The 55,042-nt window shown below is 62.9% G+C and carries 58 protein-coding genes and 2 tRNA genes (1 of these 60 only partly in view); 30 read left to right on the top strand and 30 right to left on the bottom strand.

Going from position 1 to position 55,042, the window contains the following annotated elements:
* Positions 1-206: 206 nt before the first annotated feature.
* The 3 genes from rpsA to aroA all read right to left on the bottom strand — a co-directional run bounded on the left by rpsA (position 207) and on the right by aroA (position 4,274).
* The gene (gene rpsA / locus HMPREF9696_RS14615; protein ID WP_002713806.1) at positions 207-1,907 is read right to left on the bottom strand and encodes a 30S ribosomal protein S1; all 1,701 of its coding nucleotides are present in this window, start codon (positions 1,905-1,907) and stop codon (positions 207-209) included.
* A gap of 400 nt (positions 1,908-2,307) precedes the next feature.
* Entirely contained in the window at positions 2,308-2,940 is a 633-nt protein-coding gene (cmk, locus tag HMPREF9696_RS14620) for a (d)CMP kinase (protein WP_002713807.1), read from the bottom strand.
* Positions 2,937-4,274: a 3-phosphoshikimate 1-carboxyvinyltransferase gene (gene aroA, locus HMPREF9696_RS14625; RefSeq protein ID WP_002713808.1), complete on the bottom strand. Its 1,338-nt coding sequence runs from the start codon at positions 4,272-4,274 to the stop codon at positions 2,937-2,939. Before aroA ends, cmk begins: the two co-directional genes overlap by 4 nt.
* A gap of 153 nt (positions 4,275-4,427) precedes the next feature.
* Here aroA and HMPREF9696_RS14630 point away from each other — a divergent pair, with 153 nt between their 5' ends.
* From HMPREF9696_RS14630 to HMPREF9696_RS14680, 11 genes are all read left to right on the top strand, one after another.
* A complete protein-coding gene (locus HMPREF9696_RS14630; protein WP_002713809.1) occupies positions 4,428-4,841 on the top strand; it encodes a TIGR02300 family protein in 414 nt (137 codons plus the stop codon).
* Positions 4,842-4,968: 127 nt separating this feature from the next.
* A tRNA-Ala gene (locus HMPREF9696_RS14635) sits at positions 4,969-5,044 on the top strand.
* Positions 5,045-5,189: 145 nt separating this feature from the next.
* A complete protein-coding gene (locus HMPREF9696_RS14640) occupies positions 5,190-5,471 on the top strand; it encodes a GIY-YIG nuclease family protein (RefSeq protein WP_002713810.1) in 282 nt (93 codons plus the stop codon).
* Positions 5,472-5,656: 185 nt separating this feature from the next.
* Positions 5,657-6,859, top strand: coding sequence for a CaiB/BaiF CoA transferase family protein (locus HMPREF9696_RS14645; protein ID WP_002713811.1), 1,203 nt, complete (start codon positions 5,657-5,659; stop codon positions 6,857-6,859).
* A gap of 203 nt (positions 6,860-7,062) precedes the next feature.
* Complete coding sequence (gene ugpB, locus HMPREF9696_RS14650) at positions 7,063-8,388, top strand: sn-glycerol-3-phosphate ABC transporter substrate-binding protein UgpB (RefSeq protein WP_002713812.1); 1,326 nt, start codon at positions 7,063-7,065, stop codon at positions 8,386-8,388.
* Between the two features lie 21 nt (positions 8,389-8,409).
* Positions 8,410-8,808 (top strand): VOC family protein, encoded by a 399-nt coding sequence (locus HMPREF9696_RS14655; protein WP_002713813.1) that lies wholly within the window; start codon positions 8,410-8,412, stop codon positions 8,806-8,808.
* An 8-nt stretch (positions 8,809-8,816) separates the two neighbouring features.
* Positions 8,817-9,698 carry a sn-glycerol-3-phosphate ABC transporter permease UgpA gene (ugpA, locus tag HMPREF9696_RS14660; protein WP_002713814.1) on the top strand — a complete coding sequence of 294 codons (882 nt, stop codon included), beginning with the start codon at positions 8,817-8,819 and terminating at the stop codon, positions 9,696-9,698.
* Positions 9,698-10,546: a sn-glycerol-3-phosphate ABC transporter permease UgpE gene (gene ugpE, locus HMPREF9696_RS14665; protein WP_002713815.1), complete on the top strand. Its 849-nt coding sequence runs from the start codon at positions 9,698-9,700 to the stop codon at positions 10,544-10,546. Before ugpA ends, ugpE begins: the two co-directional genes overlap by 1 nt.
* A 25-nt stretch (positions 10,547-10,571) precedes the next feature.
* On the top strand, positions 10,572-11,672 hold the full coding sequence (locus HMPREF9696_RS14670; RefSeq protein ID WP_002713816.1) for a sn-glycerol-3-phosphate import ATP-binding protein UgpC: 1,101 nt from the start codon (positions 10,572-10,574) through the stop codon (positions 11,670-11,672).
* A 155-nt stretch (positions 11,673-11,827) separates the two neighbouring features.
* Positions 11,828-12,253 (top strand): Hsp20 family protein, encoded by a 426-nt coding sequence (locus HMPREF9696_RS14675; protein ID WP_002713817.1) that lies wholly within the window; start codon positions 11,828-11,830, stop codon positions 12,251-12,253.
* A 49-nt stretch (positions 12,254-12,302) separates the two neighbouring features.
* Positions 12,303-12,563: a BQ00720 family protein gene (locus HMPREF9696_RS14680; RefSeq protein ID WP_002713818.1), complete on the top strand. Its 261-nt coding sequence runs from the start codon at positions 12,303-12,305 to the stop codon at positions 12,561-12,563.
* 91 nt (positions 12,564-12,654) lie between these two features.
* On the opposite strand, the gene ptsN is transcribed toward HMPREF9696_RS14680, so the two are convergent.
* From ptsN to HMPREF9696_RS14720, 8 genes are all read right to left on the bottom strand, one after another.
* Positions 12,655-13,116 (bottom strand): PTS IIA-like nitrogen regulatory protein PtsN, encoded by a 462-nt coding sequence (gene ptsN, locus HMPREF9696_RS14685; RefSeq protein ID WP_002713819.1) that lies wholly within the window; start codon positions 13,114-13,116, stop codon positions 12,655-12,657.
* A 138-nt stretch (positions 13,117-13,254) separates the two neighbouring features.
* Complete coding sequence (gene hpf, locus HMPREF9696_RS14690; protein ID WP_002713820.1) at positions 13,255-13,866, bottom strand: ribosome hibernation-promoting factor, HPF/YfiA family; 612 nt, start codon at positions 13,864-13,866, stop codon at positions 13,255-13,257.
* Positions 13,867-13,945: 79 nt separating this feature from the next.
* Complete coding sequence (gene rpoN, locus HMPREF9696_RS14695; RefSeq protein ID WP_002713821.1) at positions 13,946-15,577, bottom strand: RNA polymerase factor sigma-54; 1,632 nt, start codon at positions 15,575-15,577, stop codon at positions 13,946-13,948.
* Positions 15,578-15,696: 119 nt separating this feature from the next.
* Positions 15,697-16,791, bottom strand: a complete 1,095-nt coding sequence (gene lptB / locus HMPREF9696_RS14700; RefSeq protein ID WP_002713822.1) for an LPS export ABC transporter ATP-binding protein — start codon at positions 16,789-16,791, stop codon at positions 15,697-15,699.
* 125 nt (positions 16,792-16,916) lie between these two features.
* Entirely contained in the window at positions 16,917-17,612 is a 696-nt protein-coding gene (locus tag HMPREF9696_RS14705) for an LptA/OstA family protein (RefSeq protein ID WP_157170034.1), read from the bottom strand.
* 8 nt (positions 17,613-17,620) lie between these two features.
* Positions 17,621-18,346, bottom strand: coding sequence for an LPS export ABC transporter periplasmic protein LptC (gene lptC, locus HMPREF9696_RS14710; protein ID WP_002713824.1), 726 nt, complete (start codon positions 18,344-18,346; stop codon positions 17,621-17,623).
* A 137-nt stretch (positions 18,347-18,483) separates the two neighbouring features.
* Entirely contained in the window at positions 18,484-19,098 is a 615-nt protein-coding gene (locus HMPREF9696_RS14715; protein ID WP_002713825.1) for a ribonuclease D, read from the bottom strand.
* Positions 19,099-19,191: 93 nt separating this feature from the next.
* Complete coding sequence (locus HMPREF9696_RS14720; RefSeq protein WP_002713826.1) at positions 19,192-19,581, bottom strand: DUF930 domain-containing protein; 390 nt, start codon at positions 19,579-19,581, stop codon at positions 19,192-19,194.
* A gap of 262 nt (positions 19,582-19,843) precedes the next feature.
* Here HMPREF9696_RS14720 and HMPREF9696_RS14725 point away from each other — a divergent pair, with 262 nt between their 5' ends.
* Positions 19,844-20,542, top strand: a complete 699-nt coding sequence (locus HMPREF9696_RS14725) for an outer membrane protein (protein ID WP_210161305.1) — start codon at positions 19,844-19,846, stop codon at positions 20,540-20,542.
* Positions 20,543-20,774: 232 nt separating this feature from the next.
* Here HMPREF9696_RS14725 and HMPREF9696_RS14730 read toward each other — a convergent pair.
* Positions 20,775-20,859: transfer RNA gene (locus HMPREF9696_RS14730), tRNA-Leu, on the bottom strand.
* A gap of 187 nt (positions 20,860-21,046) precedes the next feature.
* Here HMPREF9696_RS14730 and HMPREF9696_RS14735 point away from each other — a divergent pair.
* Positions 21,047-22,015: a complex I NDUFA9 subunit family protein gene (locus tag HMPREF9696_RS14735; RefSeq protein ID WP_002713828.1), complete on the top strand. Its 969-nt coding sequence runs from the start codon at positions 21,047-21,049 to the stop codon at positions 22,013-22,015.
* A gap of 124 nt (positions 22,016-22,139) precedes the next feature.
* Here the strand turns inward: HMPREF9696_RS14735 and HMPREF9696_RS14740 are convergent, their stop codons facing one another.
* Positions 22,140-22,946 carry an undecaprenyl-diphosphate phosphatase gene (locus tag HMPREF9696_RS14740; protein ID WP_002713829.1) on the bottom strand — a complete coding sequence of 269 codons (807 nt, stop codon included), beginning with the start codon at positions 22,944-22,946 and terminating at the stop codon, positions 22,140-22,142.
* A gap of 179 nt (positions 22,947-23,125) precedes the next feature.
* On the opposite strand from HMPREF9696_RS14740, the gene HMPREF9696_RS14745 reads away from it, so the two are divergent.
* Both HMPREF9696_RS14745 and queG read left to right on the top strand, forming a co-directional pair.
* Positions 23,126-23,818 (top strand): glutathione S-transferase family protein, encoded by a 693-nt coding sequence (locus HMPREF9696_RS14745; RefSeq protein WP_002713830.1) that lies wholly within the window; start codon positions 23,126-23,128, stop codon positions 23,816-23,818.
* Positions 23,767-25,002: a tRNA epoxyqueuosine(34) reductase QueG gene (gene queG / locus HMPREF9696_RS14750; protein ID WP_002713831.1), complete on the top strand. Its 1,236-nt coding sequence runs from the start codon at positions 23,767-23,769 to the stop codon at positions 25,000-25,002. Before HMPREF9696_RS14745 ends, queG begins: the two co-directional genes overlap by 52 nt.
* Positions 25,003-25,090: 88 nt before the next feature.
* Here queG and HMPREF9696_RS14755 read toward each other — a convergent pair whose 3' ends face one another.
* Positions 25,091-25,561, bottom strand: coding sequence for a nuclear transport factor 2 family protein (locus HMPREF9696_RS14755; protein WP_002713832.1), 471 nt, complete (start codon positions 25,559-25,561; stop codon positions 25,091-25,093).
* Between the two features lie 20 nt (positions 25,562-25,581).
* Positions 25,582-26,382 carry an alpha/beta hydrolase gene (locus HMPREF9696_RS14760; RefSeq protein WP_040301487.1) on the bottom strand — a complete coding sequence of 267 codons (801 nt, stop codon included), beginning with the start codon at positions 26,380-26,382 and terminating at the stop codon, positions 25,582-25,584.
* Positions 26,383-26,671: 289 nt separating this feature from the next.
* Between HMPREF9696_RS14760 and infC the strand changes: the two genes are divergently transcribed.
* Positions 26,672-27,211 (top strand): translation initiation factor IF-3, encoded by a 540-nt coding sequence (gene infC, locus HMPREF9696_RS14765; RefSeq protein WP_040302070.1) that lies wholly within the window; start codon positions 26,672-26,674, stop codon positions 27,209-27,211.
* Positions 27,212-27,366: 155 nt separating this feature from the next.
* Here infC and HMPREF9696_RS14770 read toward each other — a convergent pair whose 3' ends face one another.
* Entirely contained in the window at positions 27,367-27,786 is a 420-nt protein-coding gene (locus tag HMPREF9696_RS14770) for a hypothetical protein (RefSeq protein WP_002713836.1), read from the bottom strand.
* A 119-nt stretch (positions 27,787-27,905) separates the two neighbouring features.
* Positions 27,906-28,286 (bottom strand): hypothetical protein, encoded by a 381-nt coding sequence (locus HMPREF9696_RS14775; RefSeq protein ID WP_002713837.1) that lies wholly within the window; start codon positions 28,284-28,286, stop codon positions 27,906-27,908.
* Between the two features lie 266 nt (positions 28,287-28,552).
* On the opposite strand from HMPREF9696_RS14775, the gene rpmI reads away from it, so the two are divergent.
* The 4 genes from rpmI (at position 28,553) to pheT (ending at position 32,806) form a co-directional block, all read left to right on the top strand.
* The gene (rpmI, locus tag HMPREF9696_RS14780) at positions 28,553-28,753 is read left to right on the top strand and encodes a 50S ribosomal protein L35 (protein ID WP_002713838.1); all 201 of its coding nucleotides are present in this window, start codon (positions 28,553-28,555) and stop codon (positions 28,751-28,753) included.
* 65 nt (positions 28,754-28,818) lie between these two features.
* Positions 28,819-29,178, top strand: a complete 360-nt coding sequence (gene rplT / locus HMPREF9696_RS14785; protein WP_002713839.1) for a 50S ribosomal protein L20 — start codon at positions 28,819-28,821, stop codon at positions 29,176-29,178.
* Between the two features lie 119 nt (positions 29,179-29,297).
* Positions 29,298-30,380, top strand: coding sequence for a phenylalanine--tRNA ligase subunit alpha (gene pheS / locus HMPREF9696_RS14790; protein WP_002713840.1), 1,083 nt, complete (start codon positions 29,298-29,300; stop codon positions 30,378-30,380).
* Positions 30,377-32,806, top strand: a complete 2,430-nt coding sequence (gene pheT, locus HMPREF9696_RS14795) for a phenylalanine--tRNA ligase subunit beta (protein ID WP_002713841.1) — start codon at positions 30,377-30,379, stop codon at positions 32,804-32,806. Before pheS ends, pheT begins: the two co-directional genes overlap by 4 nt.
* Before the next feature lie 191 nt (positions 32,807-32,997).
* On the opposite strand, the gene HMPREF9696_RS14800 is transcribed toward pheT, so the two are convergent.
* Complete coding sequence (locus tag HMPREF9696_RS14800) at positions 32,998-34,437, bottom strand: flavin monoamine oxidase family protein (RefSeq protein WP_002713842.1); 1,440 nt, start codon at positions 34,435-34,437, stop codon at positions 32,998-33,000.
* Between the two features lie 207 nt (positions 34,438-34,644).
* Between HMPREF9696_RS14800 and HMPREF9696_RS14805 the strand changes: the two genes are divergently transcribed.
* Together HMPREF9696_RS14805 and HMPREF9696_RS14810 are read left to right on the top strand one after the other, a co-directional pair.
* Positions 34,645-35,529: a YiiX/YebB-like N1pC/P60 family cysteine hydrolase gene (locus HMPREF9696_RS14805; protein WP_002713843.1), complete on the top strand. Its 885-nt coding sequence runs from the start codon at positions 34,645-34,647 to the stop codon at positions 35,527-35,529.
* A gap of 233 nt (positions 35,530-35,762) precedes the next feature.
* Positions 35,763-36,515: a sulfate transporter family protein gene (locus HMPREF9696_RS14810; protein ID WP_002713844.1), complete on the top strand. Its 753-nt coding sequence runs from the start codon at positions 35,763-35,765 to the stop codon at positions 36,513-36,515.
* A 131-nt stretch (positions 36,516-36,646) separates the two neighbouring features.
* On the opposite strand, the gene nth is transcribed toward HMPREF9696_RS14810, so the two are convergent.
* Positions 36,647-37,405, bottom strand: a complete 759-nt coding sequence (gene nth, locus HMPREF9696_RS14815) for an endonuclease III (protein ID WP_002713845.1) — start codon at positions 37,403-37,405, stop codon at positions 36,647-36,649.
* Between the two features lie 81 nt (positions 37,406-37,486).
* Between nth and HMPREF9696_RS14820 the strand changes: the two genes are divergently transcribed.
* A complete protein-coding gene (locus HMPREF9696_RS14820; RefSeq protein ID WP_002713846.1) occupies positions 37,487-38,011 on the top strand; it encodes a DUF2244 domain-containing protein in 525 nt (174 codons plus the stop codon).
* A 75-nt stretch (positions 38,012-38,086) separates the two neighbouring features.
* On the top strand, positions 38,087-38,998 hold the full coding sequence (locus HMPREF9696_RS14825) for a methylated-DNA--[protein]-cysteine S-methyltransferase (protein WP_002713847.1): 912 nt from the start codon (positions 38,087-38,089) through the stop codon (positions 38,996-38,998).
* A gap of 170 nt (positions 38,999-39,168) precedes the next feature.
* Here HMPREF9696_RS14825 and HMPREF9696_RS14830 read toward each other — a convergent pair whose 3' ends face one another.
* Positions 39,169-39,792, bottom strand: coding sequence for a 2,3-bisphosphoglycerate-dependent phosphoglycerate mutase (locus HMPREF9696_RS14830; protein WP_002713848.1), 624 nt, complete (start codon positions 39,790-39,792; stop codon positions 39,169-39,171).
* 134 nt (positions 39,793-39,926) lie between these two features.
* A complete protein-coding gene (gene dapB / locus HMPREF9696_RS14835; protein ID WP_002713849.1) occupies positions 39,927-40,739 on the bottom strand; it encodes a 4-hydroxy-tetrahydrodipicolinate reductase in 813 nt (270 codons plus the stop codon).
* Positions 40,740-40,894: 155 nt separating this feature from the next.
* Between dapB and HMPREF9696_RS14840 the strand changes: the two genes are divergently transcribed.
* On the top strand, positions 40,895-41,887 hold the full coding sequence (locus HMPREF9696_RS14840) for a hypothetical protein (RefSeq protein ID WP_002713850.1): 993 nt from the start codon (positions 40,895-40,897) through the stop codon (positions 41,885-41,887).
* 2 nt (positions 41,888-41,889) lie between these two features.
* On the opposite strand, the gene HMPREF9696_RS14845 is transcribed toward HMPREF9696_RS14840, so the two are convergent.
* The 6 genes from HMPREF9696_RS14845 to dnaK all read right to left on the bottom strand — a co-directional run bounded on the left by HMPREF9696_RS14845 (position 41,890) and on the right by dnaK (position 47,388).
* On the bottom strand, positions 41,890-42,195 hold the full coding sequence (locus HMPREF9696_RS14845; protein ID WP_002713851.1) for a DUF1330 domain-containing protein: 306 nt from the start codon (positions 42,193-42,195) through the stop codon (positions 41,890-41,892).
* A gap of 19 nt (positions 42,196-42,214) precedes the next feature.
* A complete protein-coding gene (pyrF, locus tag HMPREF9696_RS14850; RefSeq protein WP_002713852.1) occupies positions 42,215-42,922 on the bottom strand; it encodes an orotidine-5'-phosphate decarboxylase in 708 nt (235 codons plus the stop codon).
* 6 nt (positions 42,923-42,928) lie between these two features.
* Positions 42,929-43,510, bottom strand: coding sequence for an NADPH-dependent FMN reductase (locus HMPREF9696_RS14855; RefSeq protein WP_002713853.1), 582 nt, complete (start codon positions 43,508-43,510; stop codon positions 42,929-42,931).
* Positions 43,511-43,560: 50 nt separating this feature from the next.
* Positions 43,561-44,160: a class I SAM-dependent methyltransferase gene (locus HMPREF9696_RS14860; protein ID WP_002713854.1), complete on the bottom strand. Its 600-nt coding sequence runs from the start codon at positions 44,158-44,160 to the stop codon at positions 43,561-43,563.
* 109 nt (positions 44,161-44,269) lie between these two features.
* The gene (gene dnaJ / locus HMPREF9696_RS14865) at positions 44,270-45,397 is read right to left on the bottom strand and encodes a molecular chaperone DnaJ (RefSeq protein WP_002713855.1); all 1,128 of its coding nucleotides are present in this window, start codon (positions 45,395-45,397) and stop codon (positions 44,270-44,272) included.
* 89 nt (positions 45,398-45,486) lie between these two features.
* Positions 45,487-47,388 carry a molecular chaperone DnaK gene (gene dnaK, locus HMPREF9696_RS14870; RefSeq protein ID WP_002713856.1) on the bottom strand — a complete coding sequence of 634 codons (1,902 nt, stop codon included), beginning with the start codon at positions 47,386-47,388 and terminating at the stop codon, positions 45,487-45,489.
* A gap of 336 nt (positions 47,389-47,724) precedes the next feature.
* On the opposite strand from dnaK, the gene HMPREF9696_RS14875 reads away from it, so the two are divergent.
* A complete protein-coding gene (locus HMPREF9696_RS14875; RefSeq protein ID WP_002713857.1) occupies positions 47,725-48,657 on the top strand; it encodes a hypothetical protein in 933 nt (310 codons plus the stop codon).
* 140 nt (positions 48,658-48,797) lie between these two features.
* Here HMPREF9696_RS14875 and grpE read toward each other — a convergent pair whose 3' ends face one another.
* The gene (gene grpE / locus HMPREF9696_RS14880) at positions 48,798-49,391 is read right to left on the bottom strand and encodes a nucleotide exchange factor GrpE (RefSeq protein ID WP_002713858.1); all 594 of its coding nucleotides are present in this window, start codon (positions 49,389-49,391) and stop codon (positions 48,798-48,800) included.
* A gap of 88 nt (positions 49,392-49,479) precedes the next feature.
* Positions 49,480-50,571 (bottom strand): heat-inducible transcriptional repressor HrcA, encoded by a 1,092-nt coding sequence (hrcA, locus tag HMPREF9696_RS14885; protein WP_002713859.1) that lies wholly within the window; start codon positions 50,569-50,571, stop codon positions 49,480-49,482.
* Positions 50,572-50,819: 248 nt separating this feature from the next.
* Here hrcA and rph point away from each other — a divergent pair, with 248 nt between their 5' ends.
* From rph to hemW, 3 genes are read left to right on the top strand one after another with little or no spacing between them, the layout of a single operon-like run.
* Entirely contained in the window at positions 50,820-51,536 is a 717-nt protein-coding gene (rph, locus tag HMPREF9696_RS14890) for a ribonuclease PH (RefSeq protein WP_002713860.1), read from the top strand.
* A gap of 42 nt (positions 51,537-51,578) precedes the next feature.
* Positions 51,579-52,214, top strand: coding sequence for an RdgB/HAM1 family non-canonical purine NTP pyrophosphatase (gene rdgB, locus HMPREF9696_RS14895; protein WP_002713861.1), 636 nt, complete (start codon positions 51,579-51,581; stop codon positions 52,212-52,214).
* The gene (gene hemW / locus HMPREF9696_RS14900; RefSeq protein WP_002713862.1) at positions 52,211-53,368 is read left to right on the top strand and encodes a radical SAM family heme chaperone HemW; all 1,158 of its coding nucleotides are present in this window, start codon (positions 52,211-52,213) and stop codon (positions 53,366-53,368) included. The genes rdgB and hemW overlap by 4 nt, the downstream gene beginning before the upstream one ends.
* 155 nt (positions 53,369-53,523) lie before the next feature.
* Here hemW and HMPREF9696_RS14905 read toward each other — a convergent pair whose 3' ends face one another.
* Positions 53,524-54,711, bottom strand: coding sequence for a penicillin-binding protein activator (locus tag HMPREF9696_RS14905; protein ID WP_002713863.1), 1,188 nt, complete (start codon positions 54,709-54,711; stop codon positions 53,524-53,526).
* A gap of 173 nt (positions 54,712-54,884) precedes the next feature.
* On the opposite strand from HMPREF9696_RS14905, the gene rsmI reads away from it, so the two are divergent.
* On the top strand, positions 54,885-55,042 hold the beginning of the coding sequence (gene rsmI / locus HMPREF9696_RS14910; RefSeq protein WP_002713864.1) for a 16S rRNA (cytidine(1402)-2'-O)-methyltransferase. 784 nt of this gene lie beyond the right edge of the window; 158 of the gene's 942 nt are visible here — the first part of the coding sequence; its start codon is at positions 54,885-54,887; the stop codon falls past the right edge of the window.

Raw genomic sequence — 55,042 nt, forward strand, 5'->3', positions numbered from 1 at the left:
GGATTGCTTCGTCGCGGCGCTCCTCGCAATGACGAAACGTCATCGACACACAGCGCCTCCAACACCACCGATGTCGTCCCCGCGAAGGCGGGGACGACCGGTGAGAGATGATGCGCTCCTCGCAGTGACGATCACGCCAAACAAAAAGGGCTCCGGAAAATCCGGAGCCCTTCGTTTTTCAGCAACCGCGAGACGCGGCAGCGATCTTACTTGTCGCGCTTCTTGAGCGCGGCGCCGAGAATATCGCCAAGCGACGCGCCCGAGTCGGCTGACCCGTACTGCGCCATGGCTTCCTTCTCTTCAGCGACTTCAAGCGCCTTGATCGAGACCTGCACCTTGCGGGCCTTCTTGTCGAACTGGATGACGCGGGCGTCGACCTTTTCGCCAACGGCGAAACGCTCGGCGCGCTGGTCGCCGCGATCGCGGGCCAGTTCAGAACGCTTGATGAAGGTGGTGAAGTCGGTGCCGGTGATCTGAACTTCGATACCGGCTTCCTTCACCTCAAGGATGTCGCAAGTCACGACGGCACCCTTCTTGACGTCGCCCGGCTCGGCGAACGGGTCGCCCTCGAGCTGCTTGACGCCAAGCGAGATACGCTCCTTCTCGACATCCACGTCGAGCACCACGGCCTTGACCATGTCGCCCTTCTTGAAGTTGTCGATGACCTGTTCACCCGGCTGCTTCCAGTCGAGATCCGAGAGATGGACCATGCCGTCCACATCGCCGTCGAGACCAAGGAACAGACCGAACTCGGTCTTGTTCTTGACTTCGCCTTCCACGGTCGAGCCGACCGGGAACTTCTCGACGAACACTTCCCACGGATTGCGCATGGTCTGCTTGAGACCGAGCGAGATGCGGCGCTTGGCCGAATCCACTTCGAGCACCTGCACTTCGACTTCCTGCGAGGTCGAAACAATCTTGCCAGGATGCATGTTCTTCTTGGTCCACGACATTTCGGAGACGTGGATCAGGCCTTCGATGCCCGGCTCCAGTTCGACGAACGCGCCGTAGTCGGTGATGTTGGTGACGCGTCCGGTGAACCGCGAGTTCAGCGGATACTTCGCCTCGATGCCCTGCCACGGATCGTCCAGCAACTGCTTCATGCCGAGCGAGATGCGGTGGGTGTCGTGGTTGATCTTGATGATCTTGACCTTCACCGTCTGGCCGATGGCGAGCACCTCGGTCGGATGGTTGACGCGGCGCCACGCGATATCGGTGACGTGCAGCAGGCCGTCGATGCCGCCGAGATCAACGAACGCACCGTAATCGGTGATGTTCTTGACCACGCCGTCGATCACCTGACCTTCTTCGAGGTTCTGCACCAGTTCCTGACGCTGTTCGGCGCGGGTCTCTTCGAGAACCGTGCGGCGCGACACGACGATGTTGCCGCGGCGGCGATCCATCTTCAGAATCTGAAACGGCTGCGCGTTGTTCATCAGCGGTGCAACGTCGCGGATCGGACGGATGTCGACCTGCGAACGCGGCAGGAAGGCGACAGCGCCGTCGAGATCGACGGTGAAGCCACCCTTGACCTGATTGAAGATAACGCCCGTGACCTTCTCGTTGGCGTTGAACGCCTTCTCGAGCTTGCCCCAGCTTTCTTCGCGGCGCGCCTTGTCGCGCGACAGCACGGCTTCGCCGAGTGCGTTCTCGATCCGGTCGAGGAACACCTCGACTTCGTCGCCGACCTTGAGGTCGTTCTCACGGCCGGGGCCGTTGAATTCGCGGAGAGCCACGCGGCCCTCGGTCTTCAGGCCGACGTCGATGACGGCCATGTCTTTCTCAATTGCAACAACCTTGCCCTTGATGACGGAGCTTTCCTGCAGGTTGCCGCCTGCGAAGGACTCGTCGAGCATCGCGGCGAAATCGTCGCGGGAAGGATTATACGAAGTAGCAGTCGAAGCCATTTGATCTCCAGATGCGGAATGCCGGCAGCGGGGTTAAGGGCGTATCGCGCGTCCAGTGCCAAAGGTCCGCAACCTTTGACCACCGTCTCCGCATAGAGGATTGCGAAAACGGGCCGGCTTGTGCCTGCACGAGCGATACGGTGCATTTCAATGATTGTCGCGATTGCCGCGCGACACGGTGTCCGGAGCCAGAATTAAAATCGACTGCTCTGAAGATCGGGAGCGGACATTCCTCCAATGACGGCAGGGTACTAAGCCCTCGGCCGGCCCGCTCGGACGATCTCGACAATGTCGATGGCTGTCCGGACGCAGGGGATATAGCCCCGCGAGAGGGAACGGGCAAGCCTCAAACGCCCGTCAAATAAGCTCAAAAAGCCGATTTCAGGCCAGTTCCGGGTCGTCAGCCCCGTCGGCTGCGCACCGCCTCGACAATGGCAATGGCGGCCTGCACCCCCGCCTCGATGTCGAGTTTGGAGTTATCGAGCACATGGGCGTCATCCGCCCGCCGCAGCGGCGCAGCGGCGCGGTTCTGGTCTCGCTCGTCGCGCTTGAGGATATCCGCCAGCACGGCCGCTTCATCCGCCGGCTCGCCACGGGCGCGGGCTTCCAGGGTGCGGCGGCGCGCGCGCACCACGGGGTCCGCCACCACGAAGATCTTCACGTCGGCATCCGGGCAAATCACGGTTCCAATGTCGCGGCCATCGAGCACCGCGCCGGGCGGTTCCGCCGCGAACTGGCGCTGGAAGCTCACCAGCACCTCCCGGACGCGCGGAAACGCCGAGACGACAGAAGCGCCATCGCCGATAGCCTGTGTTTTCAGCACCGGATCGCCGAACTTTTCCGGATCGAGTTCCATCGCGGCGGCCACCGCCGCCGCCTCGTCATGGAGTTCGCGGCCCATGTCGAGCACCGCCTTGGCGACGGCGCGGTAGATCACGCCGGTGTCGAGGTGCCGGAAGTGGTAATGATGGGCGAGGCGCTTGCCGAGCGTGCCTTTGCCCGATGCGGCGGGTCCGTCGATGGCGATAATCATGAGAAATCTGCCCCTAAACCGCGCATCATCGGAATGAAATCCGGGAAGCTGGTGGCGATGAAGCCGGTATCGTCGATCTTCACCGGCGCATCCGATGCTGTGCCCATCACCAGCGCCGACATGGCGATACGATGATCCATATGGGTCGCGACAAGACCGCCGCCGGGGACGTGCCCCTTGCCATTGACGATCATGTCGTCGCCCGAAATTTCCACCTCGACGCCGTTGACGCGCAGCATCGCGGCGGTCGCCTCGAGGCGATCGGATTCCTTGACGCGCAACTCCTGAAGGCCGCGCATAGTCGTGGTACCTTCAGCGAACGCGGCAGCGACAGCGAGCACGAGATATTCGTCGATCATCGACGGCGCGCGCTCCGGCGGCACGGTAACGCCTTTCAACTGCGATGCGCGCACGCGGAATTGCGCCATCGGCTCGCCGGCATCGCCGCGCACATGGCTCTCCTCAATCGAGGCGCCCATTTCGCGCAATGTCATGAAAAGCCCTGTGCGCAGGGGGTTTGTCATGATGTCAGTCAGCGTGACATCGGAGTCCGGGACGATCAGCGCCGCGACAATCGGAAATGCCGCGGATGAAGGATCGGCGGGCACAACAACATTCGCACCGTACAGTTCGGGCTGGCCGGTGAGCACGATCCGGCGGCCATGCGCGCCTTCGTTGGTGGTAACGATGTCAGCACCGAAATGCGCCAGCATCAGTTCGGTGTGATCGCGGCTGGCTTCGTTTTCAATCACGGTCGTCACACCCGGCGCGGACAATCCTGCCAGCAGCACCGCCGACTTGATCTGCGCCGAGGCCACCGGTGTCCGATAGGTCACCGGGATCGGATCGCGCGCACCCTGCAGCGTCATCGGCAGCCGTCCGCCGTCGCCGCTGGAGGTCACCTTCGCGCCCATCAGTTCCAATGGATCAAGAATCCGGCGCATCGGCCGACTGCGCAGCGATGCATCGCCATCGAATGTCGCCGCAACCGGGCAGCCGGCCACCGCACCCATGGACAGGCGGCATCCGGTGCCGCTGTTGCCGAAATCGAGCGGCGCGTCCGGAGCCTTGAAGCCGCCAACGCCGACCCCACGAACCGACCAGGCCCCTGCGCCGGTTCGTTCGACCCGCGCCCCGAGGGCCGCCATGGCCTTGGCGGTGTTGAGGACGTCTTCCCCCTCCAGAAGTCCCGAAATCCGGGTTTCTCCCACCGCCAGTGCTCCCAGAATCAGGGCCCGATGGGAGATGGATTTGTCGCCCGGCACACGGACGCGGCCACTGAGAGGCCCGGCAGCGCGTGATTCGAGCGGGTTTGGGGGATTTGAATGGGTCAAGATGGCACTTTCCTTCAGTGTAGGCGGCTCCTACCACGGGGCTTGCAGGACGTCACGGGCCGGTCATTTATCCCCCAAACCGCTATTGACAGCGGCGGCGCAACCGCCCAAGTGAAGCACCGCTTTTTCAAGACATCTTCAGGACTATAAACCGTGGCCAAAGCCGATCTCGGAACCAAGCGCATTTGCCCGACCACGGGCAAAAAGTTCTATGACCTCAACAAGAACCCGGTGATTTCGCCCTATACTGGCGAGATCGTGCCGATCGCGCCGGTGGCGCCGCCCCGCGGCCGCGGCGATGCCGCGCGCGCCGCAGCGGCCAGCGCGTCGAGCATTGTGCCGGAGGCTGCCGAGGCGGAAGAATTGGTCTCGCTGGAAGAGGCCGATGCCGAGGAGAAGACCGGCAAGGTCAAGGCCGTGATGCCGGAGTCCGAGGACGATATCGAGGTCGATGAGACCCTCGATGACGACGACGATGATGATTCGACCTTCATCGCCGAGGACGAGGAAGACGATGAAGACGTCACTGATATCATTGGCGACGTCTCGGGTGATGAAGAGACTTGAGATAAATCCTCAAGTGTGATTTTTGGCGCGTATTCGCGAAGCGGTCATCCGCTTCGCGCTCAAGCCGGACAGGTTTGACGTCCTTGATTGCTAAAGCGCTGCACTCCCCAAAGTGCAGTGAGGTTTCGGGGCCATAGCTCAGCTGGGAGAGCGCTTGCATGGCATGCAAGAGGTCGGCGGTTCGATCCCGCCTGGCTCCACCACGCTTCGCCTGCGGCTACGCGTGGCGCAGCCACGTAGCCGCAGGCGAAGCGTGCCCGGCATAGCCCAAAGGGCGACGACGGGCCGAACTCCCCAGATCTCTTCTGGAATTTGACGCCGACCATTCACGCAGTGGAAGATGCGTGCATGTGGTACGTCTACATCCTCCGCAGCGTCGGTTCGCCGGATCAAGACTACACCGGTGCCACGTCCGATTTGAAACAGCGGCTGGCCGACCATAACGCCGGGAAATCAGCGCATACCGCGAAGTTCGCACCACGGCGGCTCGTTTGGTACTGCGCTTTTCATGACAAGTTGCAGGCGCTCTCATTCGAGACGTACTTGAAATCACACTCGGGTCGCGCATTCGCAAAGAAACGCTTGTTGCCGCATTCCAAGCCAGAGGGCCCACCAGACGACTTGCGCTGACCTTCGGCCGCTTCCGGCTATCAACTCCCGTTCGCTCACTGAACGACGCGGCGGTGCAGCATGTACGATCCCGCATGGACGCATGATCGGCGCGATATTGACGGCGCGTCGCGAATTCTTCCAATGTGACGGCGCGCTGCAGTTCCGCGGCGTCATTCTCAATTCGCTGATCGAAGGTTGACCTCATGACATCTCAAACCGCGACCGGTGCGATGGCCGGACTGCGCGTCATTGATCTGACGCGCGTGCTGGGCGGTCCGTACTGCACGCAGATTCTTGCCGACCATGGCGCAGATGTCGTGAAGGTCGAACCGCCCGCAGGCGACGAAACCCGCGACTGGGGTCCTCCGTTCCACGACGATGATGCGGCCTATTTCATCGGCACCAACCGCAACAAGCGCTCTGTCGGCCTCGACCTTGCGTCCGAAGGCGGACGCACCGTGCTGATGAAGATGCTCGAAACGGCGGACGTGCTGATCGAGAATTTCAAACCCGGCACGCTCGACAAGTGGGGCATCGGCAACGATTTCCTGCGCGCGAAATTTCCCAAGCTGATCCATTGCCGCATTTCCGGCTTCGGCGGCGACGGCCCGCATGGCGGGCATCCGGGATATGATGCGATCATCCAGTCCATGGTCGGACTGATGGCATCGACCGGATCGCCGGACAGCGGCCCGACGCGCATCGGCGTTGCACTCGTCGACATGTCGACCGGTCTCTATGCCGCCACCGGCATCCTGATGGCGCTGGCCGAGCGCGCAAAGTCCGGGAAAGGCCAGTTCCTCGAAACCACTCTTTACGAGGTTGGTCTCGCGATCATGCATCCGCACACCGCGAACTTCTTCATGCACGGCAAGCCGCCGGCGCTGACCGGCAACGAGCATCCCAATCTCGTTCCCTATGCGGTGTTTCCGGCGCGCGACGGCAACATCTTCATGGGTGTCGGCAATGACGGCACCTTCCGCAAGCTGATGAAGGAGCTTGGACGGCCCGAGCTTGGCACCGATCCGCGCTTCGCACGCAACCGCGACCGCATCGCGAATCGCGACGAACTGCGCGCCGTGCTTGTCGACATCCTCAAGGATTTCGACAGCGAGCCGCTGTGCCGCCGCCTGCTGGCCGCCGGCCTGCCGGCCGGTCCGGTGCAGTCGGTCGACAAGGCGCTGTCCAACGAGCACACCAAGGCGCGCGGCGATGTGATCGAGAAGGATTGGTACAAGGGCGTCGCCTCGCCGATCCGGTTCGACCGGACCAAGGCCAGCCTGCGCCATGTGCCGCCGAAATTCGCCCAGCATACCGACGAGATTCTGGGTGAGTTCGGCTACTCGGAAAAGGAGATCGCCGACCTCAAGGCGTCCGGCGTGGTGGTCGAGCAGCGCAAGCGCTGATCCGGGCACGACCTGAAATCGACGGGCGGCAGTCCTCGCGGCTGCCGCCCGTTTCCTTTTGCCAATCGCGATCCGCGCCAGCCCCGGCTCATTTAGTGCTTCCCTCCGGCGACCGTCCCCGCTTACCATCCCCGCCGTCACCGGCACGTCATCCGGCGCTGTTACCGCGCAACGATGATGACGGCTTCCTGGGAGAAACATTGATGACACGTCGCCAGATCGGCTTGCAGGCTGTCTTGGGCCTGGCTGCCTCCACTTTCCTTGCCTTCGCAACCCCCGCCCAGGCGGTCACCGAGATTCAGTGGTGGCACGCCATGACCGGCGGCAACAACGACATCGTCAACAAGCTCGCGGCGGACTTCAACGCCTCGCAGAGCGATTACAAGGTGGTTCCCACCTTCAAGGGCAGCTATCCGGACACGATGAACGCGGGCATCGCCGCCTTCCGTGCCGGGAACGCGCCGCACATCATCCAGGTGTTCGAGGTCGGCACCGCGACCATGATGAGCGCTCGCGGCGCGATCAAGCCGGTCTACCAGCTCATGAAGGACGCGGGCGAGCCGTTCGATCCGAAAGCCTATCTTCCGGCGATCACCGGATACTACTCGACCTCAAAGGGCGAGATGCTGTCGTTTCCGTTCAACTCCTCCTCGATGGTGATGTGGGTCAATCTCGACGAGTTGAAGAAAGCCAACGTCGCGGAAATTCCGAAAACCTGGCCGCAGGTGTTCGACGCCGCGAAGAAGCTGAAGGCTGCGGGCCATACCACCTGCGGGTTCTCCAATGCCTGGGCGACCTGGGCGCATATCGAGCAGTTCTCGGCCTGGCATAACGTGCCGATCGGCACCAAGGCCAACGGTCTCGACGGCTTCGACACGGTGCTGAAGTTCAACTCGCCGCTGCACATCAAGCATCTGCAGAACCTGATCGATCTGCAGAAGGACAAGACCTACGACTATGCCGGGCGCACCAATGCCGGCGAAGCACGGTTCGGCTCGGGCGAATGCGCGATCTTTCTGACATCGTCGGGCTACTACGCCACCGCCAAAAGCACGGCGAAGTTCGCGTTCACCTCGGCGCCGATGCCGTATTATCCGGATGTCGCGGGCGCACCGCAGAATTCGATCATCGGCGGCGCATCGCTCTGGGTGATGGGCGGCAAGAAGCCGGACGAATACAAAGGTGTCGCCAAGTTCTTCACCTTCCTCTCCGACACCAACCGCCAGGCCAAGCTGCATCAGGAATCCGGCTATCTGCCGATCACCAAGGCAGCTTATGAAAAGACCAAGGCCGACGGCTTTTACGAGAAGAATCCCACGCTGCAGACCCCGCTGAAGGAGCTTACCAACAAGGAGCCGACCGAAAACTCGCGCGGCCTTCGCTTCGGCAACATGGTGCAGATGCGCGACATCTGGGCGGAAGAGATGGAAGCCGCACTCGCCGGCCAGAAGAGCGCGAAGGATGCACTCGATTCCGCCGTGAGCCGCGGCAATGCCATGCTGCGGACCTTCGAGAAAACCGCCAAGTGAGCCTTCGGGAGCGCGGCCATCATGAAACTGACCGCGCTCATTCCGATGCTCAGTGTGTCAGACCTGACCCTGAGCATTGCGTTTTATCGCGACAGGCTTGGGTTTAACGTCATCAACGTCTTCGGTGAACCCGAGCCAAAATGGTGCATGATCGGGCGCGATGCCATCAAGTTCATGCTCAATGAGCCTCCCCGCGCGGAAACGGACACGGTGCCGCTGCATGCGAAGAACTTTCAGGTCTACTATTTCTACCCGGACGACGTCGCATCGCTTCACGCGGCATGGAAGAGCGACGGCTTGCCTGTTACCGATTTGCGCGTCACGTTGTACGGCATGAAAGAATTCGAGTTGCGCGATCCCGATAACTACTGGCTCTGGTTCGGGCAGGAGTGCAACGATCCGCCGACGGTTCGCGAGTGACGCCCTGAATGGAAAAGTCCGCCGTCTTCAACAACAAGCTGCTGCCCTATCTCCTGCTCATACCGCAGCTCATCATCACTTTCGTATTCTTCTACTGGCCCGCCAGTCAGGCGATGTGGCAGTCATTCCTGCGCGAAGACGCGTTCGGCCTCACCTCGCAATTCGTCGGCCTTGAGAACTATCGGGACCTGTTCGCGCAGCCCGAATACTATAAGGCGATGCTGACGACAGCCGTGTTCTCGTCGCTCGTGGCGCTGTTCTCACTCAGCATTGCGCTGCTGTTCGCGACCCAGGCCGACAAGAACCTGAAGGCGGCACCCGCCTTCAAGACGTTCCTGATCTGGCCCTATGCGGTGGCGCCCGCTATCGCCGGCGTGCTGTGGATCTTCATGTTTCATCCGTCGCTAGGGACGCTGGCGCGGCCGCTGCGCGCCTTCGGCTTCGACTGGAATCCGCTGCTGAACGGCAATCATGCCATGACACTTGTGGTGATGGCGGCGGTCTGGAAGCAGATTTCCTACAACTTCCTGTTCTTCCTTGCCGGCCTGCAGTCGATCCCGAAAAGCGTGCTCGAAGCCGGTGCCATTGACGGCGCCGGTCCGCTGCGGCGGTTCTGGACCATCGTGTTTCCGCTGCTCTCGCCCACGACATTCTTCCTGCTGGTGGTGAATGTCGTCTACGTGTTCTTCGACACCTTCGGCATCATCGACGCCGTCACCGGCGGCGGCCCGGCGGGCGCGACCACGACCATGGTCTACAAGGTTTATGCCGACGGACGCCTCGGCGGCGATCTCGGCGGCTCCGCCGCGCAGTCGGTGGTGCTGATGGTGATCGTGATTGCGCTGACCGCCGTGCAATTCCGCTATGTCGAACGCAAGGTGCAGTACTGATGGTCGAGCATCGTCCGCTGCGCGATTTCGTCGCCTACGCCATCCTGATCTTCGGCGTCTTCATCGTCGCCTTTCCGGTCTATCTTGCTCTCATTGCATCGACCCACGATGCCGCCACGGTTGTTACCGGCAACATGCCGCTTTCGCCCGGCGGCCATACGCTGGAAAATTACTACCGCGCGATCTTTGTCGGCGGCTCGCGCGCCAGCCGCGAGCCGGTCGGGCACATGCTGATGAATTCGTTCATCTCCGCGACCGGCATTGCGGTCGGAAAGATCTTCATTTCCATCCTGTCCGCCTTTGCCGTGGTGTATTTCCGCTTTCCGTTCCGCAAGACCGCGTTCTGGATCATCTTCATCACCTTGATGCTGCCGGTCGAGGTGCGCATCTATCCGACCTACAAGGTGGTCGCCGACCTGCACATGCTCGATACCTACGCCGGACTGATCCTGCCGCTGATCGCGTCCGCGACCGGCACGCTGCTGTTCCGGCAGTTCTTCATGACCGTGCCGGACGAATTGCTGGAGGCGTCGAAGATCGACGGCGCAGGACCGTTTCGTTTCTTCAAGGATACGCTGCTGCCGCTGTCGGTCACCACCATCGCGGCGCTGTTCGTGATCCAGTTCATCTATGGCTGGAATCAGTATCTGTGGCCGCTGCTGATCACGACGCAGGATTCGATGCAGACCATCGTGACCGGCATCAAGAAAATGCTCACCACCACCGACGAGCTGGCCGAATGGCAACTCGCGATGGCCACCGCGATTCTCGCCATGCTGCCGCCGGTCGCCGTTGTGGTGTTCATGCAACGGCTGTTCGTTCGCGGCCTTGTCGAGACCGAAAAGTAGCTGCTGGAAGTTTTAGAGAACGAACATGTCGAATGTCGTCCTGCGCAATGTGAAGAAGACCTATCCCGGCGGGGTCGATGCCATCAAGGGCATCGACTTCGAGGTCGGCGACGGACAGTTCTGCGTGCTGGTCGGCCCATCCGGTTGCGGCAAATCCACTTTGCTCCGCATGGTCGCGGGTCTGGAGACCATCACCGGCGGTGAGATCGACATCGGCGGCCGTGTGGTCAACGAGATCGAACCCGCCGACCGCGACATCGCCATGGTGTTCCAGAACTACGCGCTCTATCCGCATATGAGCGTTTACAACAACATGGCCTACGGCCTGCGCAACCGCGGCACGCCGAAGGCGGAGATCGACACCCGCGTGCGCGAGGCCGCGCAGATCCTCGAAATCACACCGATGCTGGACCGCAAGCCGCGGCAACTGTCCGGCGGCCAGCGCCAGCGCGTCGCCATGGGCCGCGCCATCGTGCGCCAGCCGAAGGTGTTTCTGTTCGACGAGCCGCTGTCGAATCTCGATGCCAAATTGCGCATCGCCATGCGCGTCGAAATCCGCAAGCTGCAGCGCCGGCTCAAGACCACATCGATCTATGTCACGCACGACCAGATGGAGGCGATGACGCTGGCCGATATTCTGGTGGTGATGAACGCGGGACAGGTCGAACAGATCGGCTCGCCGCTCGATATCTACCGCAAGCCCGCGACCACCTTTGTCGCCTCCTTCATCGGCGCACCGCCGATGAATCTTCTGCCCGTTCAGGCCAACAATCTCGGCGGCATGCTCGATGCCTTGCAGATCGGGGCGCCCGGCGATGCCATTCTCGGAATCCGCCCCGAGGACTTTTCGCTGACAGGCACCGCCGCGCCGGAAAGCCTGACACTCGAGCTCACAGTGGATGCCATCGAGCGCGTCGGCGCGGAAACATATGTCTACGGCACCCGGACACGGGAGAATGCCGGCCCCGCCGTGAGCGCGAAGCCCGGAGAGCTGCCTCCGGGCGAGATCATTGTCCGCCTGCCCGGCGAGGCGGCGCCCGCCATTGGCGAGCGCATCAGCGTATCGGCGGCGCGGGCCAAACTGCACCTGTTCAGCCCCGACGGCCGCAGCCGGATCGGCGGGTAGCGAATTTCTTATTGTTTAAAGGCGGTTGGAGGTTCTTGAACGGAACCGGCAAATCGCCATATTTGATTCAACCGGTTGGCCGCAAGGCAGCCGGGAACCCAGGAAGGAGCGCCGCAAGGGCTCCAACCCAAAGTCGCTTCGAGAGGACTTTGAGAATGTCTCGTGTTCCTTCCCTGTCGTCGCCGTTCCTTTTGGGATTCGACGAAATCGAGCGTGCGCTCGATCGCGTCGTGAAAGGCGCAGACGGTTATCCTCCGTACAACATCGAGCGGTGCGGCCGTGACGAAGGCCAGCCCGAACGCCTGCGGATCACGCTGGCGGTCGCCGGATTTACCCGCGATCAACTCGATGTAACCACTGAGGAAAACCAGCTCGTGATCCGGGGCCGCCAGCAGGACGACAAGACCCGGCAGTACATCCATCGCGGCATCGCCGCGCGTCACTTCCAGCGCACCTTCGTGCTGGCGGACGGGATGTATGTCATCGGCGCGGACCTGAAGAACGGCCTGCTGTCGATCGACCTGGCTCGTCCCGAGCCTGAACGGGTCGTTAAGACGATAGCCATCAAAGAGCACGAATAATGGAACGAGAGCGGACTCGACCGCTTAACTCTGACAAGGAGTCGAGACCATGACTGGTAATGTAATCTTCGAACCCGCCGTCTCGCTTGAGGCACTGGCAACCTTGGGCGAAGGCCACATCGCGTACGTCAAACAGATTCGCTCGGAAGACGTGCCGGGACTTTTCCCGCAGGCGCCGGAAATCGCGCCGGGCCTGAAGCTGTTTGCGCTTCATGCCGCCGACGGCACGCCCATCATGCTGACCGACAGCCGTGAAGCGGCGATCGCAAATGCATGGAGCAACGAACTCGAGACCGTCAGCGTTCACTGAGCAGGCCGCAAGCCGCGACGTGATGCGACGATCGGACAACGAAGCGGCAGCGCGGCGAGCGCTGCCGCTTTTATTTTGAGAGAAAAGAAAATCAGGCCGCCGTCGCGGGCGGCAGCGCCAGCACCGAATACAGCGCCTCCGCGTCCTTGGAGGCGCGCAGCTTCTTGGCGATGTCCTGGTCCCGCAGCAGGCGCGCGATGCGTGCGAGCGCCTTCAGGTGGTCCGCGCCCGCGCCTTCCGGCGCCAGCAGCAGGAAGATCAGATCGACCGGCTGGCCATCCATCGCCTCGAAGTCGATCGGACGATCCAGCCGCGCAAACAGGCCCGACAGCTTGTCGAGCTTCGGCAACTTGCCGTGCGGAATCGCCACGCCATAGCCGACAGCCGTGGTCCCCAGCTTTTCACGCTGAAGCAGCACTTCAAAAATCGACCGTTCGTTCTGTCCGGTCAGGACAGCGGCGCGGGCCGCGAGCTCCTGAAGGGCCTGCTTCTTGCTGTTGACTTTCAAAGCAGGAAGAATCGCCTCCGGTGCGACCAGATCGGTAATCGTCATGGAGCGTTCCGAGGATAAGTTAAGCTGTTGGTTTTCTGACTAAATCGGTCTCTGACCGGGCGGCGGCAAGGGCTCTTGGCACCAACCATGGCCCGCACCCCGAAAGGCGGCGGACCATAGTTAGGCTTATTCATGGCGTCAATGGCGGGCGGCCTCGCTGACCGCCGGTGGATCCACCCAGCCGACATTGCCGTCGGGCCGCCGGTAAATGATGTTCACCCGCCCGCTGCTGCCGTGCTGGAACACCATGACCGGCGCGCCGGTCAGGTCGAGTTCCATCACCGCCTCGCTGACCGAGCAGCGCTTCAGCGATGTGGTCGCCTCGGCAATGATCACCGGATTGAATTCGCTCACTTCGTCATCATCCGATGGCGCCTCGATGACATAGCTCGGCGCGTCCAGCGCCGCGCCGTTGAGATCGGAGAGCGCAGCGGCCGCGGCATGCGCCTTGCGCGCGGAGCGATCCTTCAGCCGGCTCTTGTAGCGGCGCAGGCGCTTCTCGATCAGCAGCAGCGCCTGGTCGGCGCTGGCATAGGCGTCCGCAGCCATGGAGTCCGCCTCGAGCGTGATTCCGGAATCCAGATGAAGCGCGCAATCGGTGCGAAAGCCGAAGCCATCCTTGCTGAGTGTGATGTGACCCGAGTAGTTGCCATCGAAATACTTGCGGAGCACTTCGTCGGTGCGCTCGCTGACGCGATCGCGAAGGGCTTCGCCGATGCTGATGCTTTTTCCAGAGACCCGGAGTGTCATGTCTTTCCTCACTTGCTTCTTCGGACTTGCAGTCTTGCAGAGTTCGGATGAAGGAGCGTTCCGCTTCTTTGAGGCGCAGTCAAGCGGTAGCTGTGTCGCGGGACCTGTCGGGAGAGGTTGACGTCAATGCCGTACCGAGCATGCTCTGCTTGTCGCGGCGGCGCTGCACGGACGAAGGAATACGCATGGCTTCACGATATTTCGCGACCGTGCGCCGGGCTATATCAATGCCATCCCCGCGCAATCGTTCCACGATGGTATCGTCGGACAGGATCGCGGTCGGGCTTTCCGCATCAATCAACTGTTTGATGCGGTGCCGCACGGCCTCTGCCGAATGCGCGTCGCCGCCATCGGCGGAGGCAATCGAGGCAGTGAAAAAATATTTCAGCTCGAACGTGCCGCGATTGGTGGCCATGTATTTGTTGGCGGTCACGCGCGACACCGTCGATTCGTGCATCTGGATGGCGTCCGCAACTGCCTTCAAATTAAGCGGCCGCAGATGCGCAACGCCTTGCGTGAAGAAGCCGTCCTGCTGGCGGACAATTTCGGTCGCCACTTTCAGGATGGTGCGCGCGCGCTGATCGAGCGCCCGCACCAGCCATGTCGCGTTCTGCAGGCAATCGGTGAAATAGGATTTGTCGCCATCCTTGCGGATGGTTTTAGAGAGCTGCGAATAGTAAGTCTGGTTGACCAGAACCTTCGGCAAGGTGTCGCTGTTGAGTTCGACATGCCAGCCGCCGTCCGGGCCGGGACGGACATAGACATCCGGCACGACGCTCTGCGCCTTCGCCGATCCGAACTTGAGGCCGGGCTTCGGATCCAGGTGACGGATTTCACCGATCATGTCGGCGATGTCTTCATCATCGACACTGCAGATTTTCCGCAGCGAGGCGATGTCGCGCTTCGCCAGCAGATCGAGATTTTCGACCAGCGCCTGCATCGCCGGATCGTAGCGGTCGCGTTCGCGCAACTGGATCGCAAGGCACTCGCTCAGATTGCGGGCGCAGACGCCAGGCGGGTCGAACTTCTGCAGCACCGCCAGCACGGCCTCGACATCCTCGCGCGAGGTGCCGAGCTTTTCATGCGCATCGCCGAGATCGGCGGGCAAGTAGCCGGCCTCATCGACAAGGTCGATCAGGTACTGCCCGATCATGCGGCGTGCGGGATCGGCAAACGCGACGGCGAGCTGTTCGGCGAGATGATCGCCCAGGGTCATCTCGGCCGCGACGAACGCTTCGAGATTGTAGTCATCGTCGTTCGAGGCGCCACCGCCCCATTCGGTGTAAGCCGTCGGCGCAGCGTCCTGCGCGTTGCGCGCGGCGGCGTCTGACGGCTCCTCGGGAAACACGTTCTCCATGCCGGTATCGAGGGTCTGCTCGATCTCGGTTCGGCTGCCGAGGTCGGGCGACATCCATTCCTCGGCGCCGGGCTCGAAGGCGTCGCCCGCGCGCTCGCCGTCGCCTCCGGGCGAGAAGTCGGCACCATCGGAAAAATCACCGTCGCCGTCGCTTTGGGCCGCCGGCGGCTCACCGTGGTCCGGCGCGCCGTCCTGGTTGGCCCGCTCCAGCAGCGGATTGCGCTCAAGCTCGTCCTCGACAAACGCGACGAGGTCGAGATTCGACAGTTGCAGCAGCTTGATCGCCTGCATGAGCTGCGGCGTCATCACCAGCGACTGCGTCTGGCGGAACTCTAGTCTTTGCGTCAGTGCCATAAAATCAAGACTCGGCCCGGAAATTGGTCCGATTCTTGCTTATACTTTTCCAGAGAGCTTGTACACGGCTTGACGTGTCGAAAAGACGGGCCGCAGCAACCGCTCACCATCAAGGTGAATCAGAGCCGGAATTCCTCGCCGAGATAGAGCCGGCGCACGTCCGGGTCGTTGACGATCTCGTCCGGGCTGCCCTCGGTCAGAACCTCACCCGCATAGACGATATAGGCGCGGTCGGTGAGGCCGAGCGTTTCGCGCACATTGTGATCGGTGATCAGAACGCCGATGCCGCGCTGGGTCAGGTGGCGCACAAGTTGCTGAATGTCGCCCACTGCAATCGGATCGATGCCGGCGAACGGCTCGTCCAGCAGCATGTAGCTTGGACGCGAGGCCAGCGCGCGGGCGATTTCGACACGCCGCCGCTCGCCGCCGGACAGCGCTATCGACGGCGATTTCCGCAGACGGGTGACGTTGAACTCCTCAAGCAGTGAGTCGAGTTCGCGCTCGCGCTTGCGCTTGTCGGGCTCGACCACCTCGAGCACCGCGCGGATGTTGTCCTCGACCGAGAGGCCGCGAAAGATCGATGCTTCCTGCGGCAGATAGCCGATGCCGAGCCGCGCGCGCTGATACATCGGCAGTTGCGTGACATCGTGGCCGTCGAGTTCGACGCGCCCGCGATCCGGCTTGATGAGGCCGGTGATCATGTAGAAGCACGTTGTCTTGCCGGCGCCGTTCGGCCCGAGAATGCCGACCGCCTCGCCGCGCCGGACATACAGGCTGACACCGTGCACGATCTTGCGGGTACCGAAACTTTTTTCGACGCCGTGGATCGCGAGATATCCGGCGTGCTGCGCGCGCGGCGCCGCGCCATTGGCCGGTGCGCGAGGACGCGACTGTTCCCGGGCAGGCTCTCTTGCCGGCTCGCGCGGCAGGTTGCGCGGGATCGGCGGCGTATTATGGGTAAAGGCGGACTCGGCAGGCGCAAGCGGTGGCGGCTCGCGAGAGACCGTCGCCATCGCGGCTTCGCGGCGCACCGGCGCAGCGGTCTCGCGCGGCGCGGGAAGCGGCTTCTCGCCGGCGGCCGGTTTGAAAATATCTCCCATCCGCGCGGCAAGCGACGTGATGTCTCCGCGCAGACCGTCCTGACGCGAACGCGCAAAGCCCTGCCGTCCCCGCCCCGGTCCCTTCCGACGAAAGATGCGCAGGAAATCCACCATGCCGCTTCAGTTCAGCCCGCTACTGTTCAGGTCCGGGAAGTGTCGCCTGAGAATGATTGAGTCACGGCGTCTTGCCCACTGCCAAATGGTCAGGGGCGGGGTGATACAGGCACAACGCACAAGGTTCAACCGTGGGGCTTTCGCCCACCAGACAAGTCATTGAGTTTAAGCGGCTTTCCGGTAGCTGGCGAGGGCTGCGCGCCGCCGCCACCACCCTGCTGCGCATTGCTCGGCGCGGCCTGGAATACGCCCTGCACACGCCCGCTATTCGATTCGACCCGGGACACGCCAGTGGTGAGATCGACGACCAGCCGGTCGCCGCGCAACACGTTCTTGTCCTTGGTGAGCAGCACATTGCCATGCATGGTCACCGTGTTGGTGCGCATATCGAACACGCCGCGGTCGCCGGTGACCGTCGAATCCTTTTGCGTGACGACAACGCCGCCCTGCGCCTCAAGCCGCTTGATCGACGAACTGCCCGCGGGTCCCGGTGTCGCCGATTTCATCGCGGACTTCTTGCCCGACTGATCGTTGTCGTAGAACACCACCAGCGTCTTGCAGAGCATGGTGGTGTCGCCCTGCACCACCTTCACATTGCCGCTGAAGGTCGCAGCCTTGTCCTTGTCGCGCATTTCGAGCGAAGCCGCGTCGATCTGAATCGGCTTGTCGCGGTTCTGCGAAAAACCCTGCATGGCATTGGGCACGCCGGTCGCGGTGCTCTGCGCATGCGCCGTATTCGCCGAACACACGATGGCGGCGATCGCGACGGCAGACAGCAGCCGCATCGCGCCGGTGCAGAACGAGTCATGGACTTTCTTCATGGAAAACATCATTTCGCAGCAGCGTCCCGTGCAGGCGCCGTGTTGTCTGTTGAGGCGGGCTGTTCCGGAATCAAGATCATCGACACGCCGCCGTCAAAGCGCACCAGGGCTCCATTCTCCGATATTTTCAGACGGTTCGCATCCAGCGTTCCGTTCAGCAATTTGACGGCCACGGGTTTATCGGAAGTGACCGTGCCACCGCCGAGATCGACGGTCGCCTGTGTGAGCCGCGCTTCATATCCGGTGGAAGATTGCAGGAATATCCTGTCTTTCAGATTCAGCAATTGGGTCTTGGTATCGAACAGGCCGCTTTGCGCATCCATCGTGAGTCCCGTCTTGTCTTCCATCTGCACCTTGGCGCGCAGCTCATGCAGTTCGACATTGTTCGGGTTGGTCACATCCTGCACCGCGGACTTCGCCCAGAGTTCGTAAGGGCGCTGGTCCGGCGTGAAGCCCGCCAGATGCGGTGAACTCATCGTGATCTTGGTACCCGAGACGCCGAGCTTGCCGATGTCGATCGGCAGCTTCGACAGGATCCGGAACGGATTGAACAGTGAAATGCCGATGATGGTGAACATCGCAGCTGCGACAAGCACCGGCACGGCGAGGCGCATCTGGCGCACACGGCGGCTGTGACGCCGCGCTTTCGCGTAGCGCGCATCCGCAGCAGCCTGATAGTTCTGGCCCTGAACCGAATACAACATGTGCTCCGAGACGCCGGATGACCCGGTCATTCTATGCAATGGCCGCGCTTTTGGCAGCCCGCCATTTGCCTCACGCTATCAGGCGCTTACACCGCCCTCGCCATTAGCCCTTGGCAAAGAGCAAAAAAGTGACCGAAACCGGGCAAACTTCGCCGCAAAGGGCCGGATTATGAATGGGCGAAGATGTCGTCGTTTTCCCAGCCCATCAGGTCCAGCTTCGCCCGCGTCGGCAGAAACTTGAAGCAGGCGTCCGCCAGGACGGTGCGATTCTCCCGGGCGAGCATGGCGTCGAGCTTGTCGCGCAGCGCATGAAGATGCAGCACGTCGGACGCGGCATAGGCGAGTTGCGCATCGGTCAGCGTGGCAGCGCCCCAGTCGCTCGACTGCTGCTGCTTTGACAAATCGACACCGAGCACCTCGCGCACCAGATCCTTCAGCCCGTGGCGGTCGGTATAGGTGCGCACAAGGCGCGACACGATCTTGGTGCAATAGACCGGCTCCGGCATCACGCCGAAGGTGTGAAACAGCACCGCGAGATCGAAGCGCGCGAAATGGAAAATCTTGGTGACCTTCGGATCGCCGAGCAGCTTCTTCAGGTTCGGCGCATCGGTATGACCGGCCGGAATCTGCACCACGTCCGCGGTGCCGTCGCCGTTCGAAAGCTGCACCACGCACAGCCGGTCGCGATGCGGATTGAGCCCCAGCGTCTCGGTGTCGATCGCCACCGATTGAGTGTAGCGCGACAGATCAGGCAGGTCGCCGCGATGCAGGCGGATGGTCATGGTCGATCAAAACCCTTGCTATGCAGATCAATCGAATCGGCGCGGCCTAAACTACCGTTCAAACCTCGTGCCGACGAGAGAAAAGCAGGTCCGTCAGCGCCACAGGCCCAGCGAGGCCCATCTGGATTCGGGAATCAGGTCGCCGATCTTGTAGCTGAACGACAGCACCTTCATGTGGTCCGGCGATCCCTTGCAGGCGAAGGAAAACGAATACCACCGCCCCTTGCTGCGGAACGCGCCGCCCTTGCCCGTCACCGTGTCGCCGGCATGAACCGGAAGCGACACGGCATCGGTCTTGGCGCGGTCCGGATGATAGGGATTGGGGTCGCGGTCGATCCGGTTCATCGCCTCGAGATCGCAGACCTGCTCAAGCCGCGTGTCCGGGTCGAGCTTTTTCAGGCTGGCGGCGAACCGCGGGTCTATCGCCAGAGCGGATGTCACCGGCAACAGGGTGACGAGCAGGAGAAGAGCTGTTTTTTTCACGCAAACATCACCCTGTTCTGAAGATCGAATTCGGAGCTTCGCTGCGAATCACGGCCTGTTCTACATGCCGCTGCCTACGGCGCGAACCCCGGAAAACAATCCCAGCATAGGCATTGCTACCTTCCCGAGAACTTTTCCCGTGTTGCGTGAAGGCAACAGACTACCGTTGCAAAAGCTGCCTAATATTAACTTTTATTAACGCATGTATCTGGGGGACGACATGTTCATGAAGGGGACGCTTGCCGGTGTAGCAAGCCTGTTGATGCTGACATCTGCCACGGCGGCCGACATGGCACCGCGCGTGTTTACCAAAGCGCCGGTGATGTCACCGGTTTCCGCCTACGACTGGTCGGGCTTCTATGTGGGTGGGCATCTCGGCATGGCGGGCAGCAAGAGCTGCTTCAGCCAACAGCTTCCCGTTCCCTTCGCTCCCAACGTCGCAGACACCGGCTGCCAGGATGTGCACGGCATCCTCGGCGGCGGCCAGATCGGCTATAACATCCAGTATTCCAACTTTGTCATCGGCGCGGAGTTTTCCGGAAGCGGCCTCGATGTCGCCGGACGTCATGTCCCGCCTGCCAATTCGGTCAACTCGAATTTGACAGTGACGGCCGACACCGATGCGCTGCTGATGCTGACCGGCCGCCTTGGCATGACCTGGAACAACATTCTGGCCTATGTGAAGGGCGGCGGCGCATGGACGCGCAACAGCTATTCCTTCATTGAAGCCAACCAGCCGACGCTCTTCGCCAGCACTTCGCGTTCGGGTTGGACGATTGGAGGCGGAGTCGAGTATGGATTTCATCCGAACTGGTCGCTGGGCATCGAATACAATCATGTCGATTTCGGAAACAGCGACCTGACACTGCGCCCGGGCTGGGTGATCGCGGCCGATCAGACGATCGACATTGTGACCGCGCGGCTCAACTATCGCTTCGCACCGGGATGGAAGCCGTTCTGAACGAATTTTACCGAGACAGGACCTGACTCATGAAGCCCGGCTTTTCGCCGGGCTTTTTTGCGCGTCACGCAGCCGCTCCGCACCTAGAAAGCAGTTCGACACGCGCTTGGAGATTGGCGCAGAACGATCCGTATCGCCGCCCTTGGCGACGAGCGCTCCGTTTTTCCGATGTGGAATAAACCGGCGGCTCAACCGAGCCGGAGCATCAGGATTTCGATCGCTTGAAAATGGATGGTGCCCAGGAAAGGACTCGAACCTTCACGCCTTGCAGCACAGGTACCTGAAACCTGCGTGTCTACCAATTCCACCACCTGGGCAGTGGGCCGGTTAGTAAGGACAGGCCGCGCGCTTGTCAAATTCGGACGCGCCCCGATTCCGAAAGTTTTGCGCGCTTTTTGCACCACGGATGGCGCCGGAATGGCCTATACAGCGCAGGGACGATGGCGTATCGCGGAAACCGGCGCTACCGCCGTCCCGTTAGGTCCATTTGCGCAGGAATCACGCATGTCAGCCCCCATTGATACGCTTGTCACGGTCTTCGGAGGATCCGGCTTTCTCGGCCGGCATGTCATCCGGGAATTGGCCCGGCGGGACTATCGCATCCGGGTCGGCGTCCGCCGTCCGGAACTGGCCGGGCACCTTCAGCCGCTGGGCCGGGTCGGCCAGATTCACGCTGTTCAGGCCAATGTGCGCTATCCGGCCTCGGTGCAGGCGGCCGCGCAAGGCGCCAGCGTCGTGGTCAATCTGGTCGGCATTCTCGCCCAGGGTGGCGCACAGACATTCGATGCGGTTCAGGACAAGGGCGCCGAAGCCGTGGCGCGTGCCGCCGCCGCAATCGGCGCGCGCATGGTGCATGTCTCGGCCATCGGCGCCGATGCGAATTCAGCCTCCGCCTATTACCGCTCCAAGGCGGCCGGCGAAGCCGCGGTCGCCGCGGCGCTCCCCTCGGCCACGATCATGCGTCCCTCGATTGTGTTCGGCCCCGAGGATCAGTTCACCAACCGCTTTGCGGGCCTTGCACGGCTCTCGCCGATGCTGCCGCTGATCGGCGGCGGCCTGACGAAACTGCAGCCGGTCTATGCCGGCGATGTCGCGACCGCCATTGCCGACGCAGTCGATGGCAAGACGAAGGCCGGCGCGACATACGAGCTTGGCGGCCCCGAAGTGATGACCATGCGGCAGATCATCGAGGACATTCTGAAGATCACCCAGCGCGACCGCATGCTGGTGCCGCTGCCATTCGCACTGGCCCGCCTGAAATCATTCTTCCTGCAGTTTGCGCCCGGCGATTTCAAGCTGACGCCCGATCAGGTCGAAATGCTGCGCGCCGACAACGTGGTGTCGGATGCGGCGAAGGCCGCCGGCCTGACGCTGGAAGGCCTCGGCATCACGCCGGATTCTCTGGAAGCGGTGACGCCGTCCTATCTCTGGCGCTATCGCAAGACCGGACAGTTCGCGCACAAGGATGCGTGAGTCGCTTTCCCCTCTCCCGCTTGCGGGGGAGGGTCAGGGAGGGGGCGCGATGTTAATCGTCGCGCAGCAGCCCCCTCTCCACCTCTCCCCCGCAAGCGGGGGAGAGAGCAAATCACGCTCGCTGTTACTTCCCCAGCGCCAGCGCGATCAGGCCGAGCGTGCCGACGATCACGCGCCACCATGCGAATAGCGCGAAGCCGCGCTTGGTGACGAAATCCAGAAACGTCTTCACAACGATGATCGCGGTGATGAACGACACCACAAAGCCGACGGCGATCACCAGTCCATGATCCATCGTCATCTCACCGCGGCTTTTGTAGAAGTCGTAGGCGAACGCGCCGACCATGGTCGGGATCGCAAGGAAGAACGAGAACTCGGCCGCCGCACGCTTGTCCGCGCCGAACAGCATCGCCGCCACAATGGACGCGCCCGAGCGGGAGACGCCGGGAATCATCGCCGCGCATTGCGCGATGCCGATGCCGAGATACATCGGCAGCGAGAAGGTGGTGGCGTCGTGATAACGCGGATTGAGATCCTGCTGATCGACCCAGAGCAGCACCGCGCCGCCGGCGATCAGCGTGAAGCAGACCACCCACGGATTGAACAGCACACTCTTGATGAAGCCGCCGAACAGCAGGCCGAGAATGACGGCGGGAAAAAACGCCAGCAGCACGCCGATGACAAAGCGCCGCGCGGCGGGATCGGAAAACATGCCGACCGCAATGCGCCACAATCTGCCGAAATAAATCACCAGAATCGCGAGAATCGCGCCGAGCTGGATCATCACCGCGAAGGTCTTCCAGAAGTTCTCGCGGTCCAGATCCATGAACCGCTCCACAAGCAGCAGATGGCCTGTGGACGACACCGGGAGGAATTCGGTCACGCCCTCGACGACCCCGAGAACGACGGCCTTCAACAGATCAGCTAGCATCTGGGATTATCCGAAGCGCTGGAGAGTTCCGCGCCCTTGTCGCCCATTCGCCGTGTTGCCGCAACGGCAAATCCGTGAAATGGGGTGGCCGGCAACAGGCGCCCGGCTCCGGTGCCGCCGGGATCGTTAACCGCCCTTCGAGACCCTTTGTTAAACCTAATTCGAGTATCACCAGCCTCATGTTCACACTGTTCCATCACCCGTTCTGTCCGCGGTCTCGCTTCGTGCGGCTGGCGCTCGGCGAGCACGGCCTCGACACCCGGCTCGTGGAAGAACTGGTGTGGGAACGCCGCGAAGCCTTTCTGATGCTGAACCCGGCGGGCGAAACGCCGGTGCTGATCGCCGAAGGCACGCCTGCGATGCCGGGGCCGAGCCTCGCCGCCGAATTCCTCGACGAAATCCATGGCGCGCCTTTGGGCGATCACCGCCTGCTGCCGCGCGCCATGAACGACCGCATCGAGGTGCGGCGGCTGATGTCGTGGTTCAACGACAAGTTCTTTGAAGAAGCCTCGGGCCCGCTGGTCACCGAACGCATCTACAAGCGCTTCATGAAGCCGGACCAGGGCGGCGGCCCGCCCTCGACCGACGTTCTGCGCGCAGCGAAGGCCAATGTGCGCTATCATCTGGCCTATATCGGCTGGCTGGCGCGGACCCGGAATTTCCTGGCCGGCGATCAGCTCACCTATGCCGACTTGGCCGCCGCAGCCCATCTGTCGGCGCTGGACTATCTGGGCGATGTGCCATGGAACGAGGACGACGCAGCCAAGGCGTGGTACGTGCGGATCAAATCCCGCCCGTCGTTCCGTCCGCTCCTGAGCGAGTGGATGGCGGGCGTTCCGGCCTCGGCGCATTACGTGGATCTCGACTTCTGACCACGCCTCCCGATGCGGCTGCACTGAAGGCTGCGCTGGCGGCAGAAGCCCGCGCCAACGGCTTCAGCACCCTCGGCATCGCCGATCCCGCCGCCATCGACGGCGCGCGCGAACGGTTGCAGGCCTTTCTCGATGCCGGCGCGCACGGCGACATGGATTGGCTCGCCAATGAGCCCTCGCGCCGCGCCAGCCCGAAAGTGCTGTGGAGCGAGGTGCGCTCCGTCATCATGCTCGGGATGAACTACGGACCGAATGAAAATCCGCTGGCGCTGCTCGAACAGACAACACGCGGCAACATCTCGGTCTATGCGCGCGGCGACGATTATCACGACCTGATCAAGAAGCGCCTCAAGAGTGTGGCGCGCTGGCTGATCGCACAGGCCGGCGGCGATGTGAAAGTGTTCGTCGACACCGCCGCGGTGATGGAGAAGCCGCTGGCGCATGCCGCCGGTCTCGGCTGGCAGGGCAAGCACACCAACCTCGTCTCGCGCGAGTTCGGATCGTGGCTGTTCCTCGGCGCGATCTTCACCACCCTCGACCTGCCGCGCGACGATGCCGATGTGAATCATTGCGGCTCGTGCCAGGCCTGTCTCGACATCTGCCCAACCAATGCATTCCCCGCGCCGTATCGGCTGGATGCGCGCAAGTGCATTTCGTATCTGACCATCGAGCACAAGGGCGCGATCCCGCGCGAGCATCGCGCGGCCATCGGCAACCGCATCTATGGCTGCGACGATTGTCTGAGCGTGTGTCCATGGAACAAGTTTGCGCAGGAAGGCCATGAAGCGAAGCTCGCGGCACGCGATGAATTGCGTGCGCCTTCGCTCGCTGAATTGTCGCGGCTGGACGATGCGTCGTTCCGCGCGCTGTTCACCAAATCGCCGGTCAAGCGCATCGGCCGCGACCGATTCCTGCGCAATGTGCTGACGGCGATCGGCAACAGCGGCGATATCTCTCTGGCGCCGGAGGCGCGCCGCCTGCTCGATGATCCCAATCCGCTGGTGCGCGGTGCGGCGGTGTGGGCGCTGTCGCGGCTGCTTTCGGATCAGGAATTTTCCGAACTCGCCGCCGCGTCAACCGACCATGACGCCGATGTGCGGAACGAGTGGGAGATGGGACTGCATTCTTCCGGCAACGTCGAGGGAGACTCCCTCTCCCCGCCTGCGGGGAGAGGGTTGGGGTGAGGGGCAAAGCCCTGCACTCGATAAATGCCCCTCACCCGACATGCTGCGCATGTCGACCTCTCCCCGTAAACGGGGAGAGGTGAAACCACTACCTCCCCAAGTGCCGCCGCATCTCCGGGCGCGCCTTGAGCGCCGCGCCCTGCTTGGCAACAATCTTCGCGATGCGCTCCGGCGCGAAGTTCAGGTCGACAAAGGCCGGCGCAGTATTCGCCACCTCGTGATATTCAGCGATCAATCCGTCGCTCAGCGCCATGATTGAAACACCTTCAAATATCGCCCGCGCGCCCTTCGCTTCCGGCAGCGTTGACGTGTAGCTGAACGTATAGCGCGCATAGAGCGTTTTGCCGTCGCTGACCGGATCGTGCATCACCCAGCGAAAATCCGTCGCCGTGCGATAGAACCAGTCGTCGATCATCTGCGCGATCTTTTCGCGCCCCGCGAACGCGCCGTAGAACACATCGTGATAAACGCCGTCCTCGGTGAATAGAGCCGCGAAGCTCTTGCCGTCGCGCTGCTCGACGGCGCGGCAGAAGTCCTGGAGAAGTTTTTCAGCCGGCATGACGTCCTCCTGACTGCTCGTTACCCGTTCGACAACTCGCCGACGGCGCCGATCATGCGCGCGATGTCCTGAGGCCGCGACAGCCGATGGTCGCCGTCCTGCACCAGCGTCAGCACCACGTCGTCGCTCGGCAGACAGTGCGTCAGCGCGAAGGCATGACGCCATGGCACGTCAGGGTCCTGCGCGCCCTGAAGGATTCGCACCGGGCACCCGACGTCGATGGTGCCGCCGAGCAAGAGATGGTTGCGGCCTTCCTCGATCAGGTTGCGGGTGATGGGATAGTCGCCGCCGTACTCGGAGGGCCGCTGCCATACACCCGTGGTCATGATCTGGTCGCGGATCTCCGGCGAGAAACCTTTCCACATCAGCTCTTCGGTGAAGTCCGGCGCGGGCGCGATCAGCACAAGACCGGCGAGCGTCGCGCGCGACGCCGGGCGCTTTGCCAGCGCGCGCGCCAGCAGCAGCGCCATCCAGCCGCCCATGGATGAGCCGACCACCACCTGCGGCCCCGCGCAAAAGGCATCGAACACCCTGAGGCTTTCCTCATGCCACTGTCCGATCGTGCCGTCGGCGAAACGGCCCGAGGACTCGCCGTGGCCGGAATAGTCGAACCGCACATAGGCGCGGCGCTGCGCCACGGCCCAGTCATCGAGCGCCTGCGCCTTGGTTCCCTTCATGTCGGAATTGAAGCCGCCGAGCCAGAACACGCCGGGGCGGTCGCCCTCGCGCTTGCGCACGGCGATGCGCCGTTTTGTTCCGCCCTCGCCAACCTCGATAAAGTCCGGCTCCGGCAATGCGGAACCGCCTGATGGATTACTCATGAAAATTGCCCCGTTCCTAAACAGTTATGGCGGGCCGTCGCGCCGTCCGTCAACGCAACCGCTTGAGGAGACGCGATTGTCGCGCTTGCGGAGCGGGCCATGGGCCTCTATGTGGAGCGGGTCCCGACGAGCGCGCCGACGCCATTTGTCAGGCATTTTACGGTTTCATGGCTGATCCCGCCGATCCGCGGCAGCTTACGGAAAATGCCCCAGAAAGCCCGCGCGCGCTTGCCCGGCGGGCCTTAATCCTTCAAACTGATTGCCTTGTTCACAACACTGGAGAGACCCCATTCGCCGTCCTAACAGAGCTCCGGCTCCCGCCGCAAAAGACGGGCCGCGCATCAACGATGAAATCCGCAATCTTCAGATTCAGCTGATCGACCAGAACGGCACCAATGTCGGGACTGTCGAAACGGCGATTGCGGTGAAAATGGCGATGGAGGCGGGCATGGATCTCGTCGAAATCTCGCCGAACAACAATCCTCCCGTCTGCAAGATTATGGACTACGGGAAGTTCAAGTTTCAGGCCCAGAAGAAGGCCGCTGAAGCCCGTAAAAAGCAGAAGACCGTCGAAATCAAGGAGATCAAGCTCCGCCCGATGATCGATGATCACGACTATGACGTGAAAATGCGGGCGATGCTGCGGTTCTTCGAGGAAGGCGACAAGGTCAAGATCACGCTGCGCTATCGCGGCCGTGAAATGGCGCACCAGGAAATCGGCACCAAGCTGCTCGACAAGGTGAAGGCCGCTGTGGCCGATGTCGCCAAGGTCGAACAGGATGCCAAGTTCGAAGGCCGTCAGGTCGTCATGGTGCTGGCGCCGCGCTAATCCCGATTCCACCGTCATTGCGAGCAAAGCGAAGCAATCCACTCTTATGAAATAAGCTGGATTGCTTCGTCGCTATCGCTCCTCGCAATGACGCACTTCAATAAAAAGGCGCTGCGGTTGCAGCGCCTTTTTTATTTGAAGACTTCGCAACTGCCTTACGCGCGGGTCGCTTCCCAGCGGCCTGAGCATGAGGTGCTCGCGGATTTGCCGCTCCACTGGCCGGAGCCGGAATTGGCCGAGAGCTTGCCGCTGCCGCTGGCCTTCTGGTCGCCGCGCGCGATGGTGACGCTGACCGCGCCGGCATCGCCGACATGGCCGGAAATATCGAAGCTGCCGTCACCGGAATAGCTGACCCGGCCACCCTCGACCTTCACGGGATAGCTGTAGGCCGGATCGCAATTGCCGGACTGGGTGATGATGGTGACGCGCCACGCGCCATCGAACGCCGACCCGGCGCGGGCCGTGGTGGCCAGCATGATGACCGCCGTCAGCATGGCTGCGGCGAACGCCGCAAGGGCGAACAGGCGGAGAGCCGGATTTTCGGAAACAGCAATTGTCTTGGCGCGCGCGGCCATCTCGATCCCTCACATGTGGTGGGTGCTGATCAAGATATAGGCAGATTGTGGCAAGACTTCTAGTGCGACGCAGCAATGGCTGACTATTTTTGAGAATATCTAATAAGTTCAATCATATATTACCTGTGCGCTTCCCAGCGCCCGCTGCACCGGGCGCCATTCAGGAGGCCGCTCCAGCGTCCCGAGCCGGACGCCCCGGACAGCCGCCCGCTGGCCCGGCCGGAGGAGCCGCCGCTCGAGATGGCGACGCTCACGACGCCGTTTCCGCCGATCCGCCCGCTGATCGTGGCCCCGCCGGTGGAGACCAGCCGGCCGCGGCTGACCTGGAGCGGAAAGCTGTAAGCCGCATCGCAGTTGCCGGACTGGGTGACGATAATGACGGTCCAGGGACCGTCGAACGAGGCGGCGTGGACGGGAGAACCGGCGAACAGGACTGCGGCCGCCAGGGCAAGGAGGGCCGACCGTTTCAGGACGCTAAGTGTCGTGATGCTGAGGGTCATGGGACTGGCTTTCCGGTGGGAGCACTTTGCGGATAGTCGCCGAAGCAGTTCCTCACGTTCAAGGGCGCCGTTAATCGTTGCCAATTCCCCGTTCCTCTGCCATAAGCCGAGCCTTCGCCGCCCGGCTGATCAAGGGCTGCCGTGGCGACGTCAATGCCGATTTTCTCCACTCGGGATTAAATCGAGCATTATCAACGCTCTAACGAGCATTTCAGCCGCGAAAGCGCCCCTCGGGCGCTTTTTTCCGTGGCCAGTAGGAGAGCCAAATGCCCAAGCTGAAGACCAAATCGGGCGCCAAAAAGCGCTTCAAAGTGACCGGCACCGGAAAAGTGGTGTCCGCCCATGCAGGCAAGCGCCACGGCATGATCAAGCGGACCAAGAAGCAGATTCGCCAGCTCCGTGGCACGCGGATCCTGTTCAAGACCGACGGCGACAACGTCAAGAAGTACTTCTTGCCGAACGCCTAAGCGGTTCACCGGGCCGCCCTCGCGCGGCCACCTGTTTTCACTTTTCCAGTTGAAGGACATGCATCATGTCTCGCGTTAAACGCGGCGTTACAGCTCACGCCAAGCACAAGAAAGTCTACGACGCCGCCAAGGGATTCCGTGGCCGCCGCAAGAACACCATCCGCGCTGCGAAGGCCGCCGTCGACAAGGCCGGCCAGTACGCGTTCATCGGCCGCAAGCTGAAGAAGCGCAACTTCCGCGCGCTCTGGATCCAGCGCATCAACGCTGCCGTCCGTCCGTTCGGCATGACCTACAGCCGATTTATCAACGGCCTCGCCAAGTCGGGCGTGGTTGTGGATCGCAAGGTGCTGTCGGATCTGGCTATCAACGAGCCGGCGGCATTCCAGGCGATCGCTGAAAAGGCCAAGGCCGCGCTCGCGGCCTAAGTCTTGCCCCTCTTGAACGAGGCCGATGCGACCGGGGCGTAAACCGCCCCGCTCCGTTCGGCTGGGCTGATCGCACCCCGCCGGACGGTTTTGATGAAACCGTTCCGATGGGGCTTTGCATGTCTGATCTCGCCCGACTTGAATCCGAAATCCTCGATGCCATCGCTGCAGCTTCCGATGAAGCCGCGCTTGAGGCCGTGCGCGTCGGCGCGCTCGGCAAAAAGGGCTCGATCTCCGCGCTGCTCTCAACGCTCGGCAAGATGTCGTCGGACGAGCGCAAGACCGAAGGCGCGAAGATCAATCTCGCCAAGGACAAGGTCACCGAAGCACTCGGCGCGCGCCGCGACATTCTCAAGAATGCCGCGCTCGATGCACGGCTTGCATCCGAGACCATCGACGTCACGCTGCCGACCCGCGAGACACCCGCCGAGCAGGGCCGCATCCATCCGCTCTCGCAGGTCTGGGACGAACTCGTCGCCATCTTCGCCGACATGGGATTCTCGGTGGCGGAAGGTCCGGACATCGAGACCGACGATTACAACTTCACCAAGCTGAATTTCCCGGAAGGCCATCCGGCGCGGGAAATGCACGACACCTTCTTCTTCAACCGCAAGGAAGATGGTTCGCGTCCGCTGCTGCGCACGCACACCTCGCCGGTGCAGGTGCGCACCATGCTGAGCCAGAAGCCGCCGATCCGCGTGATCTGCCCGGGCCGCACCTATCGCATCGACAGTGACGCGACCCACACCCCGCAATTCCATCAGGTCGAGGGCCTTGTGATCGACAAGGGCTCGCATCTCGGCCACCTGAAATGGATTCTCGCGGAATTCTGCAAGGCGTTCTTCGAGGTCGACAACGTCACCATGAAATTCCGCCCGTCGTTCTTCCCGTTCACCGAACCGTCGCTGGAAGTCGATATCCAGTGCCGCCGCGACAAGGGCGAGATCCGGTTCGGCGAAGGCGAGGACTGGCTGGAGATTCTCGGCTGCGGCATGGTGCATCCGAATGTGCTGCGCGCCTGCGGCATCGACCCCGATGTCTATCAGGGCTTCGCCTGGGGCATGGGCATCGACCGCATCGCGATGCTGAAATACGGCATCAACGACCTGCGCCAGATGTTCGAGAGCGACACCCGCTGGATCAATCACTACGGCTTCAAGCCGCTGGATGTGCCGACGCTGGCGGGAGGGCTGTCGTCATGAAATTCACCCTCTCCTGGCTGAAAGAGTATCTCGACACGGACGAGCCGCTCGAGAAAATCGCCGACAAGCTCACCATGATCGGGCTTGAAGTCGAGCACATCGACGACAAGGCCAAGGCGCTGGCGCCATTTGTCATCGCAAAGGTCATCTCCGCCGAGCAGCATCCGAATGCGGACCGCCTGCGCGTCTGCATGGTCGATTACGGCCAGGTCGCGAATGGCGACAAGCCGCTCCAAGTGGTCTGCGGCGCGCCGAACGCGCGCGCTGGCCTGATCAGCGTGTTCTCGCCGCCCGGCACCTACATTCCCGGCAAGAACATCACCCTGAGCGTCGGCACCATTCGCGGCGTCGAAAGCCACGGCATGCTGTGCTCGGCGGCCGAGCTTGAACTCTCCGAAGACCACGACGGCATTATCGAGCTTCCTGCCGATGCGCCGGTCGGCAAGGTCTATGCAGAGTGGGCCGGCCTCGGCGATCCGGTGATCGAGATTAACCTGACGCCGAACCGTCAGGACTGCACGGGCGTTCATGGCATCGCGCGCGATCTCGCCGCCGCCGACATCGGCAAGTTCAAGGATCAGCCGCCGAAGCAGATCACGGGCGAATTCCCCTGCCCGGTGAAAGTCACCATCGAGGACGAGACGCTGTGTCCTGGCTTCGCGCTGCGTCTTGTGCGCGGCGTCAAGAACGGCCCCTCGCCGGAATGGCTGCAGCGGCGCCTGACCTCGATCGGCCTGCGTCCGATCAATGCGCTGGTGGACATCACCAACTTCATGACCTTCGACCGGGCGCGCCCGCTGCATGTGTTCGACGCCAAGAAGGTGAAGGGCAATCTCATCGTGCGCCGGGCGCGCAATGAGACCGTGATCGCGCTCGACGGCAAGACCTATGCGCTGGACGACAGCGTCTGCGTCATCGCCGACGAGCATGGTGTGGAATCCATCGCCGGCATCATGGGCGGCGAAGCCTCCGGCTGCGACGAAAACACCACCGACGTGCTGATCGAATCGGCGCTGTGGAACGAAATCAATATCGCCCAGACCGGCCGCAAGCTCGGCATCAATTCGGACGCGCGCTATCGTTTCGAGCGCGGCGTCGATCCGGCCTTTATGGTGCCGGGCCTTGAGATGGCGACAAAACTCGTCATGGATCTGTGCGGCGGCACGCCGTCGGAGATCACGGTCGCGGGCCGTTCGCATGGCGACGACCGCATCATCGAATTCCCTCTCAGCGAGGTGAAGCGCCTTGCGGGCATCGAGGTGCCGTTGCCGCAGGTCAAATCCATTCTCGCCCATCTCGGCTTCATGATCGCGGGCACAGGCCCGGTGGTGAAGGTCGCGGTGCCGTCATGGCGGAGCGACGTACACGGCAAGGCCGACATCGTGGAAGAGATCGTGCGCATTGTCGGCGTTGACAGCGTGCCGCTGACGCCGTTCGAGCGCGGCGACGCACCGCGCAAGCCGGTGCTGACCCAGCTTCAGCTTCGCACCCGCCGCGCCAAACGGGCATTGGCGGCGCGCGGCATGCTGGAGGCCGTGACATGGTCGTTCGTCTCCAAGACGCAGGCCGACCTGTTCGGCGGCGGCCAGCCTGACCTCGTCCTCGCCAATCCGATTGCATCCGACCTCTCCGACATGCGCCCCTCGCTGATCCCAGGCCTGATCGCGGCGGCACAGGCGAATGCGGATCGCGGCTTCGGCGATGTGGCGCTGTTCGAGGTCGGCCAGATCTTCAAGGGCGACAGGCCCGAGGACCAGTTCGTGGCGGCGAGCGGCGTGCGCCGCGCGCAGGCCTCAAGCAAAGGCATCGGCCGTCATTGGTCCGGCAGCTTCACGGTTGACGCGCTGGACGCCAAGGCCGATGCGCTCGCGGTGCTCGCCGCCGCAGGCGCGCCGATGCAGGGGCTGCAGATTGTCTCCGCCAAGGAGTCGAAAAACTTTCCGGCATGGCTGCATCCCGGCCGCTCCGGCGCGATCCAGATCGGCCCACAGAATGTGCTTGGGTACTTCGGCGAGCTGCATCCCCGCGCGCTGGAAGCCCTGAAAGCCGACGGCCCGCTGGTCGCGTTCGAGGTCATTCTCGAGCGCATCCCGGATGCCAAGGCCAGGCCGACCCGCGCCAAGCCGCTGCTGGAGCTGTCGCCGTTCCAGCCGGTGTCGCGCGACTTCGCATTCATTGTCGATCGCAGCGTCAAGGCGGGCGACATCGTCCGCACCGCGCAGGCCGTCGACAAGAAGCTGATCACCGGCGTGACCGTGTTCGACGTCTATGAAGGCAAGGGCATCGACGAAGACAAGAAGTCCGTCGGCATCGCGGTGACGCTGCAGCCGCGTGAAAAGACCCTGACCGATCAGGAGATCGACGCGGTCGCTGCGAAGATCGTAGCGGACGTGACGAAGAAGACCGGCGGCACGTTGCGGGGGTAGATCTCTCCTTCACCTCTCCCGTGGGGAGAGGTGGCCCGGTGAAGCTCGCATGGCGAGCGAAGACGGGCGGGTGAGAGCGTAGAATCTCTCGATAGATTGAGAGCCCCTCACCCCACCCTCTCCCCACAGGGGAGAGGGAGCCGATCTCGCCTGATGCGATATCGAGGAAGAATTCAGGTCAACGACGAACATCAATTCCGCGGCCAGAGCACGCCGCGCGGGCCTGTTGGCAACGGCTCCGCCGTCGCGCGGGTGCGCGTCCGCTTCTTCTTCGCGGGGGCTTCCGCGACCGGCGCGGCCTTGAGCGCGCCGATCTTGCGCAGCGCCGCCTCCGCCGCGCGCTCGCCGCTTTCCCACGCGCCGCCGACGGTGCCCCACTGGGTTTCATGAACGGCGTCGCCGGCGAAGAATACGCTGCCCATCGGCTCCATCAGCACCTTACGCGCAAGCTGGCCGCCCGGAGACGGTGCCGACATCGCGCCGAACACATAGGGCATGTCGTTCCAGCGTGTTGCCGTGGTGCGTTTGGCCATGGCCTTGACGTCGGAGCCGAACAGCTTGGTCAGCCATTCCGACGCAAAGGCCACCATCGCCGCCTCGCCCTTCGCCGACAGGTCCGCGCCGAACGATCCGGCGACATCGACCTGGCACAGCGACGAGCCGCCGGTATTGGCAAGCAGGAATCCCGTCGCGCGGTCCGCGCTCTGTTCGATCACGATGTCGTCACGCGACAAGCCGAGCGGATTGCCCGGCAGTTCAAGCGCGATGTGATCGTAGCTGCCGAGCATCAGCTTCGACGCCGCATCCTGCTGGCGCTTCGGCAGTTCCGGAGAAAACCTGATCTTGCCCGAGAGCAGCGCGTTGGTGGATGCCGTCAGGATCACGGCTTTCGCAGTCATGGTGCCCGCCGATGTTTCGATCTGCGCGTCCTTGCCGCTCCACGCGATGCGCGTCACCGGCGTTGCGAGCACAACGGAAAGACCATCGCCGAGTTTGGCGATCAATGTGCCCAGGCCCTGACGGCACGCCAGTGGATTGTCGCGCGGCGCCATGGCTGCAAGATCGAGCGCGGAAAGGCCTTTCAGGTCTCGTCCCGTCGGCTGCGTGCCGAGAACGAAATCCGTGGTGCCGGCCCAGACGCCGAGATCCTTCGGCAACCCCTCCGCCGCCGGCATATCGGCCTTTCCGCGCACGGCGTCGCCGATGGCGCGGTTGGCGCGCACCAGGGTGGCGAGAAAATCCTCAGCCTCGCCCGCGCGCGCATTGCGGCGGCCGATCCGGATACGCTGGCCACGCGGGGCCGGCATCAAGTCCATCCCGGCGCCGCGCGCCAGTTTTGCGATCGGGCTGCTGTCCGGATTGTAAAGCCAGCGTGCGCCCCGGTCGAACGGTACATCGAACGCGGATGTGTCGGTGGCACAGCGCCCGCCGATGGCGGAGGCCGCCTCGATCACCACCACCTTGCGGCCGGCGGCCGCGATGCGGCGCGCCGCGGCGATGCCAGCGGTACCGGCACCGATCACAACCACCTCGGCATCACGCGGCAGGGGTGCGGCGAAGGCACGCGCCATGAACGACGACGCCATCACCGCGGATGAGCCGGCCAGGAGGTCGCGCCGGGTAATTGTCATGTCATGGTTTCCAGAATTCGACCAAAAACGGGGGTGCGGGGCGAAATTGCCGTATCATGAGGCTTCCGGCAACGGTCATGGTGAATGTTTGATGAGCTGCGCTCTTGACGCATGAACTAAATTGAAATTGCTTTCGACCAAACTGGGTCAAGGCAAAACAAGCCAACAAGAAAGCGGCCGGAATGCGCCGCTCGGGGGGAAGAACCCATGGGCTTCGTACTCGATACCGTCGGCAAGATCATTGCCGGTTACCTCCAGAAAGAGGTTCCGGGCTATGAACCGTTTACGCCAAGCGATCCGGAGCGGCTGCGCGGGCTGATCGAACCCGGCGACGTGCTGCTGGTCGAAGGCAACAACCGCGTCTCCGGCATCATCAAGTACCTCACCCAGTCCACATGGTCGCACGCGGCGCTGTATGTCGGCCCGGTCGACGGCGCGAGTGAGCCCGATGGGGAACAGCATGTGCTGATCGAAGCCAATATCGGCGAAGGCGTCACCTCCGCGCCGCTGTCGAAATACTTTTCCTATCACACCCGCATCTGCCGCCCGGTCGGATTGTCCTACGAGGACCGCACCACCGTCTGCCGTTATGCGATCAACCGCATCGGCTTCGGCTACGACACAAAAAACATTCTGGACCTGATGCGCTTTCTCATCCCGCTGCCGATCCCGCAGCGCTGGCGGCGGCGCATGATCGCGCTGGGCTCGGGCGATCCGACCAAGATCATCTGCTCGGCGCTGATCGCACAGGCCTTCGGCGCAGTGCGCTATCCGATCCTGCCCAAGATCACGCAGGCGGCCAGCCGTCAGGCGCGGCGCGAGATTCTGCACATCCGCGATTCCTCGCTCTACATGCCGCGCGATTTTGACATCTCGCCCTATTTTGAAATCGTCAAGCCGACCATCGTCCGCGGCTTCGACTACACGGCCCTGCACTGGGCCGACACGACCAGGCCGTCCCCGGAGGTGGCGGACGAGACCGATCCCTTTCCAGAGGGAGTCTTCCAAACGCCAGAGGCACCGCTCGCGCCTGTTGCGGCGTTTGAGCAGGATCAGACGGAACGCAAGCCGTCGTCCGAACTCGTTGCCTGAGCAGGACTCCGACCTCGAGCGGAGCGGATAAATCCGGGATGTCGTCCCCGCGAAGGCGGGGACCCATCAGCCCTATACGGCGTACAGGCAAAGAACGTTGCAACAATCATCGACAACGTGAATTCAGTGGTTATGGGTCCCGGCCTGCGCCGGGACGACATGCTGCAAGATCACCACTTGCCAGACACACTTCCCGTACTTAACTCTCGCCGGGTTTGATGGAGGGAAGACCCATGCTCGACGCCGCCACCAAGGCGCTGTCCCAGATCCTGTCGCAGCCGATGCGCGCCATTTTATGGAAGTCCGTCGGCCTTGCTTTGGTGCTGATTGTCGTGACCGCCGTGAGCCTGCAGCGGCTGCTGAGCTGGCTCGCCGGATCTGGCGAGGTCTGGGCGGAGACCATGGCCGGCTCCGACTATCACACCCTCATCACCATCATTTCGTGGATCGTCTCGATCGCGGCCGGACTCGGCATCGTGGTCGGCGCGGTGTTCCTGATGCCGGTGATCACCTCGCTGGTCGCCAGCGTATTCGTTGACGACGTCGCCGACATTGTCGAGCGCGAGCACTATCCCGCAGAAATGCCGGGCAAGGCGCTGCCGATCGGGCTCGCCATCACGGAAGGCGCCAAGACGGCGCTTCTGACTGTTCTGGTTTACATCGTCGCGCTGCCCTTCGTGCTGTTCGCAGGCGCGGGCTTCATCGTGTTCTTCATCGCCACCGCATGGCTGCTGGGTCGCGAATATTTTGAACTCGCCGCGATGCGCTTCCGCACGCCGGAAGAAGCGAAACTGCTACGCAGGCAGAACAGCGCCGCTGTGTTCACGGCGGGACTGTTCATCGCCGCCTTCGTGTCGATCCCGATTGTGAATCTGGCGACTCCGCTGTTCGGCATGGCCTTCATGGTCCACATGCACAAGAGGCTGTCCGGCCCGCGGCCCGAACTGCTCGAGCCGATGCGGCGGACCGGTGTGCCGAGCGTGTGAACCCTTCTCCCTCGCCCCGTTCTTACGGGGAGAGGGTCGGGGTGAGGGGCTTGCATGGGCATCTCAAGATGCCCCTCACCCGGATCGTTTCACGATCCGACCTCTCCCCGCACGCGGGGAGAAGGTGAAGATCACACCGTCTTCTCCGGCCAGCGGCAGAGATCGTTGATGATGCAGACCTCGCAGCGCGGCCTGCGCGCGATGCAGGTGTAGCGTCCGTGCAGGATCAGCCAGTGATGCGCATGCCGCGCGAACTGCGGCGGCACGATCGCGAGCAATCCAAGCTCCACCGCCAGCGGCGTCTTGCCGGGTGCCAATCCGGTTCGGTTGCCGACGCGAAACAGATGGGTGTCCACCGCGATGGTCGGCTCGCCGAATGCGATGTTCAGCACCACATTTGCGGTCTTGCGCCCGACACCGGGCAGCGCCTCCAGCGCCGCACGGTCGCGCGGCACCTCGCTGCCGTGAAGCGCGATCAACTGTTCTGAAAGAGCGATGACGTTCTTCGCCTTGGTCCGGTAAAGCCCAATGGTCTTGATATAGTCGCGCAGCTTCTCCTCGCCGAGCGCCACCATTTTCTCCGGCGTATCCGCCACCGGAAACAGATGCCGGGTCGCCCGGTTGACGCCAACATCGGTCGCCTGTGCCGACAGCGCCACCGCCACCAGCAGCGTGTAGGGATTGAGATGTTCCAGTTCGCCCTTGGGCTCCGGATTGGCGCGCTGAAAGCGAGTGAACGCCTCGATCACCTCGGCTTCGGTCCAGGGTTTCGGCTTGGCCGATTTTTTCCTTATTGGCTTTGCCGATCCCGATTTCGCTGCCTTGGGCGCTCGCGTGGCCGGACGTTTTGCCGGAGATTTTGAACGGGACGGGATCGCCTTTTTTGCCATGATCCCGGTATAGGCACGATCCGGAAATGTGGGAACAGGTTTTGGCGGCGGTCGCGCCGAAAATGCGTTAAGGTGGCTCCCATGAGCGACAACGATCTCGATCACCACCGGCAGATCGCCGACACCGTGCTGTTCAGCGCGCGGCTGACGCCGCATCGCTCGCTGAACCGCAATGGCTTCATGGCGCTGATGATCTTTGTCACCATTGTGAGCTTCGCGGCGGGCGTCGCGTTCCTGCTGATGGGCGCATGGCCGGTGTTCGGATTCTTCGGCCTCGATGTCCTGATCATCTACTGGGCGTTCAAGCTGAACTTCCGCCACGCCAAAGCCACCGAGGACATCGTGGTGACGCCGTACGAAATTTACGTCCGGCGTGTCAGCCATCGCGGCCATGCGATGGAATGGACGCTCAATCCGATGTGGGTGCAGCTCGAGCGCAAGGAAGACGACGAGTTCGGCATCGAGAAACTTTATCTGGTATCGCGCGGGCGGCGCCTGTCCGTCGGCGGGTTCCTTGGTCCGGATGAAAAGGCAAGTTTCGCCAGCGCCTTGCAAGCCGCGCTCACCACCGCCAAGCGCGGCCCGACCTACAATCCGGTAACCTGACGAAAACAGGAAACGGGTGGCTGCGCCGCCGCAGGCGGCCTAGATCATGATGGACACCGCATAACGGATGCCTTCATGATGACCAACGCGATGAAAGAGTTCTCCCTCGACGATCTGCATCTCGCGCGCCCTTCCAAACAGGGCGCGGCGCTGCGCGACTACGACTCCGTGCGCCGCGCGATCGGATTCATCTCCGAACAATGGCGCACACAGCCGACCATCGAGGCGATGGCGGACGCGGCACATCTGACGCCCGACGAGCTGCATCATCTGTTCCGCCGCTGGGCCGGCCTCACACCGAAAGATTTCATGCAGGCGCTGACGCTGGATCACGCCAAGCGCCTGTTGCGTGATTCCGCCAGCGTGCTCGATGCCGCCTACGACTCCGGTCTGTCCGGGCCGGGGCGGCTGCATGATCTGTTCGTCACCCACGAAGCCATGTCGCCCGGGGAATGGAAGAAGGGCGGCGAAGGCATGGTGCTGCGCTATGGCTTTCATCCCTCGCCGTTCGGCATGGCTGTGGTGATCACCAGCGAGCGCGGCCTTGCGGGTCTTGCGTTTGCCGATGAGGGCGAAGAAATGCCGGCCCTGGCCGACATGCAGCGGCGCTGGCCGTTGGCGACCTATATCGAATCGTTCGCGGAAACCGCGCCGTTCGCCAAACGCATCTTCGATTCAACACAATGGCGCGCGGACCAGCCGCTGCGCGTGGTGCTGATCGGCACCGACTTTGAAGTGCGGGTGTGGGAGACGCTGCTGAAAATTCCGATGGGCCGCGCCTCGACCTATTCGGATGTCGCCTGCAGGATCAATTCGCCGAAAGCGTCGCGCGCCGTCGGCGCGGCGGTGGGCCGCAATCCAATTTCGTTCGTCGTGCCCTGCCATCGCGTGCTCGGCAAGAGCGGCGCGCTCACCGGCTATCACTGGGGCATCACTCGCAAGCGCGCGATGCTCGGTTGGGAAAGCGGACAGGCGGCGGGGGAGTGATCTATCGACCGGTGAATCTTTCTTTCCCTCTCCCCTTGTGGGAGAGGGTGGCGAAGTTGAGCGGAGCGAAACTGAGCCGGGTGAGGGGTTATTTCCTCGCTTGAGCACGAACCCCTCACCCGCCCTCGCGTTGCTCGGGCACCCTCTCCCACAAGGGGAGAGGGGAAGAATTACCCCGCCAGATCCTTCACCGACGCCACCGTCGAATCCGCGTTGAGGCGGTAAACCACCGGCGCGCCGGTGCCGAGTTCGCGCTTGAGAATCTGGTCCGGCGTCAGCTTTTCCAGCACCATGATCAGCGCACGCAGCGAATTGCCGTGCGCCGCGACCAGCGTGCGCTCGCCGCGCAGCACGCCGGGCAGGATTTCCTGCACATAGTAAGGCAGCGTGCGCGCCAGCGTGTCCTTGAGGCTTTCGCCGCCCGGCGGCGGCACGTCATAGGACCGGCGCCAGATCAGCACCTGTTCCTCGCCCCACCTGGCGCGGGCATCGTCCTTGTTCAGGCCGGACAGATCGCCGTAGTCGCGCTCGTTCAGCGCGAGATTGCGCGTGACCGGAATGCCGCTCTGGCCCATTTCACTCAGCGCGAGATCGAGCGTGCGCTGCGCGCGTGTCAGATCGGACGTGAACGCGACATCGAACGACAGGCCCTCATCCTTGAGCTTGCGTCCGGCGGCGATGGCTTCCTTGACGCCGAGGTCGGTGAGGTTCGGGTCTTTCCAACCGGTGAAAAGATTCTTCAGATTCCATTCGCTCTGGCCGTGACGCACCAGCACAAGAAGACGTTCGCTCATTCGTTCAATCCAGTCGTTAGACGTTGACATCGTCATTGCGAGGAGCGCTTGCGACGAAGCAATCCACATCTTTTCTGTTTCAAGGAAGATAGATTGCTTCGCTCCGCTCGCAATGACGCCGGTGTAGAATTGTCCTAGGCGCCAAGGCCGAGCACATCGGCCATGGTGTAGAAGCCCGGCTTCTTGTCCTTTGCCCACATCGCCGCCTTCAGCGCGCCGCGCGCGAAGATCATGCGGTCTTCCGACTTGTGCGCCAGCTCGATGCGCTCATAGGGTCCGGCGAAGATCACGGTGTGATCGCCGGTGGCGGTGCCGCCGCGCAAGGTCGCGAAACCGATATCGCCGGGATTGCGTGCGCCGGTATAGCCGTCACGCGCGCGCACCGAACGCTGATCGAGATTGATGCCGCGCCCTTCGGCGGCTGCCTGACCGAGCAGATAGGCGGTGCCGGACGGCGCATCGACCTTCTGGCGATGATGCATCTCCAGAATTTCGATGTCGAAATCCTCATCCAGCGACTTCGCCACCTGCTTGACCAGCGCCGCGAGCAGATTGACGCCAAGACTCATGTTGCCGGACTGCACGACAACGGCCTGCGAGGCGACGCTGCGGATCACCGCATTGTCCGACGCCGACAGGCCCGTGGTGCCGATGACATGAACGATGCCGCGCTGGGCCGCGATGGCGACATTGGCGATGGTCGCGGCCGGCACCGTGAAGTCGAGAATGCCGTCGGCATCCTTCGACATGGCCCAGAGGTCGCCGGACAGTTCAACGCCATTGCCGGCAAGTCCGGCAAGCAGGCCGGCGTCCTTGCCGAGCAGGTCGGACCCCGGCGCTTCCAGCGCGCCCACAAGGGTGACCCCGTCGGTCTCGTCGATGGCGCGGATCAGGGCCCGGCCCATCCGTCCTCCGGCCCCCGCAACAATCAGGCGCATATCGGCCATTTCCAGCCCTCAAAACCCGTTTCAGAACTTGCTTTTGGCGGTATAGCGGCGGGAAGTCACGGCGGCAACCGCGCGCCACCGCGCGGCTGCCTCAGCCCGGAGTCATGCCCGGGTCACGCACGCGGCCTATTGAGGGATTTTAACAAGGACACCCCATGCGTCTGCTGCTCCCGGCCTTTGCCCTGATCCTTGCTATCGCAGCCTCGCCCGCGCCGGTGTCCGCGGCAGAGCGGATCGGCGGAGACAATGCCTTCTCGTTCGTGGCGCTGGGCGACATGCCCTACAACCTGCCGGAGGACTACACGAAGTTCGACCGGCTGATCGCCGCGATCAACGCGCTCAAACCCGCCTTCACGCTGCACATGGGCGATATCAAGTCCGGCAATCTACCCTGCAGCGACGAGGTTCTGAAAAAGAGCTACGACCAGATCCAGACGCTTCAGGGCGCGCTGGTCTACACCATCGGCGACAACGAGTGGCTCGACTGTCACCGCAAGGCGGCGGGCGGCTACAATCCGCGCGAGCGCCTCGCCAAGCTGCGCGAGATGTTTTTCGCGAACCCTGCGAAGTCGCTTGGCCAGTCGCCGCTCGCTGTGGAGAGCCAGGCGCAACTGATGCCGGAATTCTCAACCTATGTGGAGAACACGCGCTTTGCGAAGAACGGCGTCATGTTCTTCACCGCGCATGTGCCTGGCTCGAACAATGGTTTCGAGGCGCACGATCCCGAGGGCGTGCAGGAGTTCTTCGCCCGCGACAAGGCCAATGTCGCCTGGATCGATGCGAGTTTTGCCAAGGCGAAGGCCGACAATGCCAAAGCCATTGTGATGTTCGTGCAGGCCGAGTTCGACGAATCGCGCTTTCCCAACGGCGCGATGCCGCGACAGTCCGGCTTCACCAACACGCTCGACGCCATCGAGGCCGGCGCAAGATCATTCGGCAAGCCGGTGCTGCTGATCCATGGCGACGAACACTATTTCTCGATCGCGCCGCTGCGCAACAGCAAGGGCAAGCCGATCCCCGGCGTCAACAAGCTGATGGTCTACGGCGACACGCTGGTGCATGCCGTGCGCGTCGTGGTCGATCCCGACAGCAGCAACGTGTTCGGCTTCGTGCCGCTGATCGTGCCCGAGAACGGGATGGGAAGATAATTTTACGGCTGTTCGCCGTCATAGCCTTCGATGATGACGATCTCGCCCTTGGAATGCGGCGCGCGCGCTTTGATCAGTTCCTGATATTCCGGCGACTTGTAGCAGGCGAGCGCGGTCGCATAGTCCTTGAACTCGATGACGACATTGCGCGAGCGTGACGGCCCCTCAAAGGCTTCATAGGCCCCGCCGCGCGTCAAAAACTTCGCGCCGTACTTTTTGAACACCGCGCCATTATGGGCGACGTAATCGCGCTTGTAGCCGTCAAGATCATGCACATCGACCCGCGCCACCCAGTAACCCTTGGCCATTGTTGCTTCCCTTTCTTGATTATCCGCCTGCTTCAGCAATCTCCGCGACGATCGCGTCCGCCGCCGCTTTCGGGTCTGCTGCCTCCACCACCGGACGGCCGACCACGAGATAATCGGCGCCCGCAGCAATCGCCCGGCCGGGCGTCATGATGCGCTTCTGGTCGCCCACCGCGCTTCCCGCGGGGCGGATGCCCGGCGTCACCAGCGCCATCTGCGGGCCGACAATGCCGCGCACGGTGGCGGCTTCCTCGCCCGAACACACCAGGCCGTCGACGCCTAGCGCCTGCGCCTGCAGCGCGCGCGCTTCGACCAGATCCGACACGCCGAGCCGGTAGCCCGCTGCGTGCAGATCGTCCTCGTCGTAGGAGGTAAGCACCGTGACCGCGAGAATTTTCAGCGAAGGACCGCGCGCTTCGACCGCGGCCTTCATGGTTTGCGGATAGGCATGCACGGTCGCGAAGGTCGCGCCCAGCTTCGCAATGCTCTCGATGCCCTTGGCAACCGTGTTGCCGATGTCGTGCAGCTTGAAGTCGACGAACACTTTCTTGCCGCGCGCGGCGAGTTTCGGCACCAGCGCGAGGCCGCCGGCGTAACCGAGCTGGTAGCCGACCTTGTAGAAGGTCACACTGTCGCCGAGCCTGTCGATCAGCGCTTCTGCAGCCTCGACGCTGGAGAGATCGAGCGCGACGATCAGCCGGTCGCGGGTGTCAACATGGGCTGGTTTCACGGTGCCTCACATCATTTGCTGGGCGACGTCGATCAACTGATGCAGGGTTCCGCGCAGCAGTTCGGCGTCGGCGGGATTTTTCAGGCGATCCATCTCATCGAAGGCCTGATCGGCGAATGACAGGCCCATCTGTTTCGGCACCACCGTCGCGCCGCAGCCGAGCGCGAGGATCTGGCGCAGCGCCATCAGCACGCGCAAGCCTCCGAACTTGCCGTCCGACGCGGCGCCGATTGCGAAGGCGCGCTCGCGAAACACCTGACCGAAGGTCTCGTTGCGGTCGCGCACCCGCGTCACCCAGTCGATGGCGTTCTTGAGAAGCGGCGGCACCGAGGAATTGTATTCCGGGCTGACGATGAAGACGCCGTGATGCGCGCCGATCATACGCTTGAGATTGACGGCGTTGGCGGGCACGCCGGATTTCGCTTCGATGTCGCCGTCGTAGATCGGCAGCGGATAATCGGCGAGCGAAATCAGCGTGACATCGACGTCCAGCAGCGCCAGTTCCTTGACCGCCACGGCGGCCAGCCGCGCATTGATCGAGCCGGTGCGAAGCGAGCCGGGGATGACAAGGATTTTCAGTGCGGCCATAGGGTCAGCACTTAAAGCGTTTTCAGGATCAGGGAAAGCCGGTTCGTGCCTCAGCCCTTGCGGTAGACCCACACCCGCGCCGGCGGCAGGTTCATCCAGATCCGCTCCGAAGCCTGGGTATGGATTCCGGGCAGGGATTTCGGGATCGGCGGGGCCACCGAATAGGTGAACTGGACGAAGGGCGCGCCCGCTTCCATCTTCTGGAATGCATCGCGCATCAGCTTGAGGCGGACCAGCATCGGCTTGGTTACAAGCGGCAGGCCCGACACCATCGCGGAGGCCGGTTTCTTCAGGTCCGCCAGCGTCTGGTCGAGACTGTAGGCGTCGCCCTGGATCACGTTGGCATGGGGATAGCGCTCCCGCAGCAGCGCGCAGAAGCCGGGATCGAATTCCACCAGCACCAGCCGCTTCTCGGCAATGCCATGGGCGAGCAGCGCATCGGTAATCGCGCCGGTGCCGGGACCAAGCTCGATCACGGGGCCATCGGAATGGGGATCGACATACCGCGCCATGGTGCGCGCCAGCGCCTTGCTGGAGGGCATCACCGCGCCCATGTGGAGCGGCTTTTCAATCCATGAGCGGAGAAAACGGACCTCGTCGTCGAGACGAAGCGGCTTTTTCAACACACGCGCAGTGGATTGGGGAGCCATGATACTTCCAACAGAGCCCCAGGGCGGAGCGAGACGTCAAATTTCCTTCACAATGGGGTACCGACGCAAGCAAAAAGCGTCAAGAACGCCGCGCCGGCGGCAGCCGGGGCTAATTGGCGCGGGTTCCGAAGAAATCCTTGACCATCTTGAAGAAACCCGCCGCTTCCGGCTGGGTGTCGCCGGACGAGAGTTTTTCAAACTCCGCCAGCAGTTCCTTCTGCTTTTTGGTGAGGTTCTGCGGGGTTTCAACCACGACCTGGACGTACATGTCGCCCGTCTGCCGGGAACGCAACACAGGCATGCCCTTGCCCGCCACGCGGAAGCGGCGGCCGGACTGGGTGCCTGAAGGCACCTTCACCTTGGTCTTGCCCTTGTCGATGGTCGGCACATCGAATTCGCCGCCCATGGCCGCGGTCACCATCGACACCGGCACGCGGCAATGAAGGTCGGCGCCGTCGCGTTGGAAGAACTTGTGCGCGGCCAGCGACAGGAAAATGTAGAGGTCGCCCGCAGGACCGCCCTGCACGCCTGCCTCGCCCTCGCCGGCGAGACGGATGCGGGTGCCATCCTCGACACCGGCCGGAATGTTGACCGACAGCGTGCGCTCCTTTTGCACCCGCCCCTGACCGGAGCAGGAGGCACACGGCGTTTCGATCATCTGTCCGCGGCCCTGACAGCCCGGACAGGTGCGCTCCAGTGTGAAGAAGCCCTGTGCCTGGCGGACGCGGCCCGCGCCGCCGCACATCGAACAGACCTTTGGCTTGGTGCCGGCCTTGGCGCCGGTGCCGGAGCAAGTCTCGCAGGTCACCGCGACCGGAATGCTGATCTGTGCGGTCTTGCCGGTGAACGCTTCCTCCAGCGTGATTTCCATGTTGTAGCGCAGGTCCGCGCCACGCTCGCGGCCGCCGCGGCCGCGTTGTCCGGCCATGCCGAACAGGTCCTCGAAAATGTCGGAGAAAGATGAGGCGAAGCCTGCGCCGAAGCCATGGCCGTTGCCGCCGCCATTGCCATGCTCGAACGCGGCATGCCCGTAGCGGTCGTAGGCGGCGCGCTTCTGGCCGTCCTTGAGAATCTCGTAGGCTTCGGAAATTTCCTTGAACTTGTGTTCACAGGAAGGGTCCCCCGGATTCTTGTCCGGGTGCCATTTCATGGCGAGCTTGCGAAAGGCGGATTTCAGGCCGGCTTCATCGACAGAACGTTCGACTTCCAGCGTCTCGTAATAACAGGCCTTAGACATGGCTGATCTGGGTCATGCGAGTCTGGATGTGAGAGTGTTGGTTGGCCGCGAAGAGCCTCCCCTTGAGGGGGAGGCTTTCGCTTACGCGGTTACGCGGACTTCTTGCCGCTCTTGTCGTCGTCGACCTCGGTAAACTCGGCGTCAACGACATCGTCCTTCGCGGCATCCTTGGCGGCGTCTGCCTCGGCCTGCTGCGTGTACATCGCTTCGCCCAGCTTCATCGAAGCCTGCGCCAGCGTATTGGTCTTGGTCTTGATGGCTTCAGCGTCGCTGCCCTTCAAGGCTTCCTTCAGATCGGCCAGCGCATCCTCGATGGCCTTGCGATCGCCTTCGCCGACCTTCGATCCATGCTCGGCCAGCGCCTTCTCGGTGGAATGCACCAGCGCGTCGGCATGGTTCTTGGCGTCGACCGCCTCGCGGCGCTTCTTGTCCTCGGCCGCGTTGGCCTCGGCGTCCTTGACCATCTTCTCGATGTCGCTGTCAGACAGTCCGCCGGATGCCTGAATGCGAATCTGCTGTTCCTTGTTGGTCGCCTTGTCCTTCGCCGACACGTTGACAATGCCGTTGGCGTCGATGTCGAAGGTGACCTCGATTTGCGGCATGCCGCGCGGCGCCGGAGGAATGCCCATCAGGTCGAACTGACCGAGCATCTTGTTGTCCGCCGCCATCTCGCGTTCACCCTGGAACACGCGAATGGTGACCGCGCCCTGATTGTCCTCGGCGGTCGAGAACACCTGGCTCTTCTTGGTCGGGATCGTGGTGTTGCGCTCGATGATGCGCGTGAACACACCACCCAGCGTTTCGATGCCGAGCGAGAGCGGCGTGACGTCCAGCAGCAGCACGTCCTTGACGTCGCCCTGCAGCACGCCGGCCTGAATAGCTGCGCCGATCGCAACCACTTCGTCCGGGTTGACGCCCTTGTGCGGCTCCTTGCCGAACAACTGCTTCACGACTTCCTGCACCTTCGGCATGCGGGTCATGCCACCGACCAGAACGACCTCGTTGACCTCGGCTGCCGACAGGCCGGCATCCTTGAGCGCCTTGCGGCACGGCTCGATGGTCTTCTGGATCAGATCGTCCACCAGCGCCTCGAACTTGGCGCGGGTCAGCTTCATGGTCAGATGCTTCGGACCCGACGCATCCGCCGTGATGAACGGCAGGTTGATTTCGGTCTGCGTGGTCGACGACAGCTCGATCTTGGCCTTTTCAGCGGCTTCCTTCAGGCGCTGCAGGGCCAGCTTGTCGTTGCGCAGGTTGATGCCCTGCTCCTTCTGGAATTCGTCGGCCAGATAGCCCACGAGACGCATGTCGAAGTCTTCACCGCCGAGGAACGTGTCGCCGTTGGTGGACTTCACCTCGAACACGCCGTCGCCGATTTCCAGAATCGAGACGTCGAAGGTGCCGCCGCCGAGATCGTACACCGCGATGGTGCCGTTCTTGGTCTTGTCGAGACCGTAGGCCAGCGCAGCCGCGGTCGGCTCGTTGATGATGCGCAGCACTTCAAGGCCGGCGATCTTGCCAGCGTCCTTGGTGGCCTGACGCTGGGCGTCGTTGAAGTAGGCCGGAACGGTGATGACCGCCTGATCGACCTTCTGGCCGAGATGGGCTTCCGCGGTCTCTTTCATCTTCTGCAGAATGAAAGCGGAAACCTGCGAGGGCGAGTAGGTCTGGCCGTCAGCCTCGACCCATGCGTCGCCGTTCGATGCCTTCACGATCTTGTAGGGGACAAGTTTCTTGTCCTTCTCGACCGTCGGATCGTCGTAGCGGCGGCCGATGAGGCGCTTGACGGCGAAGATGGTGTTTTCCGGATTGGTGACCGCCTGGCGCTTGGCCGGCTGGCCGACGAGGCGTTCGCCGTCGTCAGTGAAGGCGACAATGGACGGGGTCGTCCGCATGCCTTCCGCATTCTCGATAACTTTCGGTGATTTTCCGTCCATCACGGCCACGCACGAATTGGTGGTGCCGAGATCGATCCCAATGACCTTTCCCATGGTCTTTCGTCCTTCCTTTTGCGGCAGGCTGGCAGGGCCCTGTCGGCGCTCCAATCCCAACCCCCAAGACATCAAATGTTCGCGACGTCGCGACGCTTCGCCTCATATAGGAGGGGGGCATGGGGCCGCAAGGACCGGCCCTTGTAAACAGCCGGGAAAATGGAATTTTCCGCTCCGGCCATGGGTCCCGGCGATCAAGCCCGTTGCGTCAATTTGCAACGATCCGGCCCTTGATCTGTTGGCCCGGCGCAGAAACAGTCGGGCCCTCGCACGACCCGGCTCCACCCCGCCGGGTCCGACCATTGAACGGCCTCAATACGACAGCAGTCAGGGTTCATGAAAATCATTGTCCGCGCCCTCGTCCTTACCTCCCTCATCATCGCCTCCCCGGCCCTTGCCGCCGATCCGGTGTTCCCCTCCGGCTCGCGCGTCGGCCTTGTGCCCGCCGAAGGGCTTGCCGCGGCGAAGGAATTTCTGGGATTCGAATCCGAGGACAAGAAAGTGAAGATCGGGGTCGCTGAAATCCCCGCCGAAGCCTTCACCACGGTCGAGACCGCCGTGAAGGAGGGCAAGCCGTCGCCCACCGGGATGAAGCCCGAACAGTTCGAGACCGCCGCCGGCAAGGCCTTCATCACGTCGGATACCGGCAAGGACGGCGCGACCACGGTGAAGATGTATTCGGTCATCATCGCGGGCGACAAGTTCACCGGCTACATCATCGCGCAGGCCCGCGAGGACGCAGCCAAGCCGATCTCCGACGAGGCCATGCGCAAGATGCTGGCTTCGGCGAAGCTGCGGGGCGAGGTGCCGGTCGAGGAACAACTCAGCCTGATGCCGTTCAAGATCGGCGAACTGAGCAGCTTCAAGACGGTCCGCACCCTGGCGCCGCGCGCCACGATCCTGCTGACCGACGGAACCGAGGACACCACGCTCGACGGCGCGCCCTATATGGTGATTGGCCTCACCACGGCCGGGCCGGAAAAGGCGGATGACCGCGGGCGCTTTGCCGAACAGGCCGCGCGCACCATTCCGGGCATCCGCAATGCGCGGATCACCTCGAACGAGCCGATGCGGATCGACGGCACCCCGGGCTATGAAACGCGAATTGATGCGGTCGCCGGAAAGAACGACACGCCGGTCACCGTGGTGCAATGGCTGCGGTTCGGCGGCGGCAGCTCGCTGCGGATCATCGCCAGCGCGACGCGCGAGGAATGGCCGAAGGCGTTTCCACGTTTCCGCGCGGTGCGCGACGGCATCGATCCACGCTGATCGGGTCACTGTTGGTCGTCATTGCGAGCGAAGCGAAGCAATCCATCTTCCACAAACAATGGATTGCTTCGTCGCTGACGCTCCTCGCAATGACGAGGTCAGTCTTCTGGCTCTTTCGCAAAATCCGGCGCGGCCGGCGATCAGCTCTTCGCGCCGCCCTTGGAGACCGCGACAAGCGCCGGACGCAGCACGCGGTCGCCGATGGTGTAACCGCCCTGCACGACCTGCACCACGGTGCCAGCGGGCACCGAGGAATCCGGCACCTCGTACATCGCCTGATGGAAGTTCGGATTGAACTTCTCGCCGAGCGGATCGAGCTTTTGCACGCCGTTTTTCTCCAGCGCCTTGAGCAGCGATTTCTCGGTGATCTCCACGCCTTCGATCAGCGACTTGAGACCGGCATCGGCGGCCTCGCGCGCTTCCGCCGGAACCGCATCCAGCGCACGCTGCAGATTGTCGGCGATGTCGAGTACGTCGCGTGCAAACGCGGTAATGCCGTAAGTCCGCGCGTCGGACACTTCCTTGGCCGTGCGCTTGCGCAGGTTTTCCATTTCCGCCAGCGTCCGAAGCGTGCGGTCTTTGGCCTCGGCGACTTCCTTTGTGAGCGCCTCGACCGATCCTTCATCCGGATCGTCAGGCATCACGTAAGGCTTTGAGACCACAGGCTCCTTATCGTTCGCCGCCTCCGGCGCCGCTCCGTCCTGCGGTTCCTTTTGCCCGTTGGAATTGGCCATTACTCACCTTTTCAGCAATCGTCGTCGTCAATGTGGGATTATTAGCCCGCATATCGTGCTTTAGGCGCCGAAAATCAAGCGTGAAGCGCTATTTGCCGACCAACTGGCTGACAATCCGGGCCGCGTAATCGACCATCGGAATGACCCGCGCATAGTTCAGCCGGGTCGGTCCGATTACCCCGAGCACGCCGACAATCTGCCCCGCGCCATCGCGGTACGGCGCGATGATGGTCGAGGAACCCGACAGCGAGAACAGCTTGTTTTCCGAGCCGATGAAGATGCGCACGCCATCCGCGCGCTCGGCACGGCCCAAGAGGTCGATCACGCCTTTCTTGGCTTCAAGATCGTCGAACAGGAGCCGCACCCGCTCGAGATCTTCCATCGCATGCAGGTCTTCCAGCAGGTTGGCGTGGCCGCGCACGATGAGCTGACGCTCCTCGCTGGCGCCGCCGGACCAGCTCGCGATACCGGCAGCCACAACCTTCTGCGTCAGTTGATCGAGTTCGTTGCGCTCCTGCGTCAGCGCGGCTTCAAGCTCGCTGCGCGCTTCCGCCAGCGTGCGGCCGCGAATCCGCGCATTGAGAAAATTCGACGCTTCGGTCAGCGCCGACGACGGCACGCCCGGCGGCAATGGCAACACGCGGTTCTCGACCTGGCCGTCTTCCGCCACCAGCACCACCAGCGCCTGCGTCGGCTCCAGCCGCACAAATTCAATATGCTTGAGCCGCACATTGGATTTCTGCGTCAGCACCACGGCGGCTGCGCGCGTCAATCCCGACAGCCGCGTCAGCGCTTCGCTGAGTGCCGCTTCCACCGACGGCGCGCCGCCGACGGACTTGAGCTGCTGTTCGATCGACTGCCGCTCGGGCTCGGTCAGATCGCCGACCTGCATCAGGGCGTCGACGAAGAACCGCAAGCCGAGTTCGGTCGGCAGGCGGCCCGCCGATGTGTGCGGCGCGTAGATCAGACCCAACTGCTCAAGATCCGACATCACATTGCGCACGGAGGCCGGCGACAGCGGCATGGTGATCAAACGCGAGATGTTGCGCGAACCGACCGGCTCGCCGGTGGCCAGATAACTCTCGACGATTTGCCGAAAAATATCGCGCGACCGTTCGTTGAGCTGCGCCAGCCCGGCATTCGGCGTGATCAGATGACCTGTCGGCTCGTGATGGGCCAATTCGGGCTCCAGACGGGGTTGAGACCTCTACAATTGTCCATCGTCCGGCATCATGACAAGCCGGTTTGTACAAGTTCGGCGTCATGGCGAGGAGCATAGCGACGAGGCAATCCAGTTTCCTCACAGGTGGATTGCTTCGCTTCGCTCGCAATGACGGGATATGGTCGCCCCATGGCCCTTGCCGCTGCTGTCCCAACCCCCTAAAAGCACCACCAAATCAAGGTTTCCCGGAATTTCAGGAGGTTTTCATGCGGCCAAGCCGTCGCGCGCCCGACGAACTGCGCCCCGTCACGCTGGAACGCGGTGTGGTCAAATACGCCGAAGGTTCCTGCATGGTGAAATTCGGCGACACCCATGTGCTGGTGACCGCGACGCTGGAAGACCGCCTGCCGCCATGGCTGAAAGGCCAGGGCCGCGGCTGGGTCACCGCCGAATACGGCATGTTGCCGCGCGCCACCCATGAACGCATGCGCCGCGAATCCGCCGCCGGCAAGCAGAGTGGCCGCACCGTGGAAATCCAGCGCCTGATCGGACGCTCGCTGCGCACCACCGTCGACCTCGTCGCGCTGGGCGAACGCCAGATCACCGTGGACTGCGACGTGATCCAGGCCGACGGCGGCACCCGCACTGCATCCATCACCGGCGCATGGGTTGCGCTGGCCGACTGCCTCCAGTGGATGAAGGCGCGCAACATGCTCAAGAACGACAACGTGCTGCGTGACAACGTCGCTGCGATTTCCTGCGGCATCTATAACGGCACCCCGGTGCTCGACCTCGACTATGCGGAAGATTCAGAAGCCGAGACCGACGCGAATTTCGTCATGACGGGCGATGGCCGCATCATCGAGGTGCAGGGCACCGCAGAGAAGACACCGTTCTCGCAGGACGAGTTCCTGAATCTGATGGCGCTGGCCAAGAAGGGCATCGCCCGCCTTGTCGATCTGCAAAAGATGGCCGTGGCCTGATTTAAGGCTTCCAACCACGCCTTTCACGGATAAGCATTGCGCATGAGTGATCATCGCCGAATCACCGGCCGCCTTGTGATCGCGACCCACAATCCCGGCAAGCTCGCCGAGATGCGCGAACTGCTTGCGCCGTATGGCATCGAAGCCGTGTCGGCGGGGGAGCTCGGTCTTGCGGAGCCGATTGAGACCGGCAGCACGTTTCAGGCCAACGCGCGCATCAAGGCGATCGCCGCCGCGAACGCGACCAATCTTCCCGCCTTCGCCGACGATTCCGGCCTCGTGGTCGACGCGCTCGATGGGCAACCGGGAATCTATTCGGCACGCTGGGCGGGCGAAGAAAAAAACTTCCTGGCCGCGATGACGCAGATCGAACGTCTGCTGCAAGAGCGCGGCGCGAAAGAACCTGCGCAGCGCACCGCGCATTTCGTTTCGGCGCTCTGTGTCGCATGGCCTGACGGACATCTCGAAGATGTCGAGGCGCGCGTCGACGGCACGCTGGTCTGGCCGCCGCGCGGCACTGCCGGCTTCGGTTACGATCCGGCGTTTCTGCCGAACGGCCACGGCCGCACCTTCGGCGAGATGACCAGCATCGAGAAGCATGGCCTGCCGCCGCACGGCATGGGCCTGTCCCATCGCGCGAAAGCCTTCGTGAAACTCGCGGAGATGTGCCTGACATGAGCACCGCCGCGAAAGAAGCCTTCGGCGTCTATGTCCACTGGCCCTTCTGCCTGTCGAAGTGTCCCTACTGCGACTTCAACAGCCATGTCCGCCATGCGCCGATCGACGAGTTTCGCTTCGCCCGCGCCTTCGAGCGCGAGATCGAAACCACCGCCGCGCGCACGCCCGGCCGTGAAGTTACCTCGATCTTTCTCGGCGGCGGCACGCCATCGCTGATGCAGCCGCAAACCGTCGGCGCAATTCTCAACGCCATCGCCAAGCACTGGAGCGTCGCCCGCGACGTCGAGGTAACGCTGGAGGCCAATCCCACCAGCGTCGAAGCCACGCGCTTCAAGGGTTACCGCTCCGCCGGCGTCAATCGTGTGTCGCTCGGCGTGCAGGCGCTGGACGATGCCTCGCTGAAAGCACTCGGACGGCTGCACACTGCACGCGAAGCGCTCGATGCCGTCGCCATCGCGCGCTCGGCATTCGACCGCTACTCATTCGACCTGATCTATGCGCGGCCCGACCAGACGCCGCGGATGTGGGAAGACGAGTTGAAGCTCGCGGTGGCGGAAGCCGCCGAGCATCTGTCTCTCTATCAGCTCACCATCGAACCGGAGACGCCGTTCTTCGGATTGCATGCGGCGGGCAAGCTCAAGATTCCAGACGAGGCTGTCGCACGCGCGCTTTATGACGTGACCCAGGAGGTGTGCGCAAAGCTCGGCCTGCCGTCGTATGAGATTTCCAATCACGCGCGGCCGGGCGCCGAGTGCAAGCACAATCTCGTCTACTGGCGCGGCCAGGAATATGCCGGCATCGGGCCGGGCGCCCATGGCCGTCTCGATATCGACGGCATCCGTCACGCCGTCGCCACCGAGAAGCGGCCCGAGACCTGGCTGATGCGGGTCGAGGCGCAGGGCCATGGCGTGATCGGCGACGACCTGCTCAACAGCGAGGAGCGCGCCGACGAGTATCTCCTGATGGGATTGCGCCTCGCCGAAGGCATCGACCCGGCGCGCTACAAGGCGCTGTCCGGCCGCGCGCTCGATCCGCGGCGGATCGAAATCCTGCGGGATGAGGGCGCGATTACCGTCGATCCCGACGGGCGCGTGCGCGTGACCATGCAGGGATTCCCGGTGCTCGACGCCGTGGTCGCGGATCTGGCGGCTTAGTTTCTCTTCCCCTCTCCCCTTGTGGGAGAGGGTGGCGAAGTTGAGCATCGCGAAACTGAGCCGGGTGAGGGGTTGCCAACATAGCGATGAGGCGCTTACCCCTCACCCGCCCTCACTTCGTTCGGGCACCCTTTCCCACAAGGGGAGAGGGGAAATTACGCCCCGAAACTCTTCGGCGAGCCTGCGGCAACCACGCCGCCGGTTGCGCCGACCCGCATCACCGCAAGGCCGCGCTCGTTGGTGCCGTCGCTGCGGAAACGGAACAGCCCGTCGATTCCGGCAAAGCCCGACGGATTGGTGAGAACGTCCGGCGCAAAACGCTGGCCGCCCTGGGTGCGCGCCAGCGCCGCGACAAGCGCAACGCCGTCATAGGCCAGTGTCGCTGTCCGCACCGGATCGCCGCTGTACTTGGCGCGATAGCGCGCGGAGAAACTGCGGAAGCCCGAGGGGTCCGGCGCTGCATAAAGTCCGCCGCGCAGATTGACGTTGCCGAACACGCGCGGATTGTCCCACAGGCCCGTGCCGAGCAGTTGCACGCGCTTGAAGTCGGCGCCGCTTGAGACGAGCTGGTCCGCGACCGCGGTGAGCGTGTCGCCATCATCCGCCAGCAGCAGGGAATCCGCACTCGCCAGAGACTGCACGATGGCCGCGGAGCCTTGCGTGCGATCCGCACCATACTTCTCGAATGCGATAATGCGTCCGCCCCTGCGCGCCACGGCCTGCTTGAACGCGACCTCGACCACATTGCCATAGGCGTTTTCCGGCAGATACGCCGCAAAGGACCGTTTGCCCGTTCCCGCCGCGTAGCTGACGATACGGCTCACATCGGATTCGGGCAGGAAGCTCAGAAGATACACGCCGCGCCCGGCGACGCTCGAATCGGTCGAGAACGCGATCATCGGAATGCCGCGGTTGCGCGTGACCTGCGCCGCGCCGGGGACCGACTGCGCGAACAGCGGCCCGAGAATGATCTCGGCGCCTTCATCCACCGCCTGTTGTGCGCCTTGCTGCGCACCGGCTGCGTTGCCGCCATCATCCTTGATCAGGAGCTGGATGTTCGGGTTCTGGAATTCAGCCAGCGCCAGTTCGGCCGCGTTGCGCATCGACTGCGCGGCTGCGCCGGCATTGCCGGCCGCCGACAACGGCAACAGCAGACCGACCTTGACCTGACCGCTGCCCACCGATGTCGGCTGTTGCGGCGGACCGGCCGGTTGCTCGCCTCCGGAAAACGATGACATGCCGCCGGCACAGCCGGCGACAAGCGGCGCGCCCAGAATCAGACCCACGGCGCTGCGGCGAGTCGCTCCGCTGCGGGAAGGCTTGGGGGAATTTTGCGCAACCATCGTTTCTCTTCCGGGCATTGATCCTCGGACACATCTGGAAGAGGATTCGGGCATATTGTCGGCTATAAGCGAACCGGATCAAAGGCTTTTCACACAGTCAAGCACAACCGGACATGAACAGCTATTGCAGGTGCGAACAAGACGCCGCGGCTTTGCCGCGCTAGGTTACCGACATGCGTGCCAAATCTTTTTCCGCTTCATCCGAACCCGGCGAGTCCATGCGCAGCTTTGTGGTGGCAGGACACCTCATCGGCGCGTCGAAGGCCGCGCCGGGGCTTTATCTGGTGGCGACGCCGATCGGAAACCTCGGTGACATCACCCTGCGCGCGCT

It is taken from the genome of Afipia clevelandensis ATCC 49720 (assembly GCF_000336555.1).
In the GTDB taxonomy this organism is placed as follows: Bacteria; Pseudomonadota; Alphaproteobacteria; order Rhizobiales; family Xanthobacteraceae; genus Afipia; species Afipia clevelandensis.

What these genes read in the sequence shown, in the direction of transcription:
- rpsA (WP_002713806.1), bottom strand. Translation starts at nt 1,907, where the DNA reads ATGGCTTCGACTGCTACTTCGTATAATCCTTCCCGCGACGATTTCGCC.
- cmk (WP_002713807.1), bottom strand. Translation starts at nt 2,940, where the DNA reads ATGATTATCGCCATCGACGGACCCGCCGCATCGGGCAAAGGCACGCTC.
- HMPREF9696_RS14640 (WP_002713810.1), top strand. Translation starts at nt 5,190, where the DNA reads ATGTGGTACGTCTACATCCTCCGCAGCGTCGGTTCGCCGGATCAAGAC.
- HMPREF9696_RS14645 (WP_002713811.1), top strand. Translation starts at nt 5,657, where the DNA reads ATGACATCTCAAACCGCGACCGGTGCGATGGCCGGACTGCGCGTCATT.
- ugpB (WP_002713812.1), top strand. Translation starts at nt 7,063, where the DNA reads ATGACACGTCGCCAGATCGGCTTGCAGGCTGTCTTGGGCCTGGCTGCC.
- HMPREF9696_RS14655 (WP_002713813.1), top strand. Translation starts at nt 8,410, where the DNA reads ATGAAACTGACCGCGCTCATTCCGATGCTCAGTGTGTCAGACCTGACC.
- ugpA (WP_002713814.1), top strand. Translation starts at nt 8,817, where the DNA reads ATGGAAAAGTCCGCCGTCTTCAACAACAAGCTGCTGCCCTATCTCCTG.
- ugpE (WP_002713815.1), top strand. Translation starts at nt 9,698, where the DNA reads ATGGTCGAGCATCGTCCGCTGCGCGATTTCGTCGCCTACGCCATCCTG.
- HMPREF9696_RS14670 (WP_002713816.1), top strand. Translation starts at nt 10,572, where the DNA reads ATGTCGAATGTCGTCCTGCGCAATGTGAAGAAGACCTATCCCGGCGGG.
- HMPREF9696_RS14675 (WP_002713817.1), top strand. Translation starts at nt 11,828, where the DNA reads ATGTCTCGTGTTCCTTCCCTGTCGTCGCCGTTCCTTTTGGGATTCGAC.
- HMPREF9696_RS14680 (WP_002713818.1), top strand. Translation starts at nt 12,303, where the DNA reads ATGACTGGTAATGTAATCTTCGAACCCGCCGTCTCGCTTGAGGCACTG.
- ptsN (WP_002713819.1), bottom strand. Translation starts at nt 13,116, where the DNA reads ATGACGATTACCGATCTGGTCGCACCGGAGGCGATTCTTCCTGCTTTG.
- hpf (WP_002713820.1), bottom strand. Translation starts at nt 13,866, where the DNA reads ATGACACTCCGGGTCTCTGGAAAAAGCATCAGCATCGGCGAAGCCCTT.
- rpoN (WP_002713821.1), bottom strand. Translation starts at nt 15,577, where the DNA reads ATGGCACTGACGCAAAGACTAGAGTTCCGCCAGACGCAGTCGCTGGTG.
- lptB (WP_002713822.1), bottom strand. Translation starts at nt 16,791, where the DNA reads ATGGTGGATTTCCTGCGCATCTTTCGTCGGAAGGGACCGGGGCGGGGA.
- HMPREF9696_RS14705 (WP_157170034.1), bottom strand. Translation starts at nt 17,612, where the DNA reads ATGAAGAAAGTCCATGACTCGTTCTGCACCGGCGCGATGCGGCTGCTG.
- lptC (WP_002713824.1), bottom strand. Translation starts at nt 18,346, where the DNA reads ATGACCGGGTCATCCGGCGTCTCGGAGCACATGTTGTATTCGGTTCAG.
- HMPREF9696_RS14715 (WP_002713825.1), bottom strand. Translation starts at nt 19,098, where the DNA reads ATGACCATCCGCCTGCATCGCGGCGACCTGCCTGATCTGTCGCGCTAC.
- HMPREF9696_RS14725 (WP_210161305.1), top strand. Translation starts at nt 19,844, where the DNA reads ATGCTGACATCTGCCACGGCGGCCGACATGGCACCGCGCGTGTTTACC.
- HMPREF9696_RS14735 (WP_002713828.1), top strand. Translation starts at nt 21,047, where the DNA reads ATGTCAGCCCCCATTGATACGCTTGTCACGGTCTTCGGAGGATCCGGC.
- HMPREF9696_RS14740 (WP_002713829.1), bottom strand. Translation starts at nt 22,946, where the DNA reads ATGCTAGCTGATCTGTTGAAGGCCGTCGTTCTCGGGGTCGTCGAGGGC.
- HMPREF9696_RS14745 (WP_002713830.1), top strand. Translation starts at nt 23,126, where the DNA reads ATGTTCACACTGTTCCATCACCCGTTCTGTCCGCGGTCTCGCTTCGTG.
- HMPREF9696_RS14755 (WP_002713832.1), bottom strand. Translation starts at nt 25,561, where the DNA reads ATGCCGGCTGAAAAACTTCTCCAGGACTTCTGCCGCGCCGTCGAGCAG.
- HMPREF9696_RS14760 (WP_040301487.1), bottom strand. Translation starts at nt 26,382, where the DNA reads ATGAGTAATCCATCAGGCGGTTCCGCATTGCCGGAGCCGGACTTTATC.
- HMPREF9696_RS14770 (WP_002713836.1), bottom strand. Translation starts at nt 27,786, where the DNA reads ATGGCCGCGCGCGCCAAGACAATTGCTGTTTCCGAAAATCCGGCTCTC.
- HMPREF9696_RS14775 (WP_002713837.1), bottom strand. Translation starts at nt 28,286, where the DNA reads ATGACCCTCAGCATCACGACACTTAGCGTCCTGAAACGGTCGGCCCTC.
- rpmI (WP_002713838.1), top strand. Translation starts at nt 28,553, where the DNA reads ATGCCCAAGCTGAAGACCAAATCGGGCGCCAAAAAGCGCTTCAAAGTG.
- rplT (WP_002713839.1), top strand. Translation starts at nt 28,819, where the DNA reads ATGTCTCGCGTTAAACGCGGCGTTACAGCTCACGCCAAGCACAAGAAA.
- pheS (WP_002713840.1), top strand. Translation starts at nt 29,298, where the DNA reads ATGTCTGATCTCGCCCGACTTGAATCCGAAATCCTCGATGCCATCGCT.
- pheT (WP_002713841.1), top strand. Translation starts at nt 30,377, where the DNA reads ATGAAATTCACCCTCTCCTGGCTGAAAGAGTATCTCGACACGGACGAG.
- HMPREF9696_RS14800 (WP_002713842.1), bottom strand. Translation starts at nt 34,437, where the DNA reads ATGACAATTACCCGGCGCGACCTCCTGGCCGGCTCATCCGCGGTGATG.
- HMPREF9696_RS14805 (WP_002713843.1), top strand. Translation starts at nt 34,645, where the DNA reads ATGGGCTTCGTACTCGATACCGTCGGCAAGATCATTGCCGGTTACCTC.
- HMPREF9696_RS14810 (WP_002713844.1), top strand. Translation starts at nt 35,763, where the DNA reads ATGCTCGACGCCGCCACCAAGGCGCTGTCCCAGATCCTGTCGCAGCCG.
- nth (WP_002713845.1), bottom strand. Translation starts at nt 37,405, where the DNA reads ATGGCAAAAAAGGCGATCCCGTCCCGTTCAAAATCTCCGGCAAAACGT.
- HMPREF9696_RS14820 (WP_002713846.1), top strand. Translation starts at nt 37,487, where the DNA reads ATGAGCGACAACGATCTCGATCACCACCGGCAGATCGCCGACACCGTG.
- HMPREF9696_RS14825 (WP_002713847.1), top strand. Translation starts at nt 38,087, where the DNA reads ATGATGACCAACGCGATGAAAGAGTTCTCCCTCGACGATCTGCATCTC.
- HMPREF9696_RS14830 (WP_002713848.1), bottom strand. Translation starts at nt 39,792, where the DNA reads ATGAGCGAACGTCTTCTTGTGCTGGTGCGTCACGGCCAGAGCGAATGG.
- dapB (WP_002713849.1), bottom strand. Translation starts at nt 40,739, where the DNA reads ATGGCCGATATGCGCCTGATTGTTGCGGGGGCCGGAGGACGGATGGGC.
- HMPREF9696_RS14840 (WP_002713850.1), top strand. Translation starts at nt 40,895, where the DNA reads ATGCGTCTGCTGCTCCCGGCCTTTGCCCTGATCCTTGCTATCGCAGCC.
- HMPREF9696_RS14845 (WP_002713851.1), bottom strand. Translation starts at nt 42,195, where the DNA reads ATGGCCAAGGGTTACTGGGTGGCGCGGGTCGATGTGCATGATCTTGAC.
- HMPREF9696_RS14855 (WP_002713853.1), bottom strand. Translation starts at nt 43,510, where the DNA reads ATGGCCGCACTGAAAATCCTTGTCATCCCCGGCTCGCTTCGCACCGGC.
- HMPREF9696_RS14860 (WP_002713854.1), bottom strand. Translation starts at nt 44,160, where the DNA reads ATGGCTCCCCAATCCACTGCGCGTGTGTTGAAAAAGCCGCTTCGTCTC.
- dnaJ (WP_002713855.1), bottom strand. Translation starts at nt 45,397, where the DNA reads ATGTCTAAGGCCTGTTATTACGAGACGCTGGAAGTCGAACGTTCTGTC.
- dnaK (WP_002713856.1), bottom strand. Translation starts at nt 47,388, where the DNA reads ATGGGAAAGGTCATTGGGATCGATCTCGGCACCACCAATTCGTGCGTG.
- HMPREF9696_RS14875 (WP_002713857.1), top strand. Translation starts at nt 47,725, where the DNA reads ATGAAAATCATTGTCCGCGCCCTCGTCCTTACCTCCCTCATCATCGCC.
- grpE (WP_002713858.1), bottom strand. Translation starts at nt 49,391, where the DNA reads ATGGCCAATTCCAACGGGCAAAAGGAACCGCAGGACGGAGCGGCGCCG.
- rph (WP_002713860.1), top strand. Translation starts at nt 50,820, where the DNA reads ATGCGGCCAAGCCGTCGCGCGCCCGACGAACTGCGCCCCGTCACGCTG.
- rdgB (WP_002713861.1), top strand. Translation starts at nt 51,579, where the DNA reads ATGAGTGATCATCGCCGAATCACCGGCCGCCTTGTGATCGCGACCCAC.
- hemW (WP_002713862.1), top strand. Translation starts at nt 52,211, where the DNA reads ATGAGCACCGCCGCGAAAGAAGCCTTCGGCGTCTATGTCCACTGGCCC.
- HMPREF9696_RS14905 (WP_002713863.1), bottom strand. Translation starts at nt 54,711, where the DNA reads ATGGTTGCGCAAAATTCCCCCAAGCCTTCCCGCAGCGGAGCGACTCGC.